This window comes from Pseudomonas sp. lyk4-TYG-107 (genome assembly GCF_030209055.1).
GTDB classification, from domain to species: domain Bacteria; phylum Pseudomonadota; class Gammaproteobacteria; order Pseudomonadales; family Pseudomonadaceae; genus Aquipseudomonas; species Aquipseudomonas putida_A.
The window spans coordinates 1-57,671 of record NZ_JARVST010000028.1 but is presented as its reverse complement, the minus strand read 5'-3'; the positions used below and the strand labels follow the sequence as shown (position 1 = coordinate 57,671).

General features: G+C 60.3%; 54 protein-coding genes and 1 pseudogene (1 of these 55 running past the window's edge). 4 read left to right on the top strand and 51 right to left on the bottom strand.

Features of this window, described 5'->3' with window-relative positions:
• The 5 genes from fliA to QRN61_RS22965 all read right to left on the bottom strand — a co-directional run.
• A protein-coding gene (gene fliA / locus QRN61_RS22985; protein WP_007920004.1) for an RNA polymerase sigma factor FliA crosses the window boundary here: on the bottom strand, nucleotides 1-312 show its start. 429 nt of this gene lie to the left of the window's left edge; the window shows 312 of its 741 coding nt (coding positions 1-312); it begins with the start codon at nucleotides 310-312; its stop codon lies off the left edge, out of view.
• Entirely contained in the window at nucleotides 309-1,139 is an 831-nt protein-coding gene (gene fleN / locus QRN61_RS22980) for a flagellar synthesis regulator FleN (protein WP_003222917.1), read from the bottom strand. The genes fliA and fleN overlap by 4 nt, the downstream gene beginning before the upstream one ends.
• 113 nt (nucleotides 1,140-1,252) lie before the next feature.
• Complete coding sequence (flhF, locus tag QRN61_RS22975; RefSeq protein WP_095139383.1) at nucleotides 1,253-2,593, bottom strand: flagellar biosynthesis GTPase FlhF; 1,341 nt, start codon at nucleotides 2,591-2,593, stop codon at nucleotides 1,253-1,255.
• Nucleotides 2,594-2,604: 11 nt separating this feature from the next.
• On the bottom strand, nucleotides 2,605-4,734 hold the full coding sequence (gene flhA, locus QRN61_RS22970; RefSeq protein WP_027613918.1) for a flagellar biosynthesis protein FlhA: 2,130 nt from the start codon (nucleotides 4,732-4,734) through the stop codon (nucleotides 2,605-2,607).
• Nucleotides 4,735-4,952: 218 nt separating this feature from the next.
• A complete protein-coding gene (locus tag QRN61_RS22965; protein ID WP_285375609.1) occupies nucleotides 4,953-5,627 on the bottom strand; it encodes a hypothetical protein in 675 nt (224 codons plus the stop codon).
• Between the two features lie 605 nt (nucleotides 5,628-6,232).
• Between QRN61_RS22965 and QRN61_RS22960 the strand changes: the two genes are divergently transcribed.
• The 3 genes from QRN61_RS22960 (at nucleotide 6,233) to QRN61_RS22950 (ending at nucleotide 10,716) form a co-directional block, all read left to right on the top strand.
• Nucleotides 6,233-6,592 (top strand): DUF6124 family protein, encoded by a 360-nt coding sequence (locus tag QRN61_RS22960; RefSeq protein WP_285375608.1) that lies wholly within the window; start codon nucleotides 6,233-6,235, stop codon nucleotides 6,590-6,592.
• Nucleotides 6,593-6,933: 341 nt separating this feature from the next.
• The gene (locus QRN61_RS22955; protein WP_285375607.1) at nucleotides 6,934-9,876 is read left to right on the top strand and encodes a hypothetical protein; all 2,943 of its coding nucleotides are present in this window, start codon (nucleotides 6,934-6,936) and stop codon (nucleotides 9,874-9,876) included.
• A 480-nt stretch (nucleotides 9,877-10,356) separates the two neighbouring features.
• A complete protein-coding gene (locus QRN61_RS22950) occupies nucleotides 10,357-10,716 on the top strand; it encodes a DUF6124 family protein (RefSeq protein WP_135295225.1) in 360 nt (119 codons plus the stop codon).
• 478 nt (nucleotides 10,717-11,194) lie between these two features.
• On the opposite strand, the gene flhB is transcribed toward QRN61_RS22950, so the two are convergent.
• The 13 genes and pseudogenes from flhB to QRN61_RS22885 form a co-directional block, all read right to left on the bottom strand.
• On the bottom strand, nucleotides 11,195-12,334 hold the full coding sequence (gene flhB, locus QRN61_RS22945; RefSeq protein ID WP_097090136.1) for a flagellar biosynthesis protein FlhB: 1,140 nt from the start codon (nucleotides 12,332-12,334) through the stop codon (nucleotides 11,195-11,197).
• A 3-nt stretch (nucleotides 12,335-12,337) separates the two neighbouring features.
• The gene (gene fliR, locus QRN61_RS22940) at nucleotides 12,338-13,123 is read right to left on the bottom strand and encodes a flagellar biosynthetic protein FliR (RefSeq protein WP_027613914.1); all 786 of its coding nucleotides are present in this window, start codon (nucleotides 13,121-13,123) and stop codon (nucleotides 12,338-12,340) included.
• Between the two features lie 3 nt (nucleotides 13,124-13,126).
• Nucleotides 13,127-13,396: a flagellar biosynthesis protein FliQ gene (gene fliQ / locus QRN61_RS22935; protein WP_007920026.1), complete on the bottom strand. Its 270-nt coding sequence runs from the start codon at nucleotides 13,394-13,396 to the stop codon at nucleotides 13,127-13,129.
• Entirely contained in the window at nucleotides 13,393-14,151 is a 759-nt protein-coding gene (fliP, locus tag QRN61_RS22930) for a flagellar type III secretion system pore protein FliP (protein WP_003222895.1), read from the bottom strand. Before fliP ends, fliQ begins: the two co-directional genes overlap by 4 nt.
• Nucleotides 14,151-14,603, bottom strand: coding sequence for a flagellar biosynthetic protein FliO (fliO, locus tag QRN61_RS22925; RefSeq protein ID WP_285375601.1), 453 nt, complete (start codon nucleotides 14,601-14,603; stop codon nucleotides 14,151-14,153). Before fliO ends, fliP begins: the two co-directional genes overlap by 1 nt.
• Nucleotides 14,604-15,062 carry a flagellar motor switch protein FliN gene (gene fliN, locus QRN61_RS22920; RefSeq protein ID WP_003222891.1) on the bottom strand — a complete coding sequence of 153 codons (459 nt, stop codon included), beginning with the start codon at nucleotides 15,060-15,062 and terminating at the stop codon, nucleotides 14,604-14,606. It lies immediately after the preceding gene.
• Between the two features lie 55 nt (nucleotides 15,063-15,117).
• The gene (fliM, locus tag QRN61_RS22915) at nucleotides 15,118-16,086 is read right to left on the bottom strand and encodes a flagellar motor switch protein FliM (protein WP_003222890.1); all 969 of its coding nucleotides are present in this window, start codon (nucleotides 16,084-16,086) and stop codon (nucleotides 15,118-15,120) included.
• A gap of 9 nt (nucleotides 16,087-16,095) precedes the next feature.
• A complete protein-coding gene (gene fliL, locus QRN61_RS22910; protein ID WP_047599975.1) occupies nucleotides 16,096-16,599 on the bottom strand; it encodes a flagellar basal body-associated protein FliL in 504 nt (167 codons plus the stop codon).
• Between the two features lie 213 nt (nucleotides 16,600-16,812).
• Nucleotides 16,813-18,204: a flagellar hook-length control protein FliK gene (locus QRN61_RS22905; RefSeq protein WP_285375597.1), complete on the bottom strand. Its 1,392-nt coding sequence runs from the start codon at nucleotides 18,202-18,204 to the stop codon at nucleotides 16,813-16,815.
• 106 nt (nucleotides 18,205-18,310) lie between these two features.
• Entirely contained in the window at nucleotides 18,311-18,658 is a 348-nt protein-coding gene (locus tag QRN61_RS22900) for an Hpt domain-containing protein (RefSeq protein ID WP_285375596.1), read from the bottom strand.
• A 37-nt stretch (nucleotides 18,659-18,695) separates the two neighbouring features.
• Nucleotides 18,696-20,393, bottom strand: a complete 1,698-nt coding sequence (locus QRN61_RS22895; protein WP_285375594.1) for an ATP-binding SpoIIE family protein phosphatase — start codon at nucleotides 20,391-20,393, stop codon at nucleotides 18,696-18,698.
• Between the two features lie 5 nt (nucleotides 20,394-20,398).
• Entirely contained in the window at nucleotides 20,399-20,704 is a 306-nt protein-coding gene (locus QRN61_RS22890) for an STAS domain-containing protein (RefSeq protein WP_166495475.1), read from the bottom strand.
• Nucleotides 20,705-20,897: 193 nt separating this feature from the next.
• Nucleotides 20,898-21,008: pseudogene (locus tag QRN61_RS22885) on the bottom strand (flagellar export protein FliJ); the annotation flags it as partial.
• Nucleotides 21,009-21,143: 135 nt separating this feature from the next.
• Between QRN61_RS22885 and QRN61_RS22880 the strand changes: the two are divergent.
• Nucleotides 21,144-21,488: a hypothetical protein gene (locus tag QRN61_RS22880; RefSeq protein ID WP_285375591.1), complete on the top strand. Its 345-nt coding sequence runs from the start codon at nucleotides 21,144-21,146 to the stop codon at nucleotides 21,486-21,488.
• A 35-nt stretch (nucleotides 21,489-21,523) separates the two neighbouring features.
• On the opposite strand, the gene fliJ is transcribed toward QRN61_RS22880, so the two are convergent.
• The 33 genes from fliJ to QRN61_RS22715 all read right to left on the bottom strand — a co-directional run.
• Entirely contained in the window at nucleotides 21,524-21,973 is a 450-nt protein-coding gene (gene fliJ, locus QRN61_RS22875) for a flagellar export protein FliJ (RefSeq protein WP_095139370.1), read from the bottom strand.
• A 6-nt stretch (nucleotides 21,974-21,979) separates the two neighbouring features.
• Nucleotides 21,980-23,338, bottom strand: coding sequence for a flagellar protein export ATPase FliI (gene fliI, locus QRN61_RS22870; protein ID WP_007966241.1), 1,359 nt, complete (start codon nucleotides 23,336-23,338; stop codon nucleotides 21,980-21,982).
• A complete protein-coding gene (fliH, locus tag QRN61_RS22865; RefSeq protein WP_096796265.1) occupies nucleotides 23,328-24,134 on the bottom strand; it encodes a flagellar assembly protein FliH in 807 nt (268 codons plus the stop codon). Before fliH ends, fliI begins: the two co-directional genes overlap by 11 nt.
• Nucleotides 24,135-24,138: 4 nt before the next feature.
• Nucleotides 24,139-25,158, bottom strand: coding sequence for a flagellar motor switch protein FliG (gene fliG, locus QRN61_RS22860; RefSeq protein ID WP_007920042.1), 1,020 nt, complete (start codon nucleotides 25,156-25,158; stop codon nucleotides 24,139-24,141).
• Complete coding sequence (fliF, locus tag QRN61_RS22855) at nucleotides 25,151-26,938, bottom strand: flagellar basal-body MS-ring/collar protein FliF (protein ID WP_027614236.1); 1,788 nt, start codon at nucleotides 26,936-26,938, stop codon at nucleotides 25,151-25,153. The genes fliG and fliF overlap by 8 nt, the downstream gene beginning before the upstream one ends.
• Nucleotides 26,939-26,953: 15 nt before the next feature.
• On the bottom strand, nucleotides 26,954-27,283 hold the full coding sequence (gene fliE / locus QRN61_RS22850; protein WP_096796266.1) for a flagellar hook-basal body complex protein FliE: 330 nt from the start codon (nucleotides 27,281-27,283) through the stop codon (nucleotides 26,954-26,956).
• A 250-nt stretch (nucleotides 27,284-27,533) separates the two neighbouring features.
• Nucleotides 27,534-28,913: a sigma-54-dependent transcriptional regulator gene (locus tag QRN61_RS22845; RefSeq protein ID WP_096796267.1), complete on the bottom strand. Its 1,380-nt coding sequence runs from the start codon at nucleotides 28,911-28,913 to the stop codon at nucleotides 27,534-27,536.
• A gap of 5 nt (nucleotides 28,914-28,918) precedes the next feature.
• The gene (locus QRN61_RS22840; RefSeq protein ID WP_285375653.1) at nucleotides 28,919-30,112 is read right to left on the bottom strand and encodes a sensor histidine kinase; all 1,194 of its coding nucleotides are present in this window, start codon (nucleotides 30,110-30,112) and stop codon (nucleotides 28,919-28,921) included.
• Nucleotides 30,113-30,237: 125 nt separating this feature from the next.
• The gene (locus QRN61_RS22835; protein WP_003222863.1) at nucleotides 30,238-31,713 is read right to left on the bottom strand and encodes a sigma-54 dependent transcriptional regulator; all 1,476 of its coding nucleotides are present in this window, start codon (nucleotides 31,711-31,713) and stop codon (nucleotides 30,238-30,240) included.
• Nucleotides 31,714-31,885: 172 nt separating this feature from the next.
• Nucleotides 31,886-32,182 carry a flagellar protein FliT gene (gene fliT / locus QRN61_RS22830; RefSeq protein ID WP_007966233.1) on the bottom strand — a complete coding sequence of 99 codons (297 nt, stop codon included), beginning with the start codon at nucleotides 32,180-32,182 and terminating at the stop codon, nucleotides 31,886-31,888.
• A gap of 11 nt (nucleotides 32,183-32,193) precedes the next feature.
• Nucleotides 32,194-32,592 (bottom strand): flagellar export chaperone FliS, encoded by a 399-nt coding sequence (gene fliS, locus QRN61_RS22825; protein WP_027614233.1) that lies wholly within the window; start codon nucleotides 32,590-32,592, stop codon nucleotides 32,194-32,196.
• Between the two features lie 129 nt (nucleotides 32,593-32,721).
• Nucleotides 32,722-34,194: a flagellar filament capping protein FliD gene (fliD, locus tag QRN61_RS22820; RefSeq protein WP_285375584.1), complete on the bottom strand. Its 1,473-nt coding sequence runs from the start codon at nucleotides 34,192-34,194 to the stop codon at nucleotides 32,722-32,724.
• Nucleotides 34,195-34,277: 83 nt separating this feature from the next.
• Complete coding sequence (locus QRN61_RS22815; RefSeq protein ID WP_027614231.1) at nucleotides 34,278-34,637, bottom strand: flagellar protein FlaG; 360 nt, start codon at nucleotides 34,635-34,637, stop codon at nucleotides 34,278-34,280.
• 73 nt (nucleotides 34,638-34,710) lie between these two features.
• Nucleotides 34,711-35,562 (bottom strand): flagellin domain-containing protein, encoded by an 852-nt coding sequence (locus QRN61_RS22810; RefSeq protein ID WP_007920059.1) that lies wholly within the window; start codon nucleotides 35,560-35,562, stop codon nucleotides 34,711-34,713.
• 237 nt (nucleotides 35,563-35,799) lie between these two features.
• On the bottom strand, nucleotides 35,800-36,072 hold the full coding sequence (locus QRN61_RS22805) for a hypothetical protein (RefSeq protein WP_027614230.1): 273 nt from the start codon (nucleotides 36,070-36,072) through the stop codon (nucleotides 35,800-35,802).
• Nucleotides 36,069-37,358: a motility associated factor glycosyltransferase family protein gene (locus tag QRN61_RS22800; protein ID WP_027614229.1), complete on the bottom strand. Its 1,290-nt coding sequence runs from the start codon at nucleotides 37,356-37,358 to the stop codon at nucleotides 36,069-36,071. Before QRN61_RS22800 ends, QRN61_RS22805 begins: the two co-directional genes overlap by 4 nt.
• Before the next feature lie 85 nt (nucleotides 37,359-37,443).
• Entirely contained in the window at nucleotides 37,444-38,370 is a 927-nt protein-coding gene (locus QRN61_RS22795) for a ketoacyl-ACP synthase III (RefSeq protein WP_096796272.1), read from the bottom strand.
• Between the two features lie 227 nt (nucleotides 38,371-38,597).
• Nucleotides 38,598-39,650, bottom strand: a complete 1,053-nt coding sequence (gene pseI / locus QRN61_RS22790; protein ID WP_096796273.1) for a pseudaminic acid synthase — start codon at nucleotides 39,648-39,650, stop codon at nucleotides 38,598-38,600.
• On the bottom strand, nucleotides 39,643-41,154 hold the full coding sequence (pseG, locus tag QRN61_RS22785) for a UDP-2,4-diacetamido-2,4,6-trideoxy-beta-L-altropyranose hydrolase (protein ID WP_096796274.1): 1,512 nt from the start codon (nucleotides 41,152-41,154) through the stop codon (nucleotides 39,643-39,645). Before pseG ends, pseI begins: the two co-directional genes overlap by 8 nt.
• On the bottom strand, nucleotides 41,151-41,846 hold the full coding sequence (gene pseF / locus QRN61_RS22780) for a pseudaminic acid cytidylyltransferase (protein ID WP_285375581.1): 696 nt from the start codon (nucleotides 41,844-41,846) through the stop codon (nucleotides 41,151-41,153). The genes pseG and pseF overlap by 4 nt, the downstream gene beginning before the upstream one ends.
• Entirely contained in the window at nucleotides 41,843-42,463 is a 621-nt protein-coding gene (locus tag QRN61_RS22775) for a pseudaminic acid biosynthesis-associated methylase (RefSeq protein ID WP_096796276.1), read from the bottom strand. Before QRN61_RS22775 ends, pseF begins: the two co-directional genes overlap by 4 nt.
• A gap of 31 nt (nucleotides 42,464-42,494) precedes the next feature.
• Nucleotides 42,495-43,652 (bottom strand): UDP-4-amino-4,6-dideoxy-N-acetyl-beta-L-altrosamine transaminase, encoded by a 1,158-nt coding sequence (pseC, locus tag QRN61_RS22770; RefSeq protein WP_096796277.1) that lies wholly within the window; start codon nucleotides 43,650-43,652, stop codon nucleotides 42,495-42,497.
• On the bottom strand, nucleotides 43,649-44,650 hold the full coding sequence (pseB, locus tag QRN61_RS22765; protein WP_047292505.1) for a UDP-N-acetylglucosamine 4,6-dehydratase (inverting): 1,002 nt from the start codon (nucleotides 44,648-44,650) through the stop codon (nucleotides 43,649-43,651). The genes pseC and pseB overlap by 4 nt, the downstream gene beginning before the upstream one ends.
• Nucleotides 44,651-44,680: 30 nt before the next feature.
• Nucleotides 44,681-47,596, bottom strand: coding sequence for a glycosyltransferase family 2 protein (locus tag QRN61_RS22760; protein WP_285375580.1), 2,916 nt, complete (start codon nucleotides 47,594-47,596; stop codon nucleotides 44,681-44,683).
• A 55-nt stretch (nucleotides 47,597-47,651) separates the two neighbouring features.
• A complete protein-coding gene (locus tag QRN61_RS22755) occupies nucleotides 47,652-48,389 on the bottom strand; it encodes a cephalosporin hydroxylase family protein (RefSeq protein WP_027614220.1) in 738 nt (245 codons plus the stop codon).
• A 17-nt stretch (nucleotides 48,390-48,406) separates the two neighbouring features.
• Nucleotides 48,407-49,477: a class I SAM-dependent methyltransferase gene (locus QRN61_RS22750; protein WP_139054122.1), complete on the bottom strand. Its 1,071-nt coding sequence runs from the start codon at nucleotides 49,475-49,477 to the stop codon at nucleotides 48,407-48,409.
• On the bottom strand, nucleotides 49,474-50,325 hold the full coding sequence (locus tag QRN61_RS22745) for an NAD-dependent epimerase/dehydratase family protein (protein WP_285375578.1): 852 nt from the start codon (nucleotides 50,323-50,325) through the stop codon (nucleotides 49,474-49,476). Before QRN61_RS22745 ends, QRN61_RS22750 begins: the two co-directional genes overlap by 4 nt.
• Nucleotides 50,322-51,548, bottom strand: coding sequence for a class I SAM-dependent methyltransferase (locus tag QRN61_RS22740; RefSeq protein ID WP_285375577.1), 1,227 nt, complete (start codon nucleotides 51,546-51,548; stop codon nucleotides 50,322-50,324). The genes QRN61_RS22745 and QRN61_RS22740 overlap by 4 nt, the downstream gene beginning before the upstream one ends.
• Complete coding sequence (locus QRN61_RS22735) at nucleotides 51,545-52,105, bottom strand: dTDP-4-dehydrorhamnose 3,5-epimerase family protein (protein ID WP_097090154.1); 561 nt, start codon at nucleotides 52,103-52,105, stop codon at nucleotides 51,545-51,547. The genes QRN61_RS22740 and QRN61_RS22735 overlap by 4 nt, the downstream gene beginning before the upstream one ends.
• Nucleotides 52,102-53,184 carry a CDP-glucose 4,6-dehydratase gene (rfbG, locus tag QRN61_RS22730; RefSeq protein ID WP_210557818.1) on the bottom strand — a complete coding sequence of 361 codons (1,083 nt, stop codon included), beginning with the start codon at nucleotides 53,182-53,184 and terminating at the stop codon, nucleotides 52,102-52,104. Before rfbG ends, QRN61_RS22735 begins: the two co-directional genes overlap by 4 nt.
• Nucleotides 53,166-53,939, bottom strand: a complete 774-nt coding sequence (gene rfbF, locus QRN61_RS22725; RefSeq protein WP_095139348.1) for a glucose-1-phosphate cytidylyltransferase — start codon at nucleotides 53,937-53,939, stop codon at nucleotides 53,166-53,168. The genes rfbG and rfbF overlap by 19 nt, the downstream gene beginning before the upstream one ends.
• A 255-nt stretch (nucleotides 53,940-54,194) precedes the next feature.
• Nucleotides 54,195-56,201: a calcium-binding protein gene (locus tag QRN61_RS22720; protein WP_115987965.1), complete on the bottom strand. Its 2,007-nt coding sequence runs from the start codon at nucleotides 56,199-56,201 to the stop codon at nucleotides 54,195-54,197.
• Between the two features lie 96 nt (nucleotides 56,202-56,297).
• Nucleotides 56,298-57,671, bottom strand: a 1,374-nt coding sequence (locus QRN61_RS22715; protein ID WP_285375574.1) for a calcium-binding protein, incomplete at its 5' end; no start/stop codon positions are given.

Below are 57,671 nucleotides of genomic sequence, written 5' to 3'. Positions count from 1 at the left end.
GACCATACGGGTATTGCGGTGAACCGAGCGCGGTGCCCAATCCCCTTTGCGCACTTCATCGAGCATCGCGCCGCGGATCCGGATGCCCGCGTACGTTTCGAAACTGGCGCCTTTGCTGGCGTCATATTTGGTCGAGACTTCGAGCAGGCCGATCATCCCGGCCTGAATCAGGTCTTCAACCTGCACACTCGCCGGCAAGCGCGCCAGCAAGTGATAGGCAATGCGCTTGACCAGTGGCGCGTAACGCTCGATCAACTCGTACTGCGCGTCACGTGCCGACTTCTTGTAGTAGTTCATACCGCTCGCGGTCATAACACAGGCCCTGCTGTTTGCTGCACGAGGCGCTCGACGAAAAACTCAAGGTGGCCGCGCGGGTTGGCAGGCAGCGGCCAGGTATCGACCTTCTGCGCGATCGCCTTGAACGCCAGCGCGCACTTGGAACGCGGAAAGGCTTCATAGACCGCTCGCTGCTTCTGCACTGCCTTGCGCACGCTTTCGTCGTACGGCACGGCGCCGACGTATTGTAAGGCGACGTCGAGGAAGCGATCCGTGACCTTGGTCAACTTGGCGAACAGGTTGCGCCCTTCCTGCGGGCTCTGCGCCATGTTGGCCAGCACGCGGAAGCGGTTCATGCCGTAGTCGCGGTTGAGCAGTTTGATCAGCGCGTAGGCGTCGGTGATCGAGGTCGGCTCGTCGCAGACCACCAGCAACACTTCCTGCGCGGCGCGGACAAAACTGACTACCGAGTCACCGATACCCGCAGCGGTGTCGATCACCAGCACATCGAGATTGTCGCCGATATCGCTGAAGGCCTGAATCAGACCGGCATGTTGCGCCGGGCTCAGGTGCACCATGCTTTGGGTGCCGGAAGCGGCCGGCACGATGCGGATCCCGCCGGGGCCCTGCAACAGCACGTCGCGCAGCTCACAGCGGCCTTCGATCACATCGGCCAGAGTACGTTTGGGGGTCAGTCCCAGCAGAACGTCGACATTCGCCAGCCCCAGATCGGCGTCCAGCAGCATGACCCGACGGCCAAGCTCTGCCAGCGCCAGAGACAAGTTCACTGACACGTTAGTCTTGCCGACGCCACCTTTGCCGCCGGTCACCGCGATCACCTGTACGGGATGCATGCTGCCCATGTTATTTCTTTACCTTGTCTTGCATAGACGGAGGCCACATTACTGGCTGCGCGTTCTCAACCGGAACAATGCATGGCAGACCATCGATGTAGGTACAAAAACGGTTCATTACCTCAGCCAACCTGCTTGGTCGGGCTGTGGTAGATATCAGCGAACATGTCAGCCATGGCTTCTTCGCTGGGTTCTTCCTGCATTTGCACGCTGACGGCGCGGCTGACCAGTTGATGACGGCGCGGCAGATGCAGATCATCCGGAATCCGTGGGCCATCGGTCAGGTACGCGACCGGCAGTTCATGACTGATCGCCAGGCTCAACACTTCGCCAAGGCTGGCCGTCTCATCCAGTTTAGTCAGGATGCAGCCGGCTAGCCCGCAACGCTTGTAACTGTGGTACGCGGCGGTTAGAACCTGTTTCTGGCTGGTGGTTGCCAGCACCAGATAATTTTTTGAACGGATGCCACGCCCGGCCAGACTTTCCAGCTGCATGCGCAAAGCCGGATCGCTGGCCTGCAAGCCGGCGGTATCGATCAGCACCACGCGTTTGCGCAGCAGCGGGTCGAGCGCCTGCACCAGCGACTGGCCCGGATCGACGTGGGTCACCGGCACATTGAGAATCCGCCCCAGCGTCTTCAGTTGTTCCTGCGCGCCGATGCGGAAGCTGTCCATGCTGACCAGCGCGACATTCTGCGCGCCGTACTTGAGCACGTAGCGCGCAGCGAGTTTGGCCAGGGTGGTGGTCTTGCCCATGCCGGCCGGACCGACCATGGCAATCACCCCGCCCTCTTCCAGCGGCTCGACTTCCGGTACGGCAATCATTCGCGCCAGGTGCGCGAGCAGCATGCGCCAAGCCTGACGTGGTTCTTCAATATCGGTGATCATCGCCAGCAGATCGCGCGACAACGGCCCGGACAGACCGATGCGTTGCAGACGACGATACAGATTGGCTTGTGCCGGACGGCTGCCTTGCAGCTGATTCCAGGCCAGCGTGCCGAGCTGCACTTCCATCAGCTCACGCAGGCTGTTCAATTCGAAACGCATCGAATCCAGCGCACGCGGATCGACCCCAGCGGCCGCCGGTGCAGGTGCCGGAGCCGGACGCGCCGGGGCGGCGTAAGTCGGTTCGCTCAACGGTTCGGCAGCAGTCAGCGGCAGGCCGGCCGTCAACGGCAGCCCGGCGAACAACTGGCGATTGGTGTTGCCGTCGGCTTCGCCACGCAGGCTCAGTTCTGCCTGGGCGGTCACGATGCGCGACTGGGTCTTGCGCAGCTCGTCCTCGAGTTCCATGTTCGGAACCCGTGGCGCCAGCGCCGACAATTTGTAATCCAGCGCCGCCGTCAGCTCGACGCCGCCGGCAATGCGGCGGTTGCCAATGATGGCGGCATCAGCGCCCAGCTCATCACGAACCAGCTTCATGGCCTGACGCATATCGGCGGCGAAAAAACGCTTAACTTGCATAAACCACTACCTCAGCCGTTGGGCCCTACTGTCGCAACGATGGTCACTTGCTTGTTGTCCGGAATTTCCTGGTAGGCCAGCACGTGCAGCCCCGGGACTGCGAGGCGACCGAAACGCGAGAGCATCGCGCGGATCGGGCCTGCTACCAACAGGATCACCGGTTGACCTTGCATTTCCTGGCGCTGCGCCGCTTCGATGAGCGAACGCTGCAGCTTCTCGGCCATGCTTGGCTCCAGCAGAACGCCCTCTTCCGAGCCTTGTCCTGCCTTCTGCAGACTATTGAGCAATATTTGTTCCAACCTTGGTTCCAAGGTGATCACAGGCAGCTCGGAGTCAGTGCCTACAATGCTTTGGACGATGGCGCGGGATACGCCGACGCGTACTGCGGCGACCAAGGCGGCGGTATCTTGACTCTTGGCGGCGTTGTTGGCGATAGCCTCGGCAATGCTGCGGATATCGCGCACCGGCACGTGTTCGGCGAGCAACGCCTGCAGCACTTTGAGCAACTGCGACAGCGAAACCACACCCGGCACCAGCTCTTCAGCCAGTTTCGGCGAGCTTTTGGCCAGCAATTGCATGAGTTGCTGCACTTCCTCGTGGCCGATCAGCTCGCTGGAGTGCTTGTACAGAATCTGGTTCAAGTGGGTCGCGACCACGGTACTGGCGTCGACCACGGTGTAACCGAGCGATTGCGCCTGGGCGCGCTGGCTGACTTCGATCCACACCGCCTCCAGGCCGAAAGCCGGATCTTTGGCGGTAATGCCGTTGAGCGTGCCGTAGACCTGCCCCGGGTTGATCGCCAGTTCGCGATCCGGGTAGATCTCGGCTTCGGCCAGGATCACGCCCATCAGGGTCAGGCGATAGGCGCTCGGCGCCAGATCGAGGTTGTCGCGAATGTGCACGGTCGGCATCAGGAAGCCCAGATCCTGCGAGAGCTTCTTGCGCACGCCCTTGATCCGCGCCAGCAACTGCCCGCCCTGATTGCGATCCACCAACGGGATCAGGCGGTAACCGACTTCCAGGCCGATCATGTCGATCGGCGTCACGTCATCCCAGCCCAGCTCCTTGGTTTCCATGGCGCGGGCCGGCGACGGCAACAGCTCCTGCTGACGCTGAACTTCTTGCAGCGCCTGGACCTTGGCGACGTTCTGCTTTTTCCAGAACAGGTACGCGCCACCGGCCGCCAGCGCGGCCATGCTCAGGAACGAGAAGTGCGGCATGCCCGGCACCAAGCCCATGACCGCCATCAGACCGGCCGCCACCGCCAAGGCTTTGGGCGAGGCGAACATCTGCCGATTGATCTGCTTGCCCATGTCTTCCGAACCGGAAGCACGGGTCACCATGATCGCGGCCGCTGTCGATAACAACAGTGATGGCAATTGCGCCACCAAACCGTCACCGATGGTCAGCAAGGCGTAAACCTTGCCCGCGTCGGCGAAGGTCATGTTGTGCTGGAAGATACCGACGGCCATACCGCCGATGAGGTTGATGAACAGAATCAGCAGGCCGGCGATGGCGTCACCACGGACGAACTTGCTGGCACCGTCCATCGAACCGTAGAACTCGGCCTCTTGGGCCACTTCCTGACGGCGCGCCTTGGCCTGGTTCTGGTCGATCAGACCGGCGTTGAGGTCGGCGTCGATCGCCATTTGTTTGCCGGGCATCGCGTCGAGGGTGAAGCGTGCGCTCACCTCGGAAATCCGCCCGGCACCTTTGGTCACCACGACGAAGTTGATGATCATCAGGATCGCGAACACTACGATACCGACCACGTAGTTGCCGCCGATCACCACTTCGCCGAAGGCCTGAATCACCTTACCGGCGGCGGCGTGGCCGTCCTGACCGTGGAGCATCACCACCCGCGTCGAGGCCACGTTCAACGCCAGCCGCAGCAGCGTCGCCACCAGCAGAATGGTCGGGAACACCGCGAAATCCAGCGGCCGCAGCGCATACACGCAGACCAGCAGGACGACGATCGACAGGGCGATGTTGAAGGTGAAAAACACGTCCAGCAGGAACGGCGGCACCGGCAACATCATCATCGCCAGCATGACCAGCAGCAACAACGGCACGCCCAGATTGCCTCGACTGAGGTCGGCAACATTCGAGCGAGCAGTGTTGAATAACTGAGAGCGATCCACCGGTTTTCCCCGTTCCTTTAAAGCAAACTTTTGACGCCCAAAGCAGGCGCACGGCGGCTACTGCAAGAAGCCTTCCAACTTTTGCCGGGGATTGAAATTGAGGTTTGCCTCAGGGGAATTGTCTTGCCAGAAGCTGGGCGCCATGGAGCCGACCGCAAAACAGACGCAGGACGGCTATCACCATTAGCGGTGAACAAAAATCAGAAAAAACCGCGCACTCACGGATACCCGGCAGTCAAAATTTGCTCTGGATTAATCTCACCAAGACGCAAATTGCGGCCCACCAGGTAGCGCGTACCCTTACGGATCTGCTTCCCTCCCACGTCGACAAGCGCTTCCTCAGAATCGCCCAAAGTCACGATTTCCTCAGGCTGATGAAAAGGATCTTCGGGGAATGCCTTCAACACAATCAGTGCCCAGACAAAGTAAATGTCCGGCACATCCTGCGGCTCGATCTTCCGCTTGATCTGCGGCTCGACCTCCCATCGAAAGTCCTGCCCACCCGTGACCTGTAACTGATCACCGACCATGTGAAATTGTGGTTTGTGATAACGCGCCAGTAGGCCGGTGCCATTGCTCCCCCATGTATCGGAGTAGTTATTGGGCGAAGAGAAAACTCTGACCAACTCTTCAACAGTGCGAATGTTGCCAGCGGCACTATTGAATCGGTTGTAGAGACTATGGTGGGCTACCCCGTCCAACCTTGGCTTGATCGCATTGATATACGAACCGAGATAGCCCGGCACATACGCATCGCTCATGTGCACGAAATGCGTGAAGTCCAACACCGCATTAAAAGTGAACGTGCAAGCGATATGATCGGACTCTTTCGCCACCGACCCGGAAACGAAATCAAACCTCATTCCTTCAAGCTTTCTGTAATTCTCTGGCATGACCTTCTCCTTGGCGAATGTTAAAGACAGGTCAGAAGGCGACTTGCCCGTGAAACCTGCCAAGGAACATGGGATAGCTGAATGCACTTTGTGTCCACTGTCAGAACTAACAGGTAGAGGTCTTTTTCCGACAAGCGGAAGGCCGCGGTCTTTTGATTTATCAGGAATCGCGCCGCAATGAACACAGGTTGGCGGTATCACACAGATCCTCTGTGGGAGCGGGCTTGCTCGCGAAGAGGCCATCTACGACACCACAGAATCATGCGCAGCACCTTTAAACGCTGGCGTTTAAAAGACACCTCCAGACACGCCTTGCGGGCTACATATTCTTGCGCCATTGCCTACAGCTACGCCAGAATCCGCCGGCTTGTGCGCCTTGGGGGCGGGTTCTATTGTGGATCAGTCGCTGACGAATCAGCGATCGGGTCTCGCAGCCCGCTGATTTCTAGACGCACAACTTCCGTCCTCGTTTTATGGCGGCTGTACGTGGGAGACCTTTGGGTCTGCCGGTTCTAGAGTCCCGGTCTGCGACCCGCGTATGGCTGCCACCTCCCTTTCGTATCGCAGCGAAATGTGGCAGCTCCGTCGACTCTAGGAGCTTCACCATGATCAAACCAACACCCAACCCACCCGAAACCGACGCCACCTCCCCCTACGAATCACTCGATTCAAAAAAGCTCCACGAAGCCGCCGACCGCGCCCTCGACCACTACCTCTGCTCGCCCGGCACCACGCCCATTCAACGCAAAACCCGCTCGATGTATGCCGTGACCGCAGACTTCAAAAACGAAGAACTGCTGGCCGATGCCTGCGAAACACTCGCCTCGGCCAGAACCATCGCCAATGACTTCGCCCATCTGATACCGGCGTCGCAGCGCAGGACGCTGCTGGGCATCGCGCAACTGATCATGCTCGGCGAGTTGGCGGTGAATCGGGCGCTGGATAATCTGGGGTTGCCGCAGTAGCAGGAATCGGTGACAAGCCTTGAATGAAGCGTTGTGGCTGCTGACGTCTTCGCGAGCAAGCCCGCTCCCACAGGGATTGGTGTCGATCACAAACCTGTGCCTGCACGCCGAACCTGTGGGAGCGAGCTTGCTCGCGAAAGCGACCTCACAGCCGACACATGTCTCCAGGCATAAAAAAACCGCCACCTCATAACCGGGCTGCGGTTTGTCGCCTCTTTCCTTCAGCCCACATGACCACTTGTCGGAAACCCGCCGGCACCTGTCAGATCTGACAGGTGCCTAATTCCTCCAACGCGCGCTCAATAACTCCGTCACCCAGCCCCCCGACCGGAGTTCGCCAAATGTCCAGCCAGCAACCCCCTCGAGCCCTCAGACCTCCGTATTTTCCGGCACTGGTCAACCTCAGCCCTGCCGAACACTATGACGGCGGCATACCCATCAGAGCCGTGGAAGGCGATCTGCAAGGCATCATCCCCGCCTGGCTGACCATGTCCATTGGCGATCTGGCCGAGGTGTTCTGGGGCAATGACAGCGCCGCGGTCTGGAGCAAGACCCTAGAGCACGATGCCGAGCTCAACCAGGACCTGGTTTTCACCATTGCCAAGGGCCAGGTACTTGAGGGGGATGCCACGCCAGTGTTCTACCGGATCACGCGCAAGAACCAGGGCGCCCCGGAGGACTCGAAACCGGTCATGACACTGCTGGTCAAACTCACGCGTCCCGGCGAGTACGATGACATTCCCGGCGATGACGGCCACTCCGATCTCAAGTTCTCCCTCTCTCATGACGAGGTCGATGAAAACCTGCCGCCCAGCGGGGTGACGATGCACATCGTGCCCTACCGCAACCTCACCCGATACGACCGCATTCTCGCCCGCTGGGGCAGCCAGCAAGAGGTGCATGTCGTTACGCCGGAACAGGCCCAGGACCCGATCAGAAACCCGATCGAGGTTGTCTTCAGCCGCGCCGTTATCGACGACGCCGGGGACGGTTATCGTGTCGCGGTGGCTTATCAAGTCATCGATCGCTGCGGTAACTTCCCGGACGAACGCGCGCCGTGGTCGGCGACGCGTCATATGCTGGTGGACCTGGGGGGCAATCGGCTGGACGAACCGCAGGTGCTGGTCAACGGCATTCCAACCGACAGCATCGACCTCGACCAGCTCGAGGATGACGATGTGATCGCCCGCGTGTACATCACCAAGGACGATTTTGCGGTGGGCGACAAGGTGCTCCTGACCTGGATCGGCACCCCGGCGCAAGGCTCGCAGATCATCGTCGGGCCGCTGGAGAAAGAGGTGTCGTACGTACCCTTCCAACTCGATTTCCCCATCCCCAATGCCGCCGTCAAAGCCATCGCCAAAGGCGCAGCCTCGGTCGGCTATGTGCGCCGTCGCAGCGATGAAAGCGACCGCCGCTCAAAAAATGCCAGCGTCACCGTGATTGGCGACATCAGCCAGTTAGTTGCCCCTACCGTCGACGAGGCACCGGGCGGAACGTTGCCACCCGAAACGCGCTGGGCAACCGTGCAGATCCCTTGGTATCCCGGTCGCAACAGCAGCGACCTGATCAACCTGATCTGGTCGGCCCAGGCGCCCGGTAACGACACCGTTTATTACGAAGATCCCCGCCCGGTCGGCAACGTAGCGGACAATCAGCCCGTTCTGCGCAGCGTGAGCAATGCCGAAATCCAGCGTTTCAACGGCCTGAACGTCAAGGTCTATTACGTCGTCACCAACAGCGAAACGGGGCTGTTGAGCGTTCGCGAGTCGCTGCCGTTCATGATGCAGGTCGGCGTCGCCCTGCCGACGTTCGACCGGCCGGAAGTCGAGGGCGCAAATGCCAACGACGTGCTCGATCCGGACAACGTGCCACCCACCGGTGCCACGCTGGTGGTGCCGTACCTCGGCACCCGCGACAAGGATCGTGTGAACTACCGTTGGCGCGGCTCTGCCAGCGGCGGTAGCGTCAGCGACCATGTCGACCTCATCCCCGCCACCGCCGGCAGGCCTGTGCGGATTACCGTTGAGAAAAAATACGTGACCACCAACCTGAACGGTACGGTGGTCGCCGATTACAGCATTCAGCGGGCGGGCGAGACGCTGGGGCATTCTCATGAGTTGACGTTGCGCATCGGGACGGCGCTGGGGGAGCTACCGCCACCGTTCCTTGTAGCACCGGCCACCGATCCGATTGATGTCCTGGCCTACCCGAACGGGGTGACGGTGCGCATCGAATACCCAGAAGCATTGAGCGGCGACCAGGCATGCCTGGTGGAGGTCGATCCCCCAGCAGGCACGCCACCGTTTCCTTTGGTGGAGTTCAACAACAAGCGGGTGGATACAGTATTGAGCCCCGCGTTTTTGGCGGCGCGACATGGCAAGGTGATCGAATTGCGCTGGGATTTGAATCGCAATGATGAACAAGCGGGTGAATCAGATGCGACCAGGGTGACTTTGCTGAAGATCACAGATGAAGATCCACGGCTACCCTCGCCGAAAATTCCACAGGCATCGGATGACAACGTGCTGGATTTGAATTCTTTTGAAGGAAACGCCGAGGTTACCGTGCTGCCATGGACAGGAATCAGCACTGATAACATCGTACAACTTAAACTTTCGGGAAAAGACGACAATGATGACGACTGCACAATCCCGATATTGACCAATCACAAAATAACAGATACGGAAAAAACCTCTGGAATAAAACAGACACTGACCAGAGAGCAGTTGTTAAGTCTGGGACACGATACTGAATTGAAGATTTCTTTAGAAGTATCGCCGATCCCCGCCAGCAATTTGACACCTATTATATTTCCACCATTGAATTTAAAATTATTGAAAAATCCTCCTTTACTAACATTCGAGGATTTCGAGACAGGATCAGTGGGTCAGTGGCCCGTTGGAACAGTTATGGATTTCCCAAGCATGACCGTTACGATAGTGGCAGGATTAGTTTTATTCTCTCGTGAGAGCACTACTTTAGGCCCTCAGATAGCAGGAAAATTTTTTTACATTTACGACCGCGGAATTCTAAGATTCACACTAAAACATCCAGCAAAAAGCATTAAATTCGGCATAGCCTGCATTGATAAAAGACAGTCATCATGCACATGCTACGACGAAGACCTACAAATAATTAAATCGCAAACCACTCCACCATATGGTGGAAGCCCCAAAGCATGGGTCGACATAACAGAAACACCAGGTAGGAGAATTAAATTTATAGACATAAAAGACGGAGATCGCGCCTCATTTCTAGATAACTTCTCAATGATCTATTGAGCAACTTTTTCTTTGTCGTCATACCGCTGAGCATTGCGCATGCCGTCATGCTCGGCATAACGACGAATCCTAAGGGCCTGATGGGATAGCTCTCAGAGACAGTCACGCGATCTTTTACTTCTTAAACTCAGATGTTTAAAAGACACCTCCAGACACGTCTCCAAGGCTACACGTCCTTGCGCCATTGCCTACAGCTACGCCAGAATCCGCCGGCTTGTGCACCTTGGGGTCGGGCTCTATTGTGGATCGGTCGCTGACGAATCAGCGATCGGGTTTAGCGACTCGAATTCAAGTCAAAGGTGCATCAGCGTTCCAGGCTTCGTTGCGGATCTGAATTTTCGCGATTTCGTCATGGTGGCTGTATGCGGGAGACCTTCGGGTCTGCCGGGTGCCTTTGACCGGTTCGCTAACCTGCGTACAGCCGCCACCCCTCCTGTTTAGCGACAGGTTGTAGCGGCTCCACTTCAAAGGAGCTTCACCATGAGCAAACCAACACCCAACCCACCCGAAACCGACGCCACCTCCCCCTACGAATCCCTCGATTCAAAAAAGCTCCACGAAGCGGCTGACCGCGCCCTCGACCACTACCTCTGCTCTCCCGGCGCCACGCCCATTCAACGCAAAACCCGCTCGATGTATGCCGTGACCGCAGACTTCAAAAACGAAGAACTGCTGGCCGATGCCTGCGAAACACTCGCCTCGGCCAGAACCATCGCCAATGACTTCGCCCACCTCATACCGGCGTCGCAGCGCAGGACTCTGTTGGGCATCGCGCAACTGATCATGCTTGGCGAGCTGGCGGTGAATCGGGCGCTGGATAATCTGCAGTTGCCGGGCTAAGAAGGCAGGCAAGAACCTGTGGCGAGGGGATTCATCCCCGATCGGTTGCGCAGCAGCCGTAAACCCTGAACTCGCGGTATTTCTGAAAATTTGCAGTGACAGGATTTGGGTCTGCTGCGCAGCCCAGCGGGAGCAAGCTCCCTCGCCACAGTGACTGCGGCAGGAGCCGACGTTTCATTGGGTCAGGCGGGGGAGCTGGCGGTGAATCGGGCGCTGGATAATCTGGAATTACCGGGCTAAGAAGGCAGGCAAGAACCTGTGGCGAGGGAGCTTGCTCCCGCTCGGCTGCGCAGCAGTCGTAAAACCTGAACTCGCGGTATTTCTGAAAGATTGAAGTCTGGGGCCGCTGTGCAGCCCATCGGGGATAAATCCCCTCACCACAATGACCGCGGCAGGAGCCGAAATATCTTTGGGTCAGGCATAAAAAACCGCCGCCCCGTTCAATCGGGATGGCGGTTTTTATTGTGTCACTGTCAAGTCAGGAATCGCGCCGCAGATCCGGCGGGATCGGCAGATCGTCTTTCAGTGGATCCGGGCGTTTGCCCTTGCCGGCGCGGTACTGGCGGATCTGGTAGACGTAGGCCAGCACCTGGGCGACCGCCAGGTACAGGCCGCCGGGGATTTCCTGCTCGAGTTCGGTGGAGTAGTAGATCGAGCGCGCCAGCCCCGGCGATTCGAGGAGCATGACGTTGTTGGCGACGGCGATTTCGCGAATCTTCAGCGCGAGGAAGTCGCTGCCCTTGGCCAGCAACACCGGCGCGCCGCCCTTCTCCGAGTCGTACTTGAGCGCGACGGCGTAGTGGGTCGGGTTGGTGATGACCACGTCGGCGTCGGGAATCGCCGCCATCATCCGCCGCTGCGACATCTCGCGCTGAGTCTGGCGAATGCGCTGTTTGACCTCTGGCCGGCCTTCCTGATCCTTGTGCTCGTCGCGCACTTCCTGCTTGGTCATCAGCAGTTTCTTGTGCGCTTCCCAGAGCTGCACCGGCACGTCGACGGCGGCAATGATGATCAGGCCGCAGGCCAGCCACAACGTACTCCAGCCGACCAGCGTGACGCTGTGAATGATCGCCATTTCGAGCGGCTCGTGGGCGATCCGCAAGAAATCATCGACATCCGCCGACAACACCGCCAACGCCACCCCCAGGGTGATCAGAAATTTGGCCAGCGCCTTGAGCAGTTCGACCACCGCCTTGAACGAGAACATCCGCTTCAGGCCCGCGGCCGGGTTCATCCGGCTGAATTTGGGTGCCATGGAACCGGCGGCAAACAGCCAGCCACCGAGGGAGATCGGCCCGATCAGCGCCGCCAGCAACAGGGTGATCATGATCGGCTGGATCGCCAACAGTGCCATCTGACCCGACTGCAACAGGAACCTGCCCATGGCCCCCTGGTCCATGATCACTTCGCGCGAGAGGGTGAAGTTCAGGCGCATCAGCTCCATCAGGTCTTCGGCCAGCATGCCGCCGAACACCAGCAGCGCACCGGCACCGGCCATCATCACGGCGAGGGTGTTGAGCTCTTTGGAGCGGGCAATCTCACCCTTCTCACGGGAGTCTTTTTTGCGTTTGTCCGTGGGGTCTTCTGTTTTGTCCTGACCGCTTTCGCTCTCTGCCATGGCTCAGCGCGCCCGTGCCAGTTCGCGTAACAACTGCAAGGCCTCGGAGGCCAGCGGTTGATACTGATTGAGGATGTCCGCCAGACCGACCCAGACGATGAACAGGCCCAGCACCAGAGTCAGCGGGAAACCGATGGAGAAAATGTTCAACTGCGGCGCGGCGCGGGTCATCACGCCGAACGCGATGTTGACCACCAGCAGCGCAGTGACTGCCGGCAGCACCAGCAACAACGCCGCCCCGAGAACCCAGCCTAGCTTGCCGGCCAGCTCCCAGTATTGCGCCGTCATCAAGCCGCCGCCGACCGGCAGCGTGGTGAAGCTTTCGGTGAGGACTTCGAAGACCACCAGGTGGCCGTTCATTGACAGGAACAGCAAGGTCACCAGCATGGTGAAGAACTGCCCGATCACCGCCACCGAGACGCCGTTGGCCGGGTCGACCATCGAGGCGAAACCCATGCCCATCTGGATCGCGACAATCTGCCCGGCCACGGCAAATGCCTGGAAAAACAGTTGCAGGGAAAACCCCAGCACCGCACCGACCAGAATCTGCTCGGCAATCAGCAACCAGCCGCTGAGAGCAAGCGGACTGACGTCCGGCATCGGCGGCAGCCCCGGGGCAATGCATACGGTGATGGCCACGGCGAAATACAGGCGTATCCGCCGCGACACCAGCGTGGTGCCGAACACCGGCATGACCATCAGCATCGAGGCGACGCGAAACAGCGGCAACATGAACGACGCCACCCAGGTACTGATCTGGGTGTCGGTCAGCTGAAGCAGCGACTGCATGGCTTAGCCGATGACCATCGGAATGTTTTTGTACAACTGAATGATGTATTCCATGAACGTCTGCACGATCCACGGACCGGCGACTATCAGCGTCACCAGCATCACCAGCAGACGCGGCAGGAAGCTCAGGGTCTGTTCGTTGATCTGCGTCGCCGCCTGAAACATCGCCACCAACAAACCGACCAACAGGCTCGGCACCACCAGAATCGCGACCATCAATGTGGTCAGCCAAAGGGCTTCACGAAAGATATCGACCGCAACTTCCGGCGTCATGGCGAGACACCTCCGAAACTGCTGGCCAGGGTGCCGATAATCAGCGCCCAGCCATCCACCAGCACGAACAGCATGATCTTGAACGGCAGCGAAATGATCAGCGGCGAGAGCATCATCATACCCATCGCCATCAGCACACTGGCCACGACCAGGTCGATGATCAGGAACGGAATGAAGATCATGAAGCCGATCTGGAAGGCGGTTTTAAGCTCGGAAGTGACAAACGCCGGCACCAGAATGGTCAGCGGCGCCTGATCCGGGGTGGCAATGTCGGTGCGCTTGGACAGACGCATGAACAGCTCCAGATCGCTGGTGCGGGTCTGGGCGAGCATGAAGTCCTTGATCGGTACCTGAGCCTTTTCCACCGCCTGCTGCGCGGTGAGTTTTTCCGCCAGATACGGCTGCAGCGCATCGTTGTTCACCCGATCGAACACCGGGGCCATGATGAACATGGTGAGGAACAGGGCCATGCCGGTGAGGATCTGGTTCGACGGCGTCTGCTGCAGGCCGAGGGCCTGACGCAGGATCGAGAAGACGATGATGATCCGGGTGAAACTGGTCATCAGAATCACGGCCGCCGGAATGAAGCTCAGCGCCGTCATGATCAGCAGGATCTGCAGGCTGACCGAATACTCCTGCGCGCCATCGGCGTTGGTGCCCAGCGTGATCGCCGGGATCGACAACGGATCGGCGGCGAACGCCAGCGGCGCGGCCAGCATCAAGGCCAGCGTCAAGACGATGCGTAGCGCACCCATTACTTCTTATCCTTCTGATCCTTGCCGAGAATCTTCAGCAGATGCTGGGCAAATTCCGGGGTCGCTTTTTCGCTGCTGCTCGGCACTGGCACCGGCTCCTTGAGCACGTGCAGCGCGGTGATGGTGCCGGGGCTCAAGCCGAGCAGAATCTGCTCGTTGCCGACCTGCACCAGCATCAACCGGTCACGCGGACCGAGTGCGCGGGAGCCGATCAGCTCGATCACCTGGCCCTTGCCCGCCGGCCCTGTCTGCTGCACCCGGCGCAGCAGCCAGGCGAGGAAGAAGATCAAGCCCAGCACCAGCAACAGACCGAACACCAGTTGCGTCAGTTGCCCGGCCACGCCGCTGCTGACCATCGGCGCGGTGGCAGCAGGCACGGTCGTCGCCGTCGACGGCTCGGCGGCCAGCACGCTCAATGGCAGTGCCAGCAAAGCCCTGAGAAACCGTTTCACTCAGCGCAGCTTCTTGATGCGTTCGCTTGGGCTGATCACGTCGGTCAGGCGGATGCCGAACTTCTCGTTGACCACCACCACTTCACCGTGCGCGATCAGCGTACCGTTGACCAGTACGTCCAGCGGCTCGCCGGCCAGACGATCGAGCTCGATCACCGAACCCTGGTTCAGTTGCAGCAGGTTACGGATGTTGATGTCGGTGCTGCCCACTTCCATCGAGATCGACACCGGGATGTCGAGGATCACGTCCAGGTTCGGACCGTCCAGGGTCACCGGATCGTTGTTCTTCGGCACGCTGCCGAACTCTTCCATCGGCAGACGGTTGGAGCTTGCAGCGCCAGCGTCGGCGGCCAGCAGCGCGTCGATGTCGGCCTGGCTGCCATCACCGGTCTCTTCCAGGGCCGCAGCCCATTCGTCGGCCAGTGCCTGATCGTCCTGGGCGTTCATTTCGTCGTTCATCATTTGTCCTCGGCGGGCAACAATTCAGTTAAATGCGTGGGGGAAAAGCGCCGCTTCAGCGACGCTCGATCGGCTCGATCACCTGCAACGCGAGGTTGCCTTTGTGCGAGCCCATCTTGACCTTGAAGGCCGGTACGCCGTTGGCGCGCATGATCATGTCTTCCGGCATCTCGACCGGGATCACATCCCCCGGCTGCATGTGCAGGATGTCGCGCAGCTTCAACTGGCGGCGAGCCACAGTGGCGCCGATCGGTACATCGACATCGAGCACGTCCTGACGCAGGGCGTTGACCCAGCGCTCGTCCTGATCGTCGAGGTCCGACTGGAAACCGGCATCGAGCATTTCACGCACCGGCTCGATCATCGAGTACGGCATGGTCACGTGCAGGTCGCCGCCACCGCCATCGAGTTCGATGTGGAAGGTGGAGACCACGATCGCTTCGCTCGGGCCGACGATGTTCGCCATGGCCGGGTTCACTTCCGAGTTGATGTACTCGAAATTGACTTCCATGATCGCCTGCCAGGCTTCCTTCAGATCGACGAACGCCTGCTCCAGCACCATGCGCACCACACGCAATTCGGTCGGGGTGAATTCACGCCCCTCGATCTTGGCGTGACGGCCGTCGCCGCCGAAGAAGTTGTCCACCAGTTTGAACACCAGTTTGGCGTCAAGGATGAACAGCGCGGTGCCGCGCAGCGGTTTGATCTTGACCAGGTTGAGGCTGGTCGGCACGTACAGCGAGTGCACGTATTCGCCGAACTTCATCACCTGGACGCCACCGACGGCAACGTCCGCCGAGCGGCGCAGCATGTTGAACATGCTGATGCGGGTGTAACGGGCAAAACGCTCGTTGATCATCTCCAGAGTCGGCATGCGTCCACGGACGATGCGATCCTGGCTGGTCAGGTCGTAGCTTTTGACACTGCCGGGTTCGGCAGCGTTATCGGTCTGTACCAGACCATCGTCGACGCCATGCAACAGCGCGTCGATTTCATCCTGGGACAGCAGATCCTGCACGGCCATGTCGTGTTCCTACTGCAGTACGAAATTAGTGAAAAGCAACTGTTCGATCACCACTTTGCCCAGCTCTTTCTGCGCCACTTCCTGGACGCTGGCGGTAGCCTTCTGGCGCAACATCTCCTGGCCGACCGGGGTCGCCAGCGTGGCGAAATCCTGACCGGAGAAGAGCATCACCAGGTTGTTGCGGATCACCGGCATGTGCACTTTGAGCGCTTCCAGATCGGCCTGGTTACGCGCCAGCATGGTGATGCTCACCTGCATGTAGCGCTGACGGCCGTTCTGGTTGTAGTTGGCGACAAACGCCGGCGCCATCGGCTCGAAGATCGCCGGTTGCTTGCCGACCGGCGCAGCCTCGGCCGCTGCGGCAGGCTTGCTCTGAGCGCTGTGCATGAAGTACCAGGTCGCGCCCACGGACACACCGATCGCCAGCAGCAAAGCCACCACGATCAGAATGATCATCTTGAGTTTGCCTTTGGTCGCGGGGTCTTTTACAGCTGCTGCTTCGCTCTTCGCCATGCCAATAATCCGTCACTAATCGGGTTTTCACAGTCGCACGGCAAGGCAAGAGCAAGTGTTATGCCAGAAGTGTCGGAGCACACTGGAGAGCGCTCTAAAACCAATGTGGGAGCGGGCTTGCTCGCGAATGCGGTGTGTCAGCCGACATTGATGTCGATTGAACAACCGCATTCGCGAGCAAGCCCGCTCCCACAGGGGGGATACAGCGTTGTATCAGGCGTAATAGTCGACGGCGCTGCTGCCGATCACGCTGGTGGTTTGTGCAGCGGCTTCAGCCACGCTCACAGGCGCCAATTCTTCTTCCGCCGAATCCAGTCGACCACCTGCAGCGCTGGTGCGTCCGCTCTGGCCTTGCTGCGCCTGTTCCTGACCCTGCCCCTGCCAGCCACGGCTCTGGTCGGAGACATTGACGTCGACCTGGCCCATGCCCTGCTGGGTGAACATGTCACGCAAGCGATGCATCTGACCGTCGAGCGCTTCGCGCACGCTTGGGTGCGCGCTCATGAAGGTCACCTGGGTCTGCTGGTCCGGAACCATGTTGACCCGAATATCCAGACGCCCCAGTTCCGCCGGCTGCAATTGAATATCCGCCGCCTTCAGGTTGGCGCTGGACAGGTACATGACGCGGTTGACGATTTCTTCGGTCCAGCCGCTCTGATGCATGGCGATCGGTTGATTCACCGGCACCGCGTTCGCGGTTTTCGGAGTGGCCGCCTGAGTCAGCGCCGCCAGACGGTTGGCGAAATCATCGACACGGGTGTCGCTGGTAGCAGCCTTCAGATCTTTCAGGCCATCGTCGATCAGGCCGCTGAAGGCCTTTTCACCATTCTGACTGGTGCTGTCCTTGTCGGCCTGCACGTCGAGCATGCTCGCCATGCCGGCAGCGAAGTTCTGCGCCGCAGTCAATTCACCGTCGGCCTGAGTCTGGGCCGGCGTAGCTTTCGGTTGGGCTTGGCTGCTGGCGGAAATGTGCCCGCCCTGCTCCATCGCCATACGCAGCGCCGGCAACGAGTCGAGTGGATCGGCCGCCGGGTCGAACGCGCTATCGGTTGATGCCGCCGGATCTTTGACCACGGCTGGCGCCAAAGTGGCGGCCACGACCGGCGCTTCGGTTTTGGCCGGTTCCGGTGTTGCAGCGACTGGCGCTGCCACCACCGGCGCGGTCACCAGCGGCTGCACGGTTTGCGCAAGTGCCGGATCCAGCGCCGGATCCATCGGGGTGGTGTCGGCCACTGGCGTCTGCGCGCTGTCAGCGGCCGCATCGGCGGCGGCCTTGTCAGTGGCGGCCTGATCATCGGTGGTGGTCGACGCGGTCTTGTCGGCTGGCAAGGCATTGCCGCTATCGGCAACAGTCTGTTGCGTGGCGGCAGACTTATCCTTGGCGAAATCTTTCTTGTCGCTGTTGTCGGCAACCTTGTCGCGCGCCGGTTTCAACGAACTGTCAGAGTTCGCAAGAGTCTTTTTCGGGCCTTGATCGGCGAACACCTGAGCGAAGCTTGAGGCCTTGTCCCCGGTGTCTGCGGCCATGACCGGCGTTTTCGCGGCGGCGGCTTGCGCCTTGGCCTGGGCGGCAGATTGAAGAAGAACATTGGGGGTCGCAGGCATGACACGGTCTCCGCTGCACTGGGATCGTAGGTACAGTTGACGGGGATTATTGCAAGTGTCGGGCCAGATTTGTCCGGCGCTTGCGAAAAGCGCCGGACGGGGGGAATCAATGGGTCAGGGCGTGCAGGCGTTCGTCTTCGTAGACAGGTCGCACATCAGCGAACTCGCCACTGATGTCAGCCACCAGCCTGGCAATGTCCGAGGGGCTTTTATTTTTGGCTTCCGATTCCAGCTCCTGGCAGAGCGCCGCCAACCGGACAGCTCCCATGTTGCTGGCGCTGCCCTTGAAGCTGTGGGCAACTTCAGACAAAGCCTTGGCATCCGCCGTGTTCTGCAGCTCAGCCAAGCGACTTTCGGAATCGGCCAGAAAGGTATCCAGAAGCTCCGGATAACCCTCCTCCATGACTTCGCGCAGTACGCTCAGCGCCTCGCGATCAATATGTGTGTCAGTCACTTGTTCACTCCTTGATCAAGAATCGGCGAATTATGCCTCAACCCTCCCAGAAAAACTCCACGCAAGCACTGCGACCTTCGTCCGACCAACTGGCGTTATGCCCCAACTGCCGGACCAGGCTGACACCGCGCCCCGACAGACGGACACCGTCCAGCGGCCGCTCCATTACCCGCGCCACGTCAAAACCCTTGCCGCTGTCCTCGACGCGGATCACCAGACAACCACCGGCACCTTGCGGCTTGACCTGCAGATGCACGCGCACATAACCGTCCTGCTGGGCTTCGAGCCGCTCGTTGCGCTGTTCATAGTAACGAGCGAAGCCACTGGCATCACGCTTCAGGCTGGAATCCAGACCAAGAACACCGTGCTCCAACGCGTTGGAGTACAGCTCGGCGAGCACGCTGTAGATCGCCCCGCCCTGGGTGCGCAAACCGTGCACTTCCTGCAACAACTGCAGCAGATACGGCAAAGGATTGAAGCGTTTGAGCGTCGCCCCGCGAAACTCGAAACCTACCGACCAATCCAGCGGACAGGATTGACCGCTGTCGGAATACACCGGCGCCGACGGCATCACCTGCGCCGCCTCCAGCAAGCTGATCTCGACCATGCTCACATCGTCGCGGGGCTCGCCGCGAAAGGCGTGCAAGGCCTGCTCGATCTCGGCGAACAGGTTGTCCGGCTCACGATTGGCGGCGAACAGCTGCTGCAAACGCTCGACACCAAACAACCGGTCGTCGGCGTCAGTGGTATCGATCACCCCGTCTGACAGCAGGAACACCCGGTCGCCCACGGCCATGGTCTGTACTTCGGTGCGATCATCAAACGCTTGCGGACTGAGCACCCCCAGCGGCAAATGGCGCGCCGCCAGCGGCATACGTTCGCCGGTGGCGATCCGGTGCAGATAACCGTCAGGCATGCCGCCGTTCCACACCTCTACCGAACGCCGCTGAAAACTCAGACAAAGCATGGTCGCGCAGCAGAACATGTCCACCGGCAGGATGCGCTTGAGCTTGGCGTTCATCTCGCGCAGGGTCTCGGCCAGGCCGTAACCCTTGGCGGTCATACCGTAAAACACTTCGGCCAGCGGCATCGCCCCCACCGCCGCCGGCAATCCGTGACCGGTGAAATCACCGAGCAGCACATGCATGTCGCCGGCCGGGGTGTAGGCCGCCAGCAGCAGGTCGCCGTTGAACAACGCATAGGGCGATTGCAGATAACGAATATTCGGTGCACTCAGGCAACCGGAATGCGCGACCTTGTCGAACACCGCTTTGGCCACGCGCTGTTCGTTGAGCAGGTAATCGTGATGTCTGGCGATCAGGTCACGCTGTTGCAGCACCGTGGCCTGCAAGCGGCGCAAGCGATCCATCGCCTTGATTTTGGCGGCGAGGATCACCTGGTTGTAAGGCTTCGCCAGAAAGTCGTCGCCACCCGCCTCCAGACAACGGGCCAGCGCTTCACTTTCGGTCAGCGAAGTCAGAAAGATGATCGGCACCAGGGTTTCCCCCGCCAGCGCCTTGATCTGCCGCGCCGCTTCGAAGCCGTCCATCACCGGCATCATCGCGTCCATCAGCACCAGATGCGGTGGCTGACGCTTGAATACCTCGAGCGCTTCGGCGCCATTGGCGGCGGTCAGCACTTCATGCCCCTGACGGCGGACGATGGTCGACAACAGTAACCGGTCGGCGGCACTGTCTTCGGCGATCAGGATCGTCAGCGGCTCTTGCGCCTGCATGGCCGTCAACTGATGTCGAACAGTTTGTCGAAGTTGGAGATGGCGAGGATCTTGCGCACGTCGGAGTTGCTGTTGATCACGCGTACATCCGAGTCGTCGCCGCCGGCGTGATCGCGCAGCAGAAGCAGCATGCCCAGCGCGGAGCTGTCGAGGTAGGTGGCATCTTTCAGATCAACCACGATGGAGTCGGGTTTCTGGTCAAGCCGCTCATAGGACTCGCGAAACTCCTGATGGCGCCCAAAATCGAACCGCCCCTTGACCGAAATCGTCAGTTTTTGACCATCCGGAGAGACTTCTGTAACGACTGACATTGACTGGCTTCCTTGTCATTGACGAACGTGTACAAGGTTTAGCACCTGGACAGGGTTGGGGCAAGGCTCAGCGCAGAAGCAAATGTGGGAGCGGGCTTGCTCGCGAAGGCAGTCGGTCAGTTGACTGAGGTGTTGACTGACACGACGCCTTCGCGAGCAAGCCCGCTCCCACAGGGAGTTTTTGGGCAATTTGAAAAGGGTTGTGTCGCGGCAGGCGCTGCGACAACTGGTCCAGCAGCTTCTGCTCGCGCTTGTCTTCGAGGCCTTGCGCCTCTTCGCCGTAGCGCTGCACCCGTTTGCGAAGGAGAAGCTATGCCCTGCAGCCACTCCGCGACTGCCGCTTGTCGCCACTGTCAGATCTGACAGTAGATCGAGGAAAGAGGCATAGCCCTTAATCAAGCGGCAGCAATTTCGCTGCGCTCAGGTCAAAGGACGCATCATGAAATCGCCTAATGCACTTTTCGAAGCACCGTCCCTGCGTAACACCGCGTCACCAAGCATCATCACTCATGATGAATACCTAAAGGGTGATTCCGCCTTGCAGGCAAAATACACTGGTAAAGGAGGCGAACTAATCACGTTTTACCTGGTGTGCGACGCCGCCTATCCCACATTGCATACTGATACAACCATTGCTGATCATGGGACATACGGTGCTTATATCGATTCTGTCAATCATTGGGATATTTTGGGCAAACAGATACTCGCTTTCTACACCGTAGTAAGTGACTCAGAGCTTCTAGGTTTCTCCGCAATGTTCAGTTTCACAATATTGGACAAATGACTCAGACCATCCTCTAGCACCACTGCTGCGGCACGTTAATACGGATCGTGCCGCGGCAAACGCTGCGACAACTCGTCCAGCAGCTTCTGCTCGCGCTTGTCTTCGAGGCGTTGCGCCTCTTCGCGGTAGCGCTGTACCAGTTTGCGCAGGCCTTCAACCTTGGCAAACGCCTGCTGCCAGGCGTCGCGCGCCTTGATCAGGTTGTTCTGGTGCCAGACCAGGCTCTGGCGCTGCTGGTCGATCGCGGTGTCCAGTTGCGCCAGAAAGCCGTGATACCCCAGCAGCCATTGCCCGGAAACCCCGTCGCTGCCGCGCACGATCCACTGTTCCTGATAATCCAGACGAAAGGCGTCGAGGTCGGCGAGTTTGCTTTCAGCGACTTTGACCTGGCCTTGAAAGTAACCCAGGCGTTGCACGGCGGTTTTCTCGGCCTGTTCGGCCATTTCCACCACCGGCGCCAGGCGCGCAGCTCGGCTCACGGCCATGGCCGGTTACCCGCCCGCCGCAGGCGCGAACAGGGTTTCGAGGTAAGCCTGGCTCTCGCCCATGTTGATCTTGTCGTTCAGGCCCTGGCGCTGGTAGCGGGTCAGTTGCGGTTGCAGCGAGATCGCCAGATCGGTCTCGCGGTCGCCACCGGCAACGTAAGCGCCGACGCTGATCAGGTCGCGGCTCTGCTGATAGCGCGACCACAGCTGCTTGAAATACTGCGCGCGCTGCATGTGCTCCGCCGAGACCACGGCCGGCATCACCCGGCTGATCGACGCTTCGATGTCGATGGCCGGGTAGTGCCCTTCCTCGGCCAGACGCCGGGACAACACGATGTGGCCGTCGAGCACGCCCCGCGCCGAGTCGGCAATCGGGTCCTGCTGGTCATCGCCTTCGGACAATACGGTGTAGAACGCAGTGATCGAACCGCCGCCCTTTTCCGCATTACCGGCGCGCTCCACCAGTTTCGGCAGTTTGGCGAACACCGAAGGCGGATAACCCTTGGTCGCTGGCGGCTCACCGATGGCCAGGGCGATTTCCCGCTGGGCCTGGGCGAAACGGGTCAGCGAATCCATCAGCAACAGGACGTTCTTGCCCTTGTCGCGGAAATACTCGGCGATGCGCGTGCAATACATCGCCGCGCGCAGACGCATCAGCGGCGCATCGTCCGCCGGCGAGGCGACGACCACCGAACGCTTGAGGCCTTCTTCACCGAGGATGTGCTCGATGAACTCCTTAACTTCTCGACCCCGCTCACCGATCAGACCGACGACGATAATGTCGGCCTCGGTGAAACGGGTCATCATGCCCAGCAGCACCGATTTACCGACACCGGTACCGGCGAACAGACCCAGACGCTGACCACGCCCGACCGTCAGCAAACCGTTGATGCAACGAATGCCGACATCCAGTGGTTCGTGGATCGGGTCACGGTTGAGCGGGTTGATCGTCGGGCCGTCCATCGGCACCCAGTCTTCAGCCTTCATCCCGCCCTTGCCGTCCAGCGCGCGTCCGGCGCCATCGAGTACGCGACCGAGCATGCTCATGCCCATCGGCAGGCGACCGGTTTCGGCCAGCGGCACCACGCGGGCGCCCGGGGCAATGCCGGCGACGCTGCCGACCGGCATCAGAAAGACTTTGCTGCCAGAGAAGCCCATGACTTCCGCTTCCACCTGGGACGGGTGATAACTGTCGTCATTGATGACCAGGCAGCGCGTGCCCATGGCGGCGCGCAGGCCTTCGGCTTCGAGGGTGAGGCCGACCATACGCAGCAGGCGGCCTTCGAGAATCGGCGCGCCGGCGATTTCAGTGGCGTCGGCATAGGTGCTGAGGCGCTTGGCGAAACTGGTGCGTTCAAGGCGCATCGGGGGTGTCCGCGAGCGGCTCTTGCGGCGCAGCCGCCAGTTGGCTTTCTTCAGGAATGTCCAGGCTCAGGTCCGGCGCGGCCGGGTGCAGAGCCTGTTCGTGCAACTGGTCGAACAGTTTGGCCATGACCTGGGTCACGCGGGTCTCGATGCTGGCGTCGATGCGGCTGTGTTCGGTTTCAACCCGGCACCCGCCCGGCAGCAGCGAGTCGTCTTCGACAATGCGCCAGGATTCCTCATGACGCTCGCGCAAGGCCTTGGCCTGCTCGAAGTCCTGCGGATTGACGTACAGACGCACGTTGTCCACGCCCAACGGCAGCAGCTTGAGCGCGTCGCGCATGACGTGTTCGATCTGGCTGGAATCGATGGCCAATTCGCGCTTGATCACCTGTCTGGTGATGTGTTGCACGAGGTCGACCAGCGACTTTTCGATCTGCGTGTCTTGCTCGGCAATCGGCTCGAACAGATGGGTCATCAGTTGCTCGAGGCTGGCCAGTTTCGCCGCCAGCGCCACTTCGGCTTCCTGACGCACCTTGAGGGTGGCGCTGTGAAAACCTTCCTTCTCGCCGATGCCAAAGCCCTCGTTGTAAGCCTCCTGACGGATGCTTTCGAGTTCTTCCAGGGTCAGTGGCTGGACTTCTTCCAGCGGCACTTCTTCCATTTCCGGCGGTTCGGGCTCCGGTTCCGGCTCGGGTTCCGGTTTCGGCGGATCGAAGCTGGGCAGTGCCCAGGATTCGAAACCACGGACATCGCGGGCGCGGATCAGATCCGTCACTGACTCGTCATGCTTGTCCATGGGCTTAGATCATTTCCTCGCCGCCCTTGCCACCGAGCACGATTTCGCCGGCTTCGGCCATGCGACGGGCAATGGTGAGGATTTCTTTCTGCGCGGTTTCCACGTCGCTGACGCGCACCGGGCCTTTGGCTTCGAGGTCGTCGCGCAACAGTTCGGCCGCACGCTTGGACATGTTCTTGAAGATCTTCTCTTTGACGCCTTCGTCCGAACCCTTGAGGGCCAGCACCAGCACGTCGGAGGACACTTCGCGCAACAGCGCCTGGATGCCGCGGTCGTCGACGTCGGCGAGGTTGTTGAACACGAACATGAGGTCTTCGATCTGACCGGACAGGTCTTCGTCGACTTCGCGGATCGAGTCCATGAGCTGGCCTTCGATCGAGCTGTCGAGGAAGTTCATGATGTCCGCCGCACGCTTGATGCCACCCAGGGTGGTGCGCGAGGCATTCGAGTTGCCGGAGAACTGCTTCTCGAGAATCTGGTTCAGCTCTTTCAGCGCCGCCGGTTGCACGGTATTCAACGACGAGACGCGCAGGATGATGTCCAGACGCACCTTGTGGTCGAAGTTGCCCAGTACTTCACCGGCCTGATCCGGGTCGAGGTACGCCACCACGATCGCCTGGATCTGCGGGTGTTCGTAACGGATCACGTCGGCAACGGCGCGCGGCTCCATCCATTTCAGGCTGTCGAGGCCGCTGGTGTTGCCACCGAGCAGGATGCGGTCGATCAGGCCGTTGGCCTTGTCTTCACCCAGCGCCTGGGTGAGCATTTTGCGCACGTAGTCGTCGGAGCCGACGCCGAGGCTGGTCTGGTCGCCGACGATGTCGACGAACTCGCTCATGACCTGCTCGACCTGCTCGCGATGGACGTTGCCCATCTGGGCCATGGCCACACCGACCCGCTGAACCTCTTTCGGGCCCATGTGGCGCAGCACTTGCGCGGCATCGGTCGAACCCAGGGACAGCAGCAGAATCGCGGCTTTGTCGACCTTGTTCAGTTTGACGGTTGCGGCTCGGTTATCACTCATCTGCGTTAATCCACTCTTTCACGACCTGAGCCACGCGACCCGGATCCTCGGCCACCAAGCTCTTGATTGCATTCAGTTGTGCGTCGTAACCCTCACTCGGGCTCGGCAACAGAATGCTCTGCGGACCACCGAGGCTCACGCGGTCGTTGGCCAGGTCGCCGTCCAGGCCGCCCATGCCACCGAGTTCCACGTCGCTGCCCAGACCGGCCAGCTCCTTGCCTTTGCCGCCGCCGGTGATGTTGTTCAACACCGGACGCAGCACACCAAACACCAGCACCAGGATGAACAACACACCCAGCACTTGTTTGACGATGTCCCAGAACCATGGCTGGGAGTAGAACGGAATATCGGCAACCACTTCACCGCGTTCGGCGGAGAACGGCATGTTGATCACGCTGACGCTGTCACCACGGCTGGCATCGAAGCCGACCGCGTCCTGCACCAGACGGGTGAAGCGCGCCAGTTCATCGGCGCTCCACGGCGCGCGGGTGGTTTCACCGTTGGCCGCATTGACCTTGACCTGATCGTCGACCACCACCGACACCGACAGACGATTCAGGCGACCCTGCTGCTGTTTGGTGTGGCTGATGGAACGGTCGAGCTCGAAGTTCTTGGTGGATTGTTGACGCTTGTCCGCCGGGTACGGCGCGAGCATTGGCTGGCCGGTGGCCGGGTCCATGATCTGCTGACCGTTGGCATCGACCAGTGGCTGACCTGGCTGAATCATGCCGGTAGAGCCTTGCGCGCCACCGGTGGTTTGCGGGGCCGAAGCCGGCGCCGGCGGCTGGTTGCTCAGGGCACCCGGCACACCTTGCGGGCCATTGCTGGCGGTGCGTTGTTCGTTGACCGACTGCTCACTGCGCAACGCCGGCTGGTCCGGGTTGAACTGCTCGGCAGTCGATTCGACGGCACTGAAATCAATGTCGGCCGAGACTTCAGCCTTGTAGCGATCGTTGCCCAGTACCGGTTGCAGAATGTTGTGCACGCGCTGAGTGAGCATGCTTTCCATGCGGCGGCTGTAATCGAACTGCTTGCCGGCCATGGTCATTTCGGAGTTTTCCGCCTGATCGGAGAGCAGGTTGCCCTTCTGATCGACGACGGTGATCTGCGATTTGCTCAATTCAGGCACGGAGGTCGCCACCAGGTTGATGATCGCCACCACCTGACCCGGCTCCAGCGAACGCCCGGAGTACAGCTCGACCAGTACCGAAGCGCTTGGCTTGCGCTCATCACGCACGAACACCGAACTTTTCGGAATCGCCAGGTGCACGCGGGCGCCCTTGACGTTGTTCAGGCTGGAGATGGTGCGCGCCAGTTCGCCTTCGAGGCCGCGACGGTAACGGGTCGCTTCCATGAACTGGCTGGTGCCCAGACCCTGTTCCTTGTCGAGAATTTCGAAACCGATGTTGCCGTCGCTGGGAGTGACACCAGCGGCCGCGAGTTTCATCCGCGCACGGGACAGGTCGTCAGCCTTGACCAGCAAGGCGCCGGAGTTCGGCTCGACGGTGTAAGGGATGTCGGCGGAGGCCAGGGTGTCCATGACCTGCTTGGCGTCCATGCCGGCAAGGCTGCCGTACAACGGACGGTAATCCGGCTGCTGCGACCACAGCACCACGGCAAAGCCAATCGCCACGCTCGCAGCCAGGCCGACCAACAGGCCCACCTGACGCAGCATGGTCATCTCGGAGAGGTTTTCCAGGAAGGACAGGCCGAACAGCGGCGGTTTGCCGTCTATCGGGGTGGCCTTGGCCGGAACGTTATCGGCGACTGCTTCTGCCATGACTCAATCTCGTCCTTAAACCGGCATCTGCATGATGTCTTGATAAGCCTGAACCAGTTTGTTGCGCACCTGGGTCAGAGCCTGGAACGACACGCTGGCTTTCTGCGAGGCGATCATCACGTCCGTCAGATCGACGCCGCTCTTGCCGATTTCAAATGCGTTGGCCAACTGAGTCGACGCCTGTTGGGTATCGCTGACTTTGTTGATGGCCTGACCGAGCATGTCGGAAAAGCTGCTGCCTGCCAGTTCAGGGACGGCGGCAGTCGTTTTCGGCGTGGCCATGGCGTCCATTTTCATGGCCTTCATGTCCATCATCAACCGATTAAATTCAATACCTTGGCTCATGGTCTACTCTCTTGGGCGGCCCGCAATTTTTTGACACTCACTCGGCGGGTACACAGGTGTTAGCAACAAGGGTGCCAGCTCGGCTGGTCTTGTTTCATAAAAGCGGCTAGAGGCTGTGGCTCAACTACAAACACTGAAAAACAACTGTGGGAGCGAGCCTGCTCGCGAAGGCGCTGTGTCAGGCACATAAGCTTCGAATGACACGCCCTCTTCGCGAGCAGGCTCGCTCCCACATTGTTCGCGGCGAGTTTCAGGTAGCGAACAGATAGCCTTCGACGTCCATCCCGGCATCACGCATCTGCGCCAGTTTGTAACGCAGGGTACGCGGGCTGATACCGAGCTTTTCCGCAGCCTCCTTGCGCCGGCCACGCTCGGTGCGCAGGGTGTCGATGATCATCTGAAACTCCCGGCGCCGCAGGTCATCGCCCAGCGCCCCGGCGGATTCAGCCTCGACTTCGATTTCGCGCACCAACGGCTGCACCGGCGCCGCGGTGTAGGTCACTGCGCCGGTCAGGCAGAAATCCTGCGGCTGGATCAAACCGCCCTGCTGCAGAATCAGCGCCCGTTGAATCGCGTTATCCAGCTCACGCACGTTGCCCGGCCACGGGTAGTGGGTCAGGCAAGCCTGGGCTTCTGGCGAAAGTTTCGCCGCCGCATGCTTCATTTTATTGACGTGTTTGTTCAGCAACCGCTCGGCCAGCGGCAAGATATCGGCAGTGCGCTCGCGAAGTGGACGCCAGGCCAGAGGAAAAACCGACAGACGGTAAAAAAGGTCTTCGCGGAAACGCCCCGCCGCCACTTCGCCGGCCAGATCACGGTTGGTGGTGGCGACCACGCGAATATCCAGGGTGATCGGCTTGCGCGCGCCGACGCGCTCGACCTCGCGCTCCTGCAACACCCGCAGCAACTTGGCTTGCAGGCCCAGGGGCATCTCGGAAATCTCGTCGAGCAGAATGGTGCCGCCATCGGCCTGCTCGAATTTGCCGGCCTGGGCCGCGATGGCGCCGGTGAACGAGCCCTTCTCGTGACCGAACAGCGTGGCTTCAAGCATGTTGTCAGGAATCGCCGCGCAGTTGATCGCGATGAACGGCTGATTGGCACGATGGGAATGCTGGTGGATGTAACGCGCCAACACTTCCTTGCCGGTGCCGGACTCGCCGGAAATCAGTACCGTGGAATCACTGCGTGCCACCCGCGCCGCCAGCTCGAGCAACTGCGCACTGGCCGGCTCGACCGCCACCGGACCTTCACTCTCCGTCACACTGATGCAGCCCAGAGCATGCCGCGACACCAGATCCAGCAACGCCTTGGGTTCAAATGGCTTGACCAGGTAATCCGCCGCGCCCTGACGCATCGCATCGACCGCACGCTCGACCGCGCCGTGCGCAGTCATCAGCAACACCGGCAATTGCGGCTGCCGGGCACGCAGCAAACCGAGCAGTTGATGGCCATCCATGCCGGGCATGTTGACGTCGCTGACCACCAGACTGAACGCTTCGCGCTCGACCGCCTGCAACGCCTCTTCGGCGCTGCCGACTGCATGGTAGTCGTGGCCCGCCAGCAACAGCGTATCGGCCAGCGCTTCGCGCAACGAGCGGTCATCCTCGACCAGCAAAACCTTGATGCCCATGACGTTTACTCAGCTCCGTGTACAGCGGAAAACAGCGGCAGGATCACCTGCGCGCACGTGCCGCGCCCGACTCGCGAGCGCAGCTGCAATTCTCCCTGATGTGCCCGCGCCACAGCCTTGACCACGGTCAGGCCAAGCCCGGTGCCGGTGACTTTGGTAGTAAAAAATGGCTCGCCGAGACGCTCCAGCACCAGCGGCTCGATGCCGCTGCCGCTGTCGCTGACGCACAGGCGCAGGCTGCTGTCGCGGGTGTAGCAGTGCACCTTCAGGCGCACGTTGCCATCGCTGGCCTGAATCGCGTTTTCGATCAGATTGAGAATCGCCCCGACCAGCGTGTCGCGGTTGCACAGCAATTCGCCGACATGGCTGTCGCACTGCCAACGAATCGGCAAATCCTGCACATGGGTCAACGCCGCTGCTTGCAGCGCCTGCATCAGAGTATTCGGAGTGATGCGGTCGGTCAGCGGCAACTCGCCACGAGCGAACACCAGCATGTCGCGCACCTGATGCTCCAGCTCATGCAGGCGCTCTTTGAGACGGCCGGCGAAACGCTGCTGGGTGGCGACAGGCAATTCCTGCTCAGTCAAATGACTGGCGTAGAGCAACGCGGCGGATAACGGCGTGCGGATCTGATGGGCCAGCGAGGCGACCATGCGTCCCAGCGACGACAGACGCTCATGGCGTGCCAGTTGATCTTGAAGGTGGCGGGTTTCTGTCAGGTCGTTGAGCAACACCAACTGGCCCGGCTCGGCATCCAGCGAGCGGGTGGCAATCGACAGGCGTCGACCGTTTTTCAGAGAAATTTCATGACCGTCGTCTTCACGCGGGGCGAAGCAACGGGCGATGACGTGGCGCCACAACTCGCCTTCCAGCGGCAGCCCCAACAAATCGATCGCCGCCGGGTTGGCTTCGCGCACCATGCCGTGGCCGTCGATCACGATGACTCCACCGGGCAACAGATCGAGGAGGTTTTGCAGACGGTTGGCCAAGCGTTCTTTTTCGGCCAGCTCCTGCATGCGCTGGGCACTGACCACCGCCAGCTCGCCCTTGAGCTCGGTAACCCGGGCTTCAAGCATGCTGTAGGAATCGGTCAGTTGACTGGACATCTGATTGAACAGCGCGAACGCGTGCTCAAGACCCTGACGGCTCGCCTGCTCTACGGACGACGGTTGCCCCTCGGCATGGGAGGCAGATGACATCTGGGCGTGGGGCATTGTGTTCTCTCGCTTGGCTGACCGTCAGTTAAACGGAACGTTGCGAGGGATGTAGCAATACCCGTGCCTAAAAAAAACTGCTTATAAATGAAGGCGTTGAAAAACAGGCGTCAATCATCCGCCTGTTCGTCTCCTTCGCGCCGGCTCATGCCGTACTTGCGCATCTTCTCCACCAGCGTGGTGCGACGAATGCGCAGGCGTTCGGCGGCACGCGCCACGATGCCATTGGCGTCGTCCAGCGCCTGCTGGATCAGGCCCTGTTCCAGACCACCGAGGTAGTCCTTGAGGTCCAGGCCTTCCGGCGGCAGCATCGCGTTGGCGGTGAAGTCCGGCGTATGACCGTTGATCGCCACGCGCTCTTCGAGATCGCTGCGCAGGCTGTCGACCATCTGCTCGTCTTCGTCGTCGACGTAGCGGAATTTCTTCGGCAACTCGACCACGCCGATCACCCCGTACGGATGCATGATCGCCATGCGCTCCACCAGGTTGGCCAGCTCACGGACGTTGCCCGGCCAGCCGTGACGGCACAGCGACATGATCGCGGCCGAGTTGAAACGGATCGAACCGCGCTTTTCGTGCTCCATGCGCGAGATCAGCTCGTTCATCAGCAGCGGGATGTCTTCGACGCGCTCACGCAGCGGCGCCATCTCGATCGGGAACACGTTCAGGCGATAGTAGAGGTCTTCGCGGAAGGTGCCGATCTCGATCATGCTTTCGAGATTCTTGTGGGTCGCGGCAATGATGCGCACGTCGACGCTCTGGGTCTTGTTGCTGCCCACGCGCTCGAAGGTGCGCTCCTGCAGCACGCGCAGCAGCTTGACCTGCATCGGCAGCGGCATGTCGCCGATTTCATCGAGGAACAGCGTACCGCCGTTGGCCAGTTCGAAACGTCCGGCACGGCTGGTGATCGCACCGGTGAAGGCGCCCTTCTCGTGGCCAAACAGTTCGCTTTCGAGCAGCTCTGCCGGGATCGCCCCGCAGTTGACCGGCACGAAAGGCGCGTCGCGACGCTTGGAGTGGTAATGCAGGTTGCGCGCAACCACTTCCTTGCCGGTGCCGGACTCGCCGAGGATCAGCACGCTGGCGTCAGTATCGGCCACTTGCTGCATCATCTGCCGGACGTGCTGAATCGCCCGGCTGGTGCCGACAAGGCTGCGGAACAGGTTGGGCTCGCGATGACGACCGCGCTCGCGGGCCTGGTCGTACATCTCGCGATAGACCTGGGCACGGTGCAGGGAGTCGAGCAGTTTGCTGTAGCTGGGCGGCATTTCCAGGGTCGAAAGCACCCGGCGGCGCTGGTCTTCCGGCAGGTCGACGGAAGAATTATCGCCCATCAGCAAAACCGGAAGGAACTCATCCCACGTCGAGAGTGTCTTTAACAAGCCCAAAAGTGCACCCGGAGCATTTACCGTCCCGATCAGTACACAGATGACTTCACGACTCGATGACAAAGAGCCGACAGCCTGCTGCCAGTCATGGCTGCCGCAGGGTAAATTTTCTTCGCCGAGAAAATTTAAAATCACCGCCAGGTCGCGGCGGCGGACGCTATCGTCATCGATCAGCAGAATTTTGGTTTCACGCCACATGCAATAGCAACTTCCCTAGTCAACTCAATGCCCGAAAAATGGGGCAAGCGAGACGCTTGCAGGACACCTTGTGCCTGTAGACGCCTGAAATCTGAAAACAGCCACTAGTTAAGTCAAAAAACCGTGCACAGTCAAATTTATGGCGCACATGTCTGGATTAACTGGGGGTTAATTAACCAAACAGATGGTAAACCTTTGCCGCCTTTTGCGCTTGGGTGATCTGCGACATCTCATTGGCTATCGCCTGCCGCTCACCCATCGCCGCCTCCAGAAGCTCCTTGTAGACATGGAGCAATTCCTCAAGGTTACTGCGCAAGGCCTCCTCATCCAGCGAGGCCTCGGCCATGACGTCTTCCATGCAGGAACGGCAAGCCAGATCCAGCTCGCCAATGGCTTCCCAGTTGCGTTCGGCCAGCGCACTGACCAGCGCTTCACGGGTGTCGGCGATTCGCTGCAATACAAGACTCATGGTGCTCTCCTTTAAAACTGCGGAGCAGGCTCGGGGGCGATGGCATCCCAGCCTTCTTTTACCGTGCTCAGCAAGCCGGCGACCTCATCGAGAATGCGCGGATCGCTGTTGATGTTGGCCTCGGCGAGACGCTTCATCATGTAGATGTACAGCCCGTCCAGATCGGCCAGTTCATCGGCGCATTTTTCCAGATCCAGACCTTCGCGCAGCCCGCTGACAATGCCAATGGCCTTGCTGATCGAGGTGCACTTGCCAGGAATATCCTTGCGCTCGATGGCACCCTTGGCCTGAGCGATGCGGGCCAACCCGCCTTCCATCAGCATTTGCACCAGACGGTGCGGGCTCGCCTCGGAGGTCTGGGCGTGCGCGCCGACTTTCTGATATTGCCGAAGGGCTAACATTGGGTTCATGTTCTACCTCATTGCCACAATGACTCGTATAACCAGTGTATCGCCAACGAATCACAGAACTTTAGATCAAAAGACAAAAACCCGGCGCACGCCGATAAAGCGTAGCCGGGTTTTTGTCGTTCTTGCAGGTTACTTCGCGGACTGCTGAGCGTTCAGCGAGCTGAAGAACGACGTGATGTTGCTCGCAGTCGCCTTCATCTGCCCTACCAGCAAGTCCATGGCGTTGTACTTGGCCGTCAACGTCTTGGTCAGGTTGGCAACACGCAGATCCAGCGCCAGTTGCTGGCTGGTCAGGCTCTTGGTGTTGTTGTTCAGGATGGACATGCGCTGATCAAGCAGGCCTACGGCAGTAGGGGCGCTACCGGCAGGCGCCTTCAGATACGGATCCACCGCCTTGTTCATGCGTGCCAGCAGACCGTTGGTGTCGTCGGTCCCGGTGAACATCTGCTGCACCTGGCCAGCCTTGCCGGGCTGAGCCATGGTTTTGGTGAACGCAGCAGTATCAAATGTCAGGTTGCCGGTGTTGCGGTCGGTCATCACACCGATCTCCGACAGATAGGACAAAGAACCCTTTGCACCAGCACCAGGAGCAGTCAACTGGCCACGGATGTCGGCGATCAGCGAACGCGGCAACGAGTCACCGGTAAACGCCGCCTGCACCGTCAGTTTGCCGTCTTCATCAGGCGTAGCCTTGGAAAGCGTGTCGATGGTGGTCTTCAGGGTGTTGTAGGCGTCAACAAACGCCTGAACCGACGCCTGCAGCCCCTTGGTGTTGGTATCGACGCTGACAACGGTCGGCGTGGCAACGCCACCAACGAGAGGACTGACAGTGGTCAGATTCAGGGTCAGGCCGCTGATTGCACCACTGACCGTATTGCTCTTGCTGGAAACCTGCAGGCCGTCGATGGTCACCTTGGCATCTTGTGCAGGGCCATTGACGTTGCCAGAGGCGCCTGCCGCCGGATTGGTACCCATCGGCTGAGTACCGTCGATCTCCAGACCGGCAATCCCGCTGACAGAGAGGTCGGTACCGGCGCCCGTCTTGTTCGAGCTGATCACCAGGCGTGAAGCACCGCTGCTGTCGGTCACGATGTTGGCAGAAATGCCATTGGCGCCCTGAGCCGTGTTGATCGCGTCACGGGTGCTCTGCAAGGTTGCATTGGCCGGGATCGTGACATTGTAATCAGTGCCATTCTGACTGATTTTCAGGGTACCACTCGGAATGGCACTGGCAGCACCGCCGGCGAAAGAAGCGCTGGCAACTTTCGAGCCAGTGGCCAATTGGTTGACAACAACGTTGTAAGTCCCCGACACCGCGGTGTTATCGGAGGTGGCGCCGAGAATCGCTGTGTTGCTCGAGGTCGCCGTGAAACCGGCAAACGCCGGGTTGGTCTTGCTGCCCAGGTTGGTCATCGCCGTCTGGTACGCGGTCAGCGCACTCTTCAACGTGCCGACACCGGAAATCTTCAGGGTATTGGTTTTGGTCGCGGAATCGATCTGCGTCTGCTTCGGCGACTTGTCGGCGTTGACCAGTGCGGTCACGATCGCGCCGATGTCCAGGCCGGAACCCAGTCCGGAACCCGGTAGAATTGGACTTGCCATGTGCATCTCCCTTCAGATTGTTGCCAGACTTTTGACCCATCCAGGCGTCATTCAAGAAAGACAAACACTATTCATGCCAGCTATCAGACTTTGGCGTCGAACAACACATGGCTTGCGTTGGCGAGGCTGTCTGCGAGCTTGAGTGCTTCTGCGGAGGGGATCTGGCGTACGACCTCACCCGTCTCGCTTGCGATCACCTTGACGATGACCTTGCCAGAGTGCTCGTCGATCGAGAACTCCAGGTTACGCTTGATCGATTGAACGAACTTCTCGATCTCTTGCACGGCCAGTTTCAACTTGGCGTCATCCGTTTGCTGACTTTTCCTGTCAGCGACCGGAGCGTCGGCCGGTGCAACTTTTGGCGTCTCCGACGGCTTATCAGCAACAGGCGTCGCTGGCTTGGGAGCCGGATAAGACACGTTAAGCTTTACGCTCATGTCCATGCTCATCACCTCCTAACGTAAAAAAGCGAGAGAGCGCGACCAGCGCACCCTCCCGCCCAAACTCATTCCGAAATTACTGAAGCAGCTTCAGTACAGCGGAAGGCAGTTGGTTGGCTTGAGCCAGAACAGAGGTCGAAGCCTGTTGCAGGGTTTGCTGCTTGGTCAGGTTAGCAGTCTCTGCGGCGAAGTCGGTATCTTGTACGCGACCTTGTGCAGCAGTGGTGTTCTCGGTGATGTTCTGCAAGTTCTGGATGGTGCTAGTCAGACGGTTTTGCGAAGCACCCAGGCTGGCACGAGTTGCACCGATTGCAGCGATAGCGGCGTCGATTGCGGTGATCGCGTTGTCGATGTTCTGCGAAGCGCCAGTTACGGTAGCACCAGTCAGGGACAGAGTACCGCTACCAACCGACAGGCTGACGGCGTCGAACTTGGAGCTCAGTACCAGGTCGATGTGGTTAGCCGAACCAGTGTTTGCGCCAACTTGCAGGGTCACAGTACCAGCCGAACCGTCCAGCAGGTTTTTGCCGTTCAGGTTGGTCGATGCCGAGATACGGGTGATTTCGTCAGACATCTGAGCGAATTCAGCGTTGGTAGCGGTCTGGTCAGCAGTGCCGTTGGTGCCGTTACGTGCTTTAACAGCCAGTTCACGCATACGCTGCAGAATGTCGGTGGTCGCTTGCAGAGCGCCTTCAGCGGTCTGAGCAACGGAGATACCGTCGTTGGCGTTCTGGATGGCTTGGGTGTTACCACGGATCTGCGAAGACATACGGTTCGAGATCTGCAGGCCAGCAGCGTCGTCTTTAGCGCTGTTGATTTTCAGGCCGGAAGACAGGCGCTGCATCGAAGTCGACAGAGCGTCGGAAGCGCGGTTCAGGTTCTTTTGAACGTTCAGCGACGTGGTGTTGGTGTTTACTGTTAAAGCCATGACGAATTCCTCGTTGGTTGGGTACTGCGGCTTCCGGCCCTGGCAACCGCCTGGAATGGCCTAGAGAACCTTCGTAATAGTTATCGTCGGGTTGGCAAGTTGCTTGAGGGCTTTTTGAAAAAAATTTGCCATCACCCTGCCACCCCCGAGAAAACAAGGGCTTAGCGCCCTCCCACCTGCGAAAAAATGACGCCATAAAACCGACCCGCGCGCAAAGCCGCGGGCCAGTGCGGTCGCTCATTTTGCCGATCGTGCTTTTTGCAACACTTCGATCAGCTCGTACTCCATCCAGTCCGCCAGCCCCAACCAGTCCTGACGCTCCTGACAGTCGAGCATCTGCGTGAGTACAAAGGCCCACTCCTGCTGAATCGGCGCAGGCGCAGCGATCAGCAACTGCTGCGCGCCCTCGAATACATCGACCATATCCAGCGCCGCCTCGACATCACGTCCCAGGCGAAACAGCCCGGCGCACTGACGGCATTCGTCGACGCACTGCTCAATCGTCGTCATTGCACAAACTCCTGATTGAACTGCGTCCCGGCGATCAGTGCGCCCGCTCGACTGCTGTTGAAAAACTGCACCTGCGGATGCGCGGCGATATAGCGCTCCAGCACACACAGATAGCCGCGAAAGTTCAGCTGGGTGCTGACCCGCTGGCCATGACCGTCCTGCACCCAATGCCGCGCCTGATCGACCCCTGGCCCCAGATCACCGTCATTCCAGCCAGCATGGGTCTTGTTCATCGGGAAGGCGAAGTCAGCGCCAAACAGGGTAATGCGCGACGCGCCCATCTTCACCGCCAGGTCCACCGCCGGATGAATCACGCTGCCACCGACATGCAGTTGCCCGCGCGGATATTGCTCACGTAACGCGGCGTACACCGGGCTGGCCGAGTAACCGCCGTAACGCTTGCCCTTCCAGGCGGTCAGCACCGCAGGATCGCTCATAGGCAGATACACCAGCGGGATGCCAGCGGAGTCCTCGAACGGCAAATGCCGGAAGCTGATGCGCTGATCGATGGTGACCACCAGATCCGGGACGATGCCGTGTTCGCGCAGTGGCCGGTAAGCGGTATCGACGCACATCAACAATGGACGTTCAGCCTGCGCATGCACCGCCGCCAGACGCTGGAAATGCCCTTCCAGCGTCGGCCCGGTGCCGATCACATAGATTTCCCGGCCGTTGGCGCTGCCGAACAACTGCGCCACATCGTCATCACCCAGCAACACCGGCAGGCAGTCCTGCAAACGCTGTTGAATGAACGGCAAGTTTGGATCGAACTCGCGATTGTTGAAGCTCAGGTGCACTTCGCTGACCAGCCGATCGCGGATTTTCGCGTTGAAATCATCAGCCAGCAGCATCTCGGCCGGCAGGGCGAAAAACGGTGTGCAGATGTCTGACAGATCACCGGCATAGAACAGCTGCACACGCGGATCTTCCAGCCACGGGCGCTGATCGAGCAGTTGCAGCACCAGCGCAAACACCGCGCCATTGAGGATATGCACGTACAACCGCTCAAGGCCAGCGCGCTCCAGCAGCACCGTTGGCAAATCGCCGAGGCCAGTGCCGTAGACATGCAACTGCGATTTTTCCGCCAGGCTGGCCGCCTGGATGCGGGCTTCATGGATGCGGTCGTGGCGACTGGTCAGTTGAATGCCATTGACACTGAGCGTCGAGCCCAAGCCCTGCACCAGTTCGGCTTGAACGACTGAGGTGTCTTCCGCCATCAGCCGCTCGAACAACGCCGGCCAGCGTCGCTGGATGACCTGGGCGTTGGGTTGGAAAAACTCGCTCATGCCGCCTAGCGCTCCATTCAGGCAAAAAAATAGCGCTCAAGGGTAACCTTGAACGCTATTTTTGTATCCGCCGTTTTTGACCGACTCAAGGACGATAGATGATCGCCGAGCCCCACGACAGACCGACACCGAAACCGCTCAGGGCAATGCGCTGCCAGTCGGAATCGAGTACGTGTTTTTCCAGCAGCAGCGGGATGCTCGACGACACGGTGTTACCGGTCTCGACCATGTCCTTGATGAACTTCTCCGGCTCGCCTTCGAAACGGCGGGCCACCGCATCGACAATCGCCGCACTGCCCTGGTGAATGCAGAAGGCGTCGATGTCGTCAGCCTTCAGGCCGGAGTCGTCGAGCAATTCGTGCAAGTGCGCCGGGACTTTGAGCAGCGCGAAGTTGAACACCTGACGGCCGTTCATGAAGAACACGCCATCGGTGACTTTCAGGTGCGGTGCGCCGGAACCGTCGGTGCCGAACTTGGCCTTGCCCAGCGCCCATGAAGGATCTTCGCCCATCCAGGTCGCGGTGGCGGCATCGCCGAAGAGCATGGTGGTGTTGCGGTCTTCCGGGTCGACGATTTTCGAATACGGGTCAGCGGTGATCAGCAGGCCGTTCTTCAGGCCGGCGGCTTCCATGAAGCCCTTGATCGCGTAGATGCCGTAGACGTAACCGGAGCAGCCCAGGGAAATATCGAACGCCGCGACATTAGTCGGCAGACCGAGCTTGTCCTGGACGATGGCAGCGGTGTGCGGCAGACCTTCTTCGTCACCGTTCTGGGTGACGACGATCAGTGCGTCGATCGATTCACGCTTCAATTCAGGGTTGCTGGCAAACAGCGCATTGGCCGCTTCCACGCACAGATCGGAGGTTTCCTGTTCAGCATCTTTGCGCGGCAGGAAGGCCGAACCGATTTTGCCAAGGATGAATTCTTCATCCTTCTCGAATTTTGCACCTTGTGCGTAATTGTCCACGCCGGCTACAGGAACGTAGCTCGCAATGCTTTTTATGCCAATCATTACGGCTTCCCAATAAAAAACAGCCCAAAACCACCGCTCGCAAGGATTCGAGGGGCGCCGACAAACAGAAAACGGCCGCCACAACGGGCAGCCACGGGGAGCGCAAAGGGCTATCACTGGAACCGATTACACGGCCAGGCGCCATCTCCCCGGTCAATACAATACAGTGAAGATGCGCGTTATGACTCGCAGGTCACGCTATTTTGCCGAATCGGTTGCAGATCGGGTTATTCGACCAACGACCAGTCCAGCGGCGTGCCACGTTTGATCGCCTGACGAGCGCGGCGACCGAGGACAGCATCGGTGTGCTTGGGCGGCAGACCGAGACCTGGGCGAATGGCGCGCAGATTGTCCCCGGAAAAGGCTTCACCGGCCGCCATGTCGGCAGTGACGTACAGCGAGCGGCGATAGACCAGCGACATGCGCTCGGCCTCGGTGACGCCGTAATGCACTTGGCCCATGGCCTGCCAGGCGCGTTCGGTTTCCACCACCAGGCTGGCCAGTTCCGCCGGCTCCAGCGAGAAACTGGCGTCGACCCCGCCCGCCGAACGGTCGAGGGTGAAGTGTTTCTCCACCACCGTCGCCCCGAGCGCCACAGCGGCCACAGACACGCCAACGCCCATGGAGTGATCGGAAAGACCTACCTCGCAACCGAACAGCTCACGCAGATGCGGGATCGTGCGCACATTGCTGTTGAGCGGGGTCGCGGGGTAAGTGCTGGTGCATTTGAGCAGCACCAGATCCTTGCACCCTGCCTCGCGGGCGGCGCGCACGGTTTCGTCGAGCTCGGCGATGCTGGCCATGCCGGTGGAGATGATCAGCGGTTTGCCGGTCGCGGCCACACGGCGGATCAACGGCAGGTCGGTGTTTTCGAAACTGGCGATCTTGTACGCCGGCACATCGAGGCTTTCGAGAAAGTCCACCGCCGTGTCATCGAACGGCGTCGAGAACGCGAGCATGCCCAGCTCTTTGGCCCGGGCGAAAATCGGTGCGTGCCACTCCCACGGCGTGTGGGCCTTCTCGTACAGGTCGTAGAGCGAAGTACCGGCCCACAGGCTGTTCGGGTCCTTGATGAAAAACTCGCCCTCGGCCAGATCCAGGGTCATGGTCTGCGCGGTGTAGGTCTGCAGCTTCAAGGCATGCGCGCCAGCCTTGGCGGCGGCTTCGACAATCTGCAGGGCCACCTCCAGCGACTGGTTATGGTTGCCGCTCATCTCGGCAATGATGAACGGCGGCGCATCGGCACCGATCAGACGCTCGCCAATCTTGAAACTACTCATCGCGGTGATCCTTCAAAACCTTGGTGAACGCGCAGGCACTCTGGGTGAATCCGGCGTCACGAAACACATTCAAAGAGGGGCGATTGCCCGGCAGCACCTGAGCGGTGATGGCGGTCATCTGCGGCCAGTGCTCGCGGACGAACGCCTCGCCTCGCGCCAGCAGCGCCCTGCCCCAACCCAGACCGAAACGCCCGTGCAGCAGATACAGCGACACTTCAGCCTCGAATCCACGCAAGTCATAACGCAAGACGCCGACCGCGCCGTCATCGGCCTCGGCCTCGGCAATCAACAGCAGACGTTGCGGGTTGCACAGGCTCGCATTGAGCCAGTTCAGGTGCTGCGGCCATTCGACTGCGCCAGTGTCCAGTGACCAACGGCGTACAGCCTCGGCATTGCGCCCGTCGAACAGCAATTGCGCGTCATCCAGAGTCGCCAGGCGCAGCTTGAGCACCGCACCGGCCAGCGCCGCCGCCACGCGCAACGCACCGCGCCCATCGACCAGTTGCCGTGAACGCTCAGCCAGACTCTGGCGCAGATAGACATTGTCGACGACAAAACCGATGGCGTCGCGCAGTTGTTCGACGCTGACCTGCTCGCGGGCGCCCATGAACACATGCGCCCCCGCCGCTGCCATGACTTCGCCGTTGGCTTTCTGGTTGTTCGATACCGCGATGCAGATCGTCGGCAGGCCGAGGGCTGCACGCTCCCAACTGGTGCCGCCACCCGCGCCGATAAACAGATCGGCCGCGGTCATGCGTTGCTGGAAATCGCTGACGAAACTGTGCAGGCGCCAATGCGGCCGTGTTGCGGCCAGTGCCTGCATTTGCGCCCACGCAGGATTGTCTGCACCGGCGACGAAATCCACTTCCAGCTCTGCGAAGTCCTGCAGCGCCAGCATCGCGTGATGGGTCTGCATCGCCGCATCGAAACCACCGAAATTCACCAGCACCCGCCGCGCTTTGGGCTTGATCGCAATGGCCGGACAGACGAACTCCTCGCGCAGCATGGCGTAGCGCGGGCCGAGCAAGGTGCGGCAGCCTTCGGGCAGCAGCGGCGCATAGTTTGCGCTGAGACCGGACAGGTTCTGATTGAGCAGCAGATCAACGCTGTAACGGCGGGTGGCGAGATCGTCCACCGCCGCAATCCGTGGCGCCCAACGACGGGCAGCGGTTTGCCAATGATGATCGAGGCCGTAGTGGTCGGCGATGATCCAGTCGAATGCGCCGTGACCTGCCAGCAAGGCGTCCAGCTCCTCGATGTCTGCCTGCCACGGCAGCATCGATTCGATGGCCTGTTGCGGGTCTTCGTCAGGGTAGAAGTCCGGCAAGGCGAAGGTCTCGAAACCTTCGACAGCCAAGGCATCAAGCCGATGCCCGGGCAACCGCCGACAGGCAAACGCGACATGACTGCCCTGTTTGCGCAGCACTCGCGCCAGCGTCAGACAACGGGCAATGTGGCCACTGCCGATGGTCGGCGAAGCGTCGGCTCGGATCAGCACTCTCATTGCAGTTCTCCGCCGGCCTTGAGCGCGGCGTAGAGGTATTCGGCGCGTTTCCAGTCTTGCGGCGTATCGATGTCCTGCACCAGATGCCGCGGCAGAAGCACCGGTAGGCTCGCGGGTGAATACAACACGTCACCGCGCAGCCACGCCTCGCGACGGCCCCAGTAAAACTGGCCGGCGTCCTGAAAAGCTTCAGGCAGATCCTGCGAGCGGGTGTTGCGAAATTCCGGGTACAACGCGGTCAATGCGCCCTGCCCGTCCAGCGTCAGCGCCCGCTGCACGGGGAAACCAAAGCTGCACACGGAGAACGCAAAGGCTTTGTCCGGGTGCTGCTGCAGCAACTCGAATCCCTCGCGCAAAAAACGCGCCTGCAACAACGGCGCCGTGGCGTACACGCAGCAGGCGTAATCGAAGGCTGGCAGTTGCTGCAAGGCATGCACGATCACCGCAGCGGTGCCGGTGAAATCATCCGCCAGTTCAGCCGGGCGCAGGAACGGCACTTGCGCACCGTGGGCCAGCGCCAACTCAGCAATTTCCGCGTCATCGGTACTGACCACGACCTGTTCGAACAGGCCACTGTCGAGCGCCGTTCGGATCGAGCGGACAATCATCGGCACGCCGTCGAACGCCAGCAGATTCTTGCGCGGGATGCGCTTGCTGCCGCCACGGGCCGGGATGATTGCGACGCTGTTCAAGGACGTTTTTCCAGCAGGAACCAGGTGATGTCGTCCACCGGGAATTGTGGGTCACGGTGATAACCAAAGCCGTAATCGAGCAAGTGCAGATCGGCATAACGATCGAGCATTTCCCCGGCGAAATCGCGCTTGAACAGCTTGCCGCTGTTGCCGCGATAGGACACTTCCACCGGTGCCGGATTGTAGTATTCGGCGATCAGGATGTAGCGCTGGCTCAACGCATACAACTGCGCATAGGCGGTCGGCAGCAGCTCCGGCGCCAGATGGATCAGCACGCCTTTGCTCAGGGTCAGGTCGTAGCTGCGCTCGCGGGGAAAATCGAACAGCGAGCCGTGCCAGATCTGCGCGATGCCCAGTGCCCGCGCCTGAGCACAGGCGCTTTCATTGATCTCAACGCCGAACAATTCACTTTGCGGCAGCAGTTGATGCAACGCCTGCAGGTTGTTGCCGGCATTGGTGCCCAGTTCAACCACACTGTCGATGCGCCCGGCGCGGCTCAGGGCCTTGGCGAACAACGCCAGATTGGCCGCCACCAGCGGTTGTCCGACGTTGCGATCGACGTACTGGTTGCCGAAATCGCCCTGCCAGAATTTTTCCTGCTCACTCAGATCACGCATTGCACAGTCTCATTCGCCGCCGCAGCGGGGTTTATTCGGTCAGCCGGCGCAATTGCTCAACCACATGATCCTGCTGCTCATCACTGAGCAACGGAAACAGCGGCAGACTGATCGCTTCGGCGTAATAACGCTCGGCTTCTGGGAAGTCGCCCTCGGCGAAACCCAGTTCGCGATAGTACGGCTGCAAATGCACCGGAATATAGTGCAGGTTCACGCCGATACCGGCGGCACGCAAGCCTTCGAACACCTGACGGTGGGTCAGGCCGATGCGCTCGGTCTGCAGGCGCACCACGTACAGGTGCCACGCCGATTCTGCCTCCGGCTGCGCGCTCGGTAACGTCAGCGGCAAGTAGGCCAGTAAACGGTCGTAACGCGCCGCCAGTTCACGGCGACGGGCAATGAAGCCGTCCAGTTTGGCAAGTTGCGACAGACCCAGCGCCGCCTGCAACTCGGTGATCCGGTAATTGAAGCCCAGCTCGATCTGCTGGTAATACCACGGGCCGTGGCTGGGTTCGCTCATCTGCTGCGGATCGCGGGTCATGCCGTGGCTGCGCAGGCGTTGCAGACGCTCGGCCAGTTGCGGGCGATTGGTCAGGACCATGCCGCCTTCGGCACTGGTGATGATCTTCACCGGGTGGAAACTGAACACGGTCATCGCCGCAAACTCCCCGCAACCCACCGGACGCCCGGCGTAGCTGGCGCCCACCGCGTGCGAGGCGTCTTCGATCACGGTGAAGTTGTAGCGCTCGGCCAGTTCGGCAATCTTGCGCAGGTCACAGCTCTGCCCGGAGAACGCCACCGCCACCAACACTTTCGGCAGCGTGCCGTCCTGCTCGGCCTGATCGAGCTTCGCGGCGAGGGCGAAGGCATCGAGGTTCCAGGTCAGCGGATCGATGTCGACGAAATCCACGTCGGCGCCGCAATAGCGCCCGCAGTTGGCTGAGGCCAGAAAAGTGTTCGGCGTGGTCCACAAGCGATCGCCCGGGCCAAGGCCGGCCGCGAGGCAGGCAATGTGCAGCGCCGCCGTGGCGTTGCACACCGCCACGGCGAAGTCGGCCTGGCATCGCTCGGCCACCGCCTGCTCGAAACGCTCGATAGTCGGCCCTTGAGTCAGCCAGTCCGATTGCAGCACCTCGACCACTGCATCGATGTCCGCCTGATCAACGCTCTGCCGACCGTAGGGAATCATGCCGACAACTTCGCGTGCAGCTCGGCGATCTGCCCGACCGAGAGGTAGTGCGGATTGGTATCGGAGCGGTATTCGAAATCTTCACTCACCGGCCGCCCATGTTCGCCGAGCTTGTCGATGGAGAAATCGACATCGACGCTGGTGAAGCGGATCGACGGCTGAATGGTGTAGTGGTCTGCGAACTCCAGGGTCATCCGCGCATCGTCCAGCGGCACCATCAGTTCATGCAGTTTTTCCCCGGGACGAATACCGACGTTCTTGTGCGGCAGATGCTCGGCCATGCCCCGCGCCAGATCGACGATGCGAATCGACGGAATCTTCGGCACGAACACTTCGCCGCCGTGCATCCGCGCAAAGCTGTCGAGGACAAACTGCACGCCATGATCCAGAGTGATCCAGAAGCGGGTCATGCGCTCGTCGGTGATCGGCAACTCCTGCGCACCGTCGGCAATCAGCTTGCTGAAAAACGGTACGACCGAACCCCGCGAGCCCGCCACGTTGCCGTAGCGCACCACGGCAAAACGGGTCTGCTGCTCGCCTGCAATGTTGTTGGCGGCGACGAACAGTTTGTCCGACAGCAGCTTGGTCGCGCCGTACAGGTTGATCGGGCTGGCCGCTTTGTCGGTGGACAGCGCGACGACTTTCTTCACGCCATTGTCGATGGCGGCGGCGATGATGTTCTCCGCGCCATTGACGTTGGTGCGGATGCACTCGGTCGGGTTGTACTCCGCCGCCGGCACCTGCTTGAGCGCCGCCGCGTGCACCACGTAGTCGATGCCGCGCATGGCCTGCCGCAGACGGTCGGCGTCGCGCACGTCACCGAGAAAGTAACGCATGCACGGCGCGTTGAACGTCTGCTGCATTTCGTATTGCTTGAGTTCATCTCGGGAGAACACCACCACGCGCTTGGGCTGGTATTGCTCAAGCAGACGGGCGATGAATTTGCGCCCGAACGAGCCGGTGCCGCCAGAGATGAAGATCGATTTACCGTTGAACATGTGCTGATTCCTGTTGCTTGTCCGACGGACTCAAGCGAGTAACTGCGACCAGTTGACCGGCGTGCTTTCACCCAAGGTAAAACCTTTGCCGATGAGGGACAGATTGGCGTTGTAGGCACTGTCCTGCGCAAAGGCGCCGCCCCACTTCTCACGCAAAGCAGCCAGGGCTGATGGCGCTTGCGGCAAGAGGCCCGGATGCACGACCTGCACCAGCGGCGTCCACACAATGAGGTAACCCGCATCACCGGCCTTGAGGCACAGATCGACATCGCTGAAGCCATCGGCGAACGTCACTTCGTCCAGACCGCCCAGTGCGTTGAACAGTTCTTTGCGGATCATCAGGCACACCTTCGACACCGCCGAATAGTTTTGCTCGACCGCCAGGCGCTGCATGTAACCTTCAGCGGCGTGTTTTTCACCGATAAAAGGCGAGCCAACGCCATCGTTCAGACCAACAATCAAACCGGCATGGGCGATCTTGCCGTCACGATCAACGAGTTTCGCACCGACGATAGCCACTTCCGGACGCTGCGCGTGATTGAGCAACGAGTCGATCCAGTTCGGATTGACGATTTCGCTGTCAGCGGCCAACAGCACCAGATACTCACCCTGCGCCTGCTCGCTGGCGGCGTTGTACAACGCCGTCTCGCCGAGCGGCTGATCGGCACGCAGCACATTGACTTTAGGGTTACGCAGCGTGCCCAGCCAGTCATTGACCTCGGCCGACTGATTCGGATTCGCCGCAATCAGCACTTCATAACGGCTGTAACGGGTTCTGAGCAACACGCCTTCCAGGCAGCGACGCAGTGCCGGCAGGTCGTCGATGGCTGGGACGATGATCGACACCAGCGGCTGTTCGGCGTGACGGTAATCAATCTGATAGGTACCGGGCGTCGCCGAGGTGACCCTGGCCTTGTATCCGCGATTGGTCAGGTGACGCAGCAGCGCCTGACGTTCGTGGGCATTCTCTTCCAGTACCGAGGCCTGGGTGATCAGCAGTGGCTCGTCGAGGTGCGCCAGGCCGCCAATGCCGCCCTGTTCGATGATGCGCAACAGCAGATCCAGCTCCAGTGCCTTGCTGAAGTCGGCCTGATAGCCACCGGCTTCGAGCAACACTTCGCGGCGAATCAACCAATGACGCGCCATCAGCGCTGGAACGCTTTGCAGCAGGTCCAGATTGAAGCCCGGGCGGAAGACGTCGACCAGCGCACCGTTTTCCTTGCGCTGGATTTCATCGGTGGCCACGGCACGCACACCTGTGGCGGACATCAGTTCCAGACTGGCCCGCAACAAGCTGCCAGCGGTGAACTCGTCGCCCGCTTGCGCCAGCAGCAGCCAGTCGCACGCTGACTGCTGAGCACTCTGATTCAACTTGTCGACGTAGTTGCTCTGGGTAACGCGCACGAAGTGCAGGGTGTTTTGCGCGGTGGTCGCTACCGGCGGTTCGCCCGTGGTGAACACCACAATCTTGAACGCTTTGCAGTGCCCCTCGAGCAGACTGTCGAGCGAGACCTGCACCTTGTCGATCTGGTCATCCAGATCCAGCAGGAAAATGCCGAACTGCGGGCCACCGTCATGGGCCGACAGCTGTCGAGTGATCGACTCGACCTGTTGCGCCGACGGCTCACGCGCGGCCAGCCACTGCAGCAGGCGACCGGATTTCATGTTGTCGAAGACTGCCTGATGGTCTTCAATCACCAGGGTTTCAAGCCGAGCAATCCACTCGTTCACCGACCCGGCGGCTTCGTCTTCACCCATGTCATCCAGATGCGCGGCAAGGCGTTTGACGACTGTCTGGTTGAAAGCATTGAGGTCGTGCGCCTGCCACAAACGGTCGACCACACTTTCCGGCGTATCGTTGTTACGTGCCTGCAGCAGGTGCGCCTGACGCGTCCATATCCCCTCAAGCCCTTCCAGTTGCATACGGCCGGCGGGCATGGCGTGCAGCATGAATTCGAACTGTTCCAGACGATCGAAGAACGGCTGGTTGTAAAACGGCATCTCGACGTACTGCAACGGACCAAAACGACGATCCGGATGCCTGAGGTTCTGGTTCCAGGTGGATTCGAAAATCAGTTCTGCAGTCAGCGCGCGCCCAGTCTTCAAGCTGTCGGCCATGGCCTCGAAACTCTGCAGGGCAAACGCCTTGAGCTGTCCGGCGTCGAGCCCTTTAATGGCGGTTGGCAGAGAGGCGAGAAACTCGGCAAAGGCTTCTCGCTCGGCGACCGATTTGCCGTCGGCGTAGGTCAGCGAGTGATACACATCGGTATTGTGCTCGGAGACACCGTAGTTGATCTCGCGTACCACATAAGGCATCGGCAGGATCCGCGCCTTGGCACTGGCCAGCAGGTAGTAGACGTGACCAATTTCCTGCCACTGGAAATTGGTACCCGCTGGCAACGCCGAATGCCAGTTTTTCATCAGGTCAGTACGGGTCACCGCATAGAACGGCGGAATGTACTGGCTCATGTAATCGATGACACGATCCTGCGCCCGCTCGGACGAATAGTCTTCCTGGACTTTCTTGTCACGACGGTAGTAGTTCACGCCATGGGCCAGAGCCAGGTACATCAGGCAATAGCCGTGGCACATGCCGTAGTCCTGATTCGCCTGCAGGAAGTTCACGGACTCGGTCAGCGAATCGTGCAGGATGAAGTCATCGTCGGCCGCCAGCACCATATACGGCGTGGTCAGCTGCTCCACACCATAAGCCAGTTTGGCCTGCATGCCCCAGTAGGCGAACTGCGGCACATGGTGATAATCGACGGCGGAAAAATCCCCTTCAGGCCGCTCGACCGTCGAGTCGAGCACCATGATCCGGCAGGGCAAGCTGCTGTAATACTTCACCGCCCGACGCAGGAACGCCGGCCGATTGTGAGTAATCAGCACCACGGTCAACAGCTCGTTGAGCGGTAGCGCCAGTTCAGAACTGTACTTGCCTTGCATAACTTCTCTCCACAACCGGCGACTCGCCGAGATAACGCTTTGGTGATGGTGCGAATTAACGAACGCGACGCAGATAGCCGTCCGGCGCCACGGTGATCAGCAGCTTGTTCTGCAACTGCTGGTCGATCTCGAAGTCCTGGTTCTCTTCCAGGTACTTCCACACCGCGGTTTTCGGATTGTCGCCCGGGCCCCATGGACGATCCGGGAAGAAATCGGCCGGCATGTCTTCGACCACGGTGTCCATCACCACGCAGTAGCTGTCGACCGAGACCAGCGGCGCATACAGGCGCAGCTCTTCGAGCACGTGGTCGTGGGTGTGGTTGGAGTCGAGCACCAGAATGACCTTCTTGCCTTTGGCCGCAGCCTGCACCTGAGCGGCGATGGCCGGGTCGATGCTCGAACCTTCGATCATCTTGATGCGCTTGGCCATCGGGTGGCTTTCGATCGCTTCACGGTTGTGCGGGCGGATGTCGAGGTCGATGCCCAGCACTTCACCGTGACCTTGCAGTTCCAGCAATGAGGCGTAGTAGATGATCGAACCGCCGTGGGCGATGCCGCACTCGATGACCAGATCCGGCTTGACCTGCCAGATGATCTCCTGCATCGCCATCATGTCCTGCGGCAGCTGGATGATCGGGCGACCCATCCACGAGAAGTGGTAGCTGTACTTGTGTTTGGCCGATTCGTTGAAGAAATCACGGGCCAGGCCAGTCAGTTTCTGGTCGTCGCCCTGCTGGGCGATCTGCTCGCGGCACTCGGCTTCGAAAGCTTGGTTGATGCTGTTGTCGGTCATGTTCAAAGTCTCAATGGTCACTGGAACGAAGCGCTGTCGACGGCGTGATAGACGTAGCGTCCACCGGTCATCCGCTTGATTTCTTCGAGGTAATTGGAATTCATCACAAACAGGTGGGCGCCTTCGGGCAGCGCATCCATCGCCTCTTGCGGCGAGGACACCCGCGCGCCGCTCAGGGGCAGATAACGCCCCTGTTTGGCCGGGTTGATATCCACCACACGATCCACCGCGACACCCGCGCGTTGCAGGAACAGCGAATAGATCACGCCTTTGGACGACGCGCCCCAGATCGCCGAACCCTGCTCGGGTGCGGACTGAATGATCTGCACCGCGCGCTCAAGGCTGGCGGTGAAACCGTCCGGCAGCGTCAGGCGTGGCACCGGTTGCTGCGGGGTCAGGCGCAACGTCGAAAGGTCGGCGACGATGTACAGGTATTGGCCGCCAAACAGGTGGCCAGCCTCGTGCACGGTGCCGAACATCCGGCGCAGGTCATCGAGGCGGAAATAATTGACGTGCTCGTAGAACAGGTCGAACCACGCTTTGTGCTCGAGGATCCAGTCGAAGCACGGCACTTCGATGTAGATCTGCCCGCCCTGGTTGGCTTCGGCGATCACCGACAGAAAGCTCACCGGGTCTTCGATGTGTTCCAGCACATGACGCAGCACGATGGCGTCCGCCGCCAGGCCGAGACCTCGGGTGAACGGCGCCTTGATCACGTCGGCGTTCTCGCCTTCGTAGGCCGGGTCGATCCCGGTGATCGAATAACCGAGGCCCTTGAGCAGCTCAAGAAAGTAGCCCTTGCCGCAGCCGACTTCGATCAGCTCCTGGCCCTTGAAGTGTTTGGCGATGATGCCTTCGACGTCGCTCAGGTGCTTCTGGAACTGGCCCGAATGGGCCTGCTCGTTTTGATAGTCAGCGTCATAGCTGAGCTTGTCGGCGTCGAACGCGGCGTTGAAGATCAGGCCGCTGCGCTCATCCTGCACCAGCAGCATGTCGGCGCTGGCCGAAGCTTTTGCCGACTCCGGGTCGGCGAAGGTGCGGTTCTGCAACACCGGCAGGTCGGTGACCCGATACAACTCGTGCCTCATTGCGGCTCTCCCAGTAGCTGTTGCAAACGCTCGGTCACGGCCCAGAACGCCATCGGTTCATGGCTCGGATACGGGTAATGGCCGAGGTTCAGTTTCAGTGCCGCACCGCGCTCGCGCAGCCGTTGTTCAACCAGTGCGCGCACCGATACCGGTTGGCCACTGGCGCAATTGATCACGCCATTGAAATCGCGCTGATGGACGATCGCGGCGAGGTAATCAGCAGCGCTGGCGATCGGCAAAAAGTCGCGCAGTTGCTCGCCGCCAGACATGTTGAACGACGCCTCCCCGGCATCGATCGCCCGGTCCAGCGCCGCCAGCAGACTGTTGGGGTTCTGCCCTTCGCCATGCAGGTAGAACAGACGCGCCCACTGCAAGGTGAACGGTTTTTCCTGCTGCAGATTTTGCAAAAACAGATGCAGCGTGTGTTTCGCCAGACCGTAAGGGTTGCTCGGCTGCGGCTCGACGCTTTCGCTGAGCGGGCCACTTTGCATGCCGTACTCGAAGCAGGTGCCGGTCACCAATACTTGCGCCACACCCGCCTCGACCGCGCCTTTGATAAAGCGGTAGTCGGCCATCAGGTTGTGCTCGAAATGGAACAGCGCCCGATAGTTCGGCAACCCCGGCCAGGCCAGGTGCGCGAGGACGTCGATACCGTCGGTGAGCGCCGCAATGTCCAGATCCGCCGCGTGAATATCCGCCGCGACGAATTCGACGTCATTGATCCATGGCATGCTCGCAGCCGTATCTGTTTTGCGCGCCACCGCGCGCACGGCGCAGCCACGCGCCAGCAACGCCGCGACCAGATGCCGACCGACGAAGCCCGTGGCCCCGCTGACCAGGACTTTCACAGGACTTTCATCTCAGGCACGGCGATCACGAAGCGTCCGTCCCACTGGCGCACCTGCGCCAGTTGCTGACTGACTTCGTGCAGCAGGTTCCACGGCAGCACCAGCACGTAGTCCGGTTTTTCGATATCGATCTGCGCCGGCGCAACAATCGGAATACGACTGCCCGGCAGGAACTTGCCCTGCTTGTGCGGGTTGGCATCGGCCACCCACGCCAGCAGATCCGGTTTGACCCCGGCGTAGTTGAGCAAGGTGTTGCCCTTGGCCGCCGCGCCGTAACCGACCACCCGCTTGCCGTCGGCCTTGGCCTGCAACAGAAAGCGCAGCAGTTCATGCTTGATGCGTTCGGCAGCCGGCGCGAGGGTCGCATAGTACTCAGGGGTTTTCACCCCGGCATCCAGCTCGGCCTGCAACTGTTGCTGCACCGCCGGCTGCACCGCACGACGCTCACCGTCCTGGCGTTGCACGAACACCCGCAGAGAACCGCCATGGGTGCTCAACTGACTGACGTCGAACACTTCCAGACCATTGCGCTCGCACAAAGTCTGCACCGCGGTCAACGACAGGTAGGAATAGTGCTCGTGGTACAGCGTGTCGAACTGCGCGCCGGCCATCAGCGTCAGCAGTTGCGGAAATTCGAAGGTAGCGACGCCGGTCGGCTTGAGCAGCGTGGCGAAACCACCGAGGAAATCATTGATGTCCGGCACATGCGCGAGCACGTTGTTGGCGGCCATCAGGTCGGCGCCCCAGCCTTCGCCTTTCAACTGTGCTGCACTGTCGCGACCGAAGAACACTTCACGAATCTGCAGACCCTTTTCCCGCGCCGCTTGCGCGGTGCTGCGGGTCGGTTCGACACCCAGACACGGAATGCCGCGAGCGGCGACGTACTGCAGCAGGTAACCGTCGTTGGCTGCGACTTCGACCACACGGCTGTCGGCGCTCAGGTCAAAGCGCTCGACCATCTCGGCGACATAACGCTCGGCATGGGCCAGCCAGGTGCTGGAGAACGAACTGAAGTAGGCGTACTCGGCATCGAACAGGCTGTCGGCGCGGGTGTAATCCTCGGTCTGCACCAGCCAGCATTGCTGGCACACCGCAACCTTGAGCGGCACCCATTGCTCGGCCTGTTCCAGGCGCTCGGCGTGCACGTAGGCGTTGGACGGTGGCGAGGTGCCGAGGTCGATCAGCGGCAGGCTCAGCGGTGCGGCGCACCCACGGCAGTTCATAGACGCACTCCGGCAAAGTGTTGATCAAGCGCGGGATGGCTGGCATCACGCGCTGACAAATTATTGACAGGCAACGGCCAGGCAATCGCCAGCCGTGGATCGTTCACCGACAAGCCGCCTTCGTGCTCCGGCGCGTAATCGGCGCTGTGCAGGTAAAGCAGTTCGGCGTCATCGGTCAGGGTCTGGAAACCGTGGGCGAACCCGGCCGGAATCAACAGGCTGCGACCATCGCCAGCCTTGAGGTGCTCGGCGTGCCAGTGCAGAAAGGTTTCGGAATCCGGACGCAGATCCACCGCCACGTCCCACACTTCACCGCGCAGGCAAGTGATCAGCTTGGCTTCCGGCGCATTGGCATTCTGATAATGCAGACCGCGCACGCTGCCCTTCTCGCGGGTGCAGGAATGGTTGATCTGGCGGATGTGAAATTCGCTGCCGAACGCACTCAGGCTGCCTTCGCAGAACAGCCGGGCGAAATGCCCGCGCTGATCTTCGAAGCGTCTGTGCTGGACGCTGAACAGCCCGGCCAGCGGCAACGGTTTCAAGGAGAATTCGCTCACAGCGCGCCTCGGTACAGGTTCAACTGGCCGAGAGTGACGTTGCGCATGTCATCGCCGTTCTGCCACGCCAGATGCCAGTCGAGGGTCTGGGTCAGGCATTGCTGCAAAGTCCAGCGTGGCTGCCAGCCGAGTACCTGACGGGCGCGGCTACTGTCGAGGCGCAACAGGCCAGCCTCGTGCAGTTCGCTTTTTTCGATGCGCAGACCACGTGCCTGTGGCCAGCGACTGGCGAGCAGTTCGACCACTTCGCCGACGCTGCACATGTCCGCCTCGCCCGGGCCGAAGTTCCACGCCCCGGCGTATTCCGGGCCTTGTTCGTAGAGACCCGCAGCCAGTTGCAGGTAACCGGCCAGCGGTTCCAGCGCGTGCTGCCACGGGCGCACGGCTTGCGGGTAACGCAGGGTCACCGGCTCGTCTGCAGTCCAGGCCTTGAGCACGTCGGGAATCAGCCGCTCAGGGGCGAAGTCACCGCCACCCAAGACGTTGCCGGCGCGCGCGGTGGCCAAGGCCAGACCGTGTTCAGCGTACTTGTCGGCCGGGAAAAACGACGCGGCGTAAGACTGCGCCAACAGTTCGCAGCAAGCCTTGCTGCTGCTGTAGGGATCGTGGCCGCCGAGGGCTTCGTCCTCGCGGTACGGCCACAGCCATTCCTTGTTGGCGTAGACCTTGTCGGTGGTCACCAGCACGCAGGCGCGCACGCAACCGACCTGACGAATCGCTTCGAGCAGGTTCAGCGTGCCCATGACGTTGCTGGAGTAAGTGCCCAGCGGGTCGCGATAGCCTTCACGCACCAGTGGCTGCGCGGCCAGGTGCAGAACGATCTCCGGCTCGGTGTCGGCAATGATCTCCAGCAACGCGCCGAGATCACGCAGATCGCCACGTTGATCGTTGATCCCTTCGTGAACCCGCGCCAGTTCATACAGGCTCGGTTCGGTCGACGGATCCAGCGAGAAACCGCTGACGTGCGCGCCGAGGCTTTGCAGCCACAGGGTCAGCCAACTGCCCTTGAAACCGGTGTGACCGGTGACCAGTACGCGCTTGCCGCGCCAGAAATCCGCACTCAGGCCCATTGCTTCCATGGGGCCTCCCCGCTCTGCCACAGCGCTTCGAGGTGGTTCTTGTCGCGCAGGGTGTCCATCGGATGCCAGAAGCCTTCGTGCTCGAAGGCGTTCAGCTGTTCATCCTCTGCCAGACGCGCCAGCGGCTCGGCCTCCCAGGTGGTTTCATCGCCAGCGATGTAGGACAGGACTTTGGGCGACAGCACGAAAAAGCCACCGTTGATCCAGCCACCGTCGCCACGCGGTTTTTCGGTGAAACCGAGCACCTGATCGCCCTGGCGCTCAAGGGCACCGTAACGTCCCGGCGGCTGCACCGCGGTGACGGTGGCCAGGCGACCGTGGGCTTTGTGGTAATCGACGAGTTGAGCAATGTTGATGTCGGAAACGCCGTCGCCGTAGGTGAAGCAGAACGCCTCTTCATCCTTGAGGTAACGGCCGGCACGCAGCAGACGGCCACCGGTCATGGTTTCCTCGCCGGTGTCGATCAGGGTGACGCTCCACGGCTCGCTGTAGTTCTGGTGCACGTCCATGCGGTTGTTGCGCATGTCGAACGTGACGTCGGAGGTGTGCAGGAAGTAGTTGGCGAAGAAGTCTTTGATCGCATAGCCCTTGTAGCCCAGGCAAATCACGAAGTCGTGGATTCCGTGAGCGGAATACTGCTTCATGATGTGCCAGAGAATTGGCTTGCCGCCGATCTCGATCATGGGTTTGGGCTTGAGGTGCGACTCTTCACTGATGCGCGTGCCGAGGCCACCCGCCAAAATAACTGCCTTCATCGTCTCCCCTCTCGTTCGTCACCGGGCTGCGCATGGCTATGTTGAGCGATGCGGGCCGTCTGGCTAACCCTTTTGCCGCCTGCGGCGTCGCTGCGATGACCGCGAGCGCTCGTTTTATGGCGATTTGAGGGGGACTTGCAGGAAACGCGCCAGCTCCGCGAGCGCTGCGTCGGGTGCGCCGTAAGGCATGAAAAAAGGGATGAATCCAGCAGCGGACTCATCCCTTTCATTGCGTTGCATCAACAGATCGAGTGATCAGCCGAACATGGCGAACCCATCAACCGTCGCCGGCAGGTCGTAGACCTGGCCGTCGGCAGTCTGCAGGTGCTCGATGTTGTTGAACCCGGCGTACCATCCCGCCAGTTTCACGCCGTTGTCCGGCACACCGCTGCTGCCGTCGTTGGCGCTATGCAGGTAGGCGTCATCGCCGATGCGGGTGACGTTCAACTGGCTGGCGTTGGTGATGGTGTTGAGGATCAGGGTGTCGTTGAGATCCCAGCCCTCGTCCTGAATCGATACCAGCCCGGTGCTGTTCACGATGTAGATATCGTCACCCATACCGCCCAGTGCGGTGCCGCCAGTACCGGACTGCCCCGGAAGATTGAGGTTCAGCACGTCGTTGCCGCTGCCACCTGACAACAGATAACTGTTGCCGGTGCCGGTGAGCACGTCATGACCGTCATCACCAAGGGCACTGCCGTTGTGGACCGTGATGGTGTCATTGCCTCCGTCGCCGTGGGCCACTGTACCCAAGTCATTCACAGCGCTGACGATGACGTCATCACCCGAACCGCCAGACAGTGTGTCGGCCTGCGCGACATCACCGTCGAGACCGGATTTCAGTCCGCCGTAAAGGTGATCATTGCCATCGTTGCCACTGATCACATCATCGCCGTTGCCACCTTCCAGGATCGCGTCCTCGCGGCCGGCATCCATCACATCGTTGAAACGACTGCCTTGCAGACCTTCTACGTCGTAATACATATCCCCTTCGGCCGTACCGTTCTGGCCAATCCTCGACAGGTTGACCACCACACCCGTATCGCTGTCGTCATAGCTGACGATGTCCGTTCCCGCGCCGCCGACGAACACATCCCGTCCGGCGCCACCGTAGAACAGGTCATCGCCGCTGCCGCCGAAGATGTAGTTGTCGGAATCGTTGCCATAACCGGTGAAATCGGCTGTACCGGTGTAGGTCATTTTCTCGATGAACGGGTCCATCTTCATGACCGACAGGCTGGTGTACAGCTCGTCAAACCCCATGCCTGAGTCTGTCTCGACGATGGTCACACCCTCGCTGTTGATCGTATAGACGTCACTGCCCCAGCCACCTTCGAAGGTCACGCCGCCCGAGTTAGCAGTGAAGTGATCGTCCAGGTTAGTCCCGACAACCTTTTCCACATTGATCAAGGTATCGCCCTCGGCGTAGCCGCCAGAACCGAAGCCCTCGCCATCACGAAACTCGATGCTGACCGCATCGTTGGAACGGCTGTAATCGACGGCGTCAAGGCCATCGGCACCGTCCATGACCATTGCGCTTGCGCCGGCGAAGATCACATCGTTGAAATTCGAACCCTGCACGGCCTCGATGCTCGAGTAGGTATCGCCGAATGCAATACCAGTGGCGCCCCACATGCTCGAGAGCTCGATACTGACGCCTTCAAGGCTGTCGGTATAGCTGACTGTGTCGAAGCCCTTGCCGCCAATGAACTGATCGCCACCGTCGCCACCCCACAGCACGTCATTGCCTGCACCGGCGACAATCACGTTCGCCTCGGCATTGCCGTAGCCCTTGAAGTCGCCGGTGCCGGTGAAGATCATTTTGTCCAGGAACGGATCCATCCTCTGGGTGTTGACGCTGGTGCGCAGCTCGTCGTAACCGCCGCGTTCCGCTTCGACGATGGTCACACCTTCGCTACCGACGATGTACACGTCATCTCCGTTATCACCTTCCAGCGTGATACCGCTGACCGAACTGACCAAGGTGTCATTGTTAAAGCTGCCGATGACTTTTTCGATGCCGACCAGGGTATCGACGGAGCCGTCCGCCTTGGTGACAGTGGCCAGCCCCTCGCGGAAATCGACGCTGACGCCGTTCGGCATCATCTGATAACTCACTGAATCGAACCCCTCCCCGCCATCCAGCAGATCGGACCCCGTGGTACCCCAGATCTGATCATCCGACTCCAGTCCGTAGAGTTCGTCATTGCCTTCATTGCCGCCCATGACATCGGCTTCACTCGTTCCATAAATCACTGACATTTGCTTCTTCCTTGCTTGGTTGAAACCAGGTTGGTCCTTCAGCTGCCAAGCGCACACCTGCGGCCGCATTGCGATTGCAGGTGTGCGATTCAGTGGTCAGCCAAACATCGCGAATGCATCACTGTTGGCCGGCAGATTGATGGTCTGATTATCGGCCGTCACGATCTGCTCGATAGTGTCGGAACCGGCAAACCAATCCTTCAGGCGCACGCCCTCATCCGGCGTCTGTCCGGCTGAAACGCTGTAACGGTGCAGGTAGAGGTCGTCACCGACACGGTCGACTTGCAGTTCCGAAGCGCGAATGTACGACAGCACAATCTTGTCGCCACGGCTGGTACCGTCGTCCTGAATGTTGACCAATGCCGAAGTGTCGATGGTGTAGATATCGTCACCTTCACCACCGAAGGCCGAACCGACGGACTGCAATACCAGATTATCCTTGCCCACGCCGCCAAACAGCGAGAAGCCCAGGCCGGTACCGATCAGCTTGTCATTGCCTTCACCACCATCAGCGATGCCATGAGTTACGGTGATGGTGTCATCGCCCGCTTCGCCATACGCACGGCTGCCAGTGTCGTTGGATGCGGTGAGAATCGTGTCGTTGTCATTGCCGCCATAGAGCGCATCAGCCTCAGCCCCTGCATTGGGTGCCGAACTGGCTAACGGCCCGGCCAGGGAAACCAGGCCTCCATAAATGAAGTCGGCCCCGTCGCCGCCATAAATCACGTCGTTGCCTGTGCTGCCCTCAAGAAAATCGACTGCCGAACTTCCGGTCAGCGTATCGTCGAATTGGCTGCCGATCACTCGCTCGATATTGAGCAGCACATCACCTTGAGCATCGGCGCCTTCGTTGACGTTGGTCTGCAGATTGATGTTCACAGCGGCCTTGCTGTTGATGTACCAGGCAGTGTCATGCCCTTCACGCCCATCGATCAGATCCGCACCGGAGCCACCAATGAAGTTGTCACCGAATGCGGTTCCGGACAGGGTGTCGTTGAAGCTGCTGCCCTGGAAAAACTCGATTCCGGTGTAGGTATCGCCGGCCGCGTCACCCGCATTGACCTTAGTTTTCAAATCAATGGTCACGGCGCTGTCGGATTGTTCATAGCTGACCATGTCCGCACCCACTAACCCGTCAAAAGCCATGGCCGCGCCGTCGGCGATGAAAATGTCACCGGCTATCGTGCCGGTCAAAGCTTCGATACTGGTGTAGGTATCCCCTGCTGCAATCCCTGTGTGAACCCCGGTTTTCAGGTTGATGGTGACGCCAATAGTCGTGTCGCCGTAGCCGACAGTGTCAAAACCGGCACCACCGATGAACCGGTCGGCACCCGCGCCGCCATACAGGATGTCGTTGCCATTGCCCCCTGTAATGATGTTGTCGATGGCGTTGCCCCAACCGGTGAATGACCCGGTGCCGGTATAGGTCAGACGCTCGACGTTGGCGCCCAGGTAGATCTGGCCGAAGTT

Coding starts and splice junctions, on each gene's coding strand:
- fleN (WP_003222917.1), bottom strand. CDS start 1,139: ATGGGCAGCATGCATCCCGTACAGGTGATCGCGGTGACCGGCGGCAAA.
- flhF (WP_095139383.1), bottom strand. CDS start 2,593: ATGCAAGTTAAGCGTTTTTTCGCCGCCGATATGCGTCAGGCCATGAAG.
- QRN61_RS22965 (WP_285375609.1), bottom strand. CDS start 5,627: ATGCCAGAGAATTACAGAAAGCTTGAAGGAATGAGGTTTGATTTCGTT.
- QRN61_RS22960 (WP_285375608.1), top strand. CDS start 6,233: ATGATCAAACCAACACCCAACCCACCCGAAACCGACGCCACCTCCCCC.
- QRN61_RS22955 (WP_285375607.1), top strand. CDS start 6,934: ATGTCCAGCCAGCAACCCCCTCGAGCCCTCAGACCTCCGTATTTTCCG.
- QRN61_RS22950 (WP_135295225.1), top strand. CDS start 10,357: ATGAGCAAACCAACACCCAACCCACCCGAAACCGACGCCACCTCCCCC.
- flhB (WP_097090136.1), bottom strand. CDS start 12,334: ATGGCAGAGAGCGAAAGCGGTCAGGACAAAACAGAAGACCCCACGGAC.
- fliR (WP_027613914.1), bottom strand. CDS start 13,123: ATGCAGTCGCTGCTTCAGCTGACCGACACCCAGATCAGTACCTGGGTG.
- fliQ (WP_007920026.1), bottom strand. CDS start 13,396: ATGACGCCGGAAGTTGCGGTCGATATCTTTCGTGAAGCCCTTTGGCTG.
- fliP (WP_003222895.1), bottom strand. CDS start 14,151: ATGGGTGCGCTACGCATCGTCTTGACGCTGGCCTTGATGCTGGCCGCG.
- fliN (WP_003222891.1), bottom strand. CDS start 15,062: ATGAACGACGAAATGAACGCCCAGGACGATCAGGCACTGGCCGACGAA.
- fliM (WP_003222890.1), bottom strand. CDS start 16,086: ATGGCCGTGCAGGATCTGCTGTCCCAGGATGAAATCGACGCGCTGTTG.
- fliL (WP_047599975.1), bottom strand. CDS start 16,599: ATGGCGAAGAGCGAAGCAGCAGCTGTAAAAGACCCCGCGACCAAAGGC.
- QRN61_RS22905 (WP_285375597.1), bottom strand. CDS start 18,204: ATGCCTGCGACCCCCAATGTTCTTCTTCAATCTGCCGCCCAGGCCAAG.
- QRN61_RS22895 (WP_285375594.1), bottom strand. CDS start 20,393: ATGCAGGCGCAAGAGCCGCTGACGATCCTGATCGCCGAAGACAGTGCC.
- QRN61_RS22890 (WP_166495475.1), bottom strand. CDS start 20,704: ATGTCAGTCGTTACAGAAGTCTCTCCGGATGGTCAAAAACTGACGATT.
- QRN61_RS22880 (WP_285375591.1), top strand. CDS start 21,144: ATGAAATCGCCTAATGCACTTTTCGAAGCACCGTCCCTGCGTAACACC.
- fliJ (WP_095139370.1), bottom strand. CDS start 21,973: ATGGCCGTGAGCCGAGCTGCGCGCCTGGCGCCGGTGGTGGAAATGGCC.
- fliI (WP_007966241.1), bottom strand. CDS start 23,338: ATGCGCCTTGAACGCACCAGTTTCGCCAAGCGCCTCAGCACCTATGCC.
- fliH (WP_096796265.1), bottom strand. CDS start 24,134: ATGGACAAGCATGACGAGTCAGTGACGGATCTGATCCGCGCCCGCGAT.
- fliG (WP_007920042.1), bottom strand. CDS start 25,158: ATGAGTGATAACCGAGCCGCAACCGTCAAACTGAACAAGGTCGACAAA.
- fliF (WP_027614236.1), bottom strand. CDS start 26,938: ATGGCAGAAGCAGTCGCCGATAACGTTCCGGCCAAGGCCACCCCGATA.
- fliE (WP_096796266.1), bottom strand. CDS start 27,283: ATGAGCCAAGGTATTGAATTTAATCGGTTGATGATGGACATGAAGGCC.
- QRN61_RS22845 (WP_096796267.1), bottom strand. CDS start 28,913: ATGGGCATCAAGGTTTTGCTGGTCGAGGATGACCGCTCGTTGCGCGAA.
- QRN61_RS22840 (WP_285375653.1), bottom strand. CDS start 30,112: ATGTCATCTGCCTCCCATGCCGAGGGGCAACCGTCGTCCGTAGAGCAG.
- QRN61_RS22835 (WP_003222863.1), bottom strand. CDS start 31,713: ATGTGGCGTGAAACCAAAATTCTGCTGATCGATGACGATAGCGTCCGC.
- fliT (WP_007966233.1), bottom strand. CDS start 32,182: ATGAGTCTTGTATTGCAGCGAATCGCCGACACCCGTGAAGCGCTGGTC.
- fliS (WP_027614233.1), bottom strand. CDS start 32,592: ATGAACCCAATGTTAGCCCTTCGGCAATATCAGAAAGTCGGCGCGCAC.
- fliD (WP_285375584.1), bottom strand. CDS start 34,194: ATGGCAAGTCCAATTCTACCGGGTTCCGGACTGGGTTCCGGCCTGGAC.
- QRN61_RS22815 (WP_027614231.1), bottom strand. CDS start 34,637: ATGGACATGAGCGTAAAGCTTAACGTGTCTTATCCGGCTCCCAAGCCA.
- QRN61_RS22810 (WP_007920059.1), bottom strand. CDS start 35,562: ATGGCTTTAACAGTAAACACCAACACCACGTCGCTGAACGTTCAAAAG.
- QRN61_RS22805 (WP_027614230.1), bottom strand. CDS start 36,072: ATGACGACGATTGAGCAGTGCGTCGACGAATGCCGTCAGTGCGCCGGG.
- QRN61_RS22800 (WP_027614229.1), bottom strand. CDS start 37,358: ATGAGCGAGTTTTTCCAACCCAACGCCCAGGTCATCCAGCGACGCTGG.
- QRN61_RS22795 (WP_096796272.1), bottom strand. CDS start 38,370: ATGATTGGCATAAAAAGCATTGCGAGCTACGTTCCTGTAGCCGGCGTG.
- pseI (WP_096796273.1), bottom strand. CDS start 39,650: ATGAGTAGTTTCAAGATTGGCGAGCGTCTGATCGGTGCCGATGCGCCG.
- pseG (WP_096796274.1), bottom strand. CDS start 41,154: ATGAGAGTGCTGATCCGAGCCGACGCTTCGCCGACCATCGGCAGTGGC.
- QRN61_RS22775 (WP_096796276.1), bottom strand. CDS start 42,463: ATGCGTGATCTGAGTGAGCAGGAAAAATTCTGGCAGGGCGATTTCGGC.
- pseC (WP_096796277.1), bottom strand. CDS start 43,652: ATGATTCCCTACGGTCGGCAGAGCGTTGATCAGGCGGACATCGATGCA.
- pseB (WP_047292505.1), bottom strand. CDS start 44,650: ATGTTCAACGGTAAATCGATCTTCATCTCTGGCGGCACCGGCTCGTTC.
- QRN61_RS22760 (WP_285375580.1), bottom strand. CDS start 47,596: ATGCAAGGCAAGTACAGTTCTGAACTGGCGCTACCGCTCAACGAGCTG.
- QRN61_RS22755 (WP_027614220.1), bottom strand. CDS start 48,389: ATGACCGACAACAGCATCAACCAAGCTTTCGAAGCCGAGTGCCGCGAG.
- QRN61_RS22750 (WP_139054122.1), bottom strand. CDS start 49,477: ATGAGGCACGAGTTGTATCGGGTCACCGACCTGCCGGTGTTGCAGAAC.
- QRN61_RS22740 (WP_285375577.1), bottom strand. CDS start 51,548: ATGAACTGCCGTGGGTGCGCCGCACCGCTGAGCCTGCCGCTGATCGAC.
- rfbG (WP_210557818.1), bottom strand. CDS start 53,184: ATGGAAGCAATGGGCCTGAGTGCGGATTTCTGGCGCGGCAAGCGCGTA.
- rfbF (WP_095139348.1), bottom strand. CDS start 53,939: ATGAAGGCAGTTATTTTGGCGGGTGGCCTCGGCACGCGCATCAGTGAA.
- QRN61_RS22720 (WP_115987965.1), bottom strand. CDS start 56,201: ATGTCAGTGATTTATGGAACGAGTGAAGCCGATGTCATGGGCGGCAAT.